This is a genomic window from uncultured Aquabacterium sp., assembly GCF_947366995.1.
GTDB lineage: Bacteria > Pseudomonadota > Gammaproteobacteria > Burkholderiales > Burkholderiaceae_C > Aquabacterium.
On sequence record NZ_CANBCC010000018.1, the window covers coordinates 1 to 55,808 of the forward strand.

Below are 55,808 nucleotides of genomic sequence, written 5' to 3' on the forward strand. Positions count from 1 at the left end.
GGTGCCGGCCGGCAGCACGGTGCGCGTGGCCGAAACCGCGGTTCTTGGGCCGCTGGCCTTCACGAAACGCGCGCCCACGCGCTTTCCGCCAGAAGCAAAGCCTGATATTTTAGCCTGAGCGCGTGACAAAAGCGATCAGCTGTGTGACAAGGTCTGGTTCCGCTTGCAACGCAGCGCGGGCGTGCAGCGTGGCCGCTCCCCAGCCGGTCGGGTCTGGCCAGGCGGGCAGGGCGTCCGGCCAGGGGGCCAGCCCATTCCAGGCTCGCCACCAGGCGGACACGTCGCGAGCCAGCGGCGCAGGCCAGCAAGCCATCCAGCGTGCCATGAAGGCGTCGAGCTTGGCTGCATGCACGCCGTCGTCCTGCTCGTAGATGTGCCAGACATGCGGGCGGCCGGCCCACAGCGCACGGACGGCAGAGTCCTCCCCGCGCACCAGGTTCAGGTCGCAACACGCCAGCAGCCGGTCGAAGTCCGGCTGGCTGAGTGCCGCCAGGGGCGTGAGGTGCAGGTGGGGCGCAGGCGGTGTGCCGGCCGCCGTCCGGGCGTGTGCCCACGCTTCGCCCAGTCGGGTGGCGTGTCCGGGCGTCAGGAGCACCCGTGTCGGCACCGGCTCGGCGGCCAGGGCGTCGAGCCAGGAGGCCAGCGGGGCGTGCGCGTAACAGAACACCGAGGCCAGGCGTTCGCCCGGCTGGTGCGGTATCCGCAGGTCGGTCAGCGTGGCCGCGCTGAGGGCCGCGTCCTCACGGATCGCATCCTGCGCGGCGATCAGCCCCGGCTCGCGCAGCAGGCCGCCTGTGCGCGCAGCGAATCCCGGATAGAAGAAGTGCTTCACCAGTCCCGCCGCCGGGCCCGACCACACAGGCGACTGCAGGCCGTGGCTGCGCTCCACGTAGTCTTCGGCGCTCAGGTACTCGAGGTTGATCCACCTGGGCGGTGCGGGGCGCGCCATGCGCGCCAGGAAGGCCTCCGGCGGGTTGCAGCCGAAGGCCTCGATCACGACGTCACCGGGCTCGGGTACGTCGTCCGCCACGGTGGCTGCCGACCACGGGTGCACCGTGATGGCGCCCAGCGTGCCAACCCGGTGAACGCCTCGCGTGGCCCAGCGCACATCGGGTGCCATCCACTGCAGGGCCGAGGCGTCGTCCACCCAGAGGCGCACGGTGTGACCGCGGGCCGCGAGGTCGCGCGTGAGCCGCCAGCACACACCGATGTCGCCGAAGTTGTCGATGACCTGACAGAACACGTCCCACAGCATGGGGGCGGATTATGGCAAGTGCGGCTGACGGCGGGGCGCCGGGTCGGGGACAATGCCGCCCCATGAGCGAGCCGCAAGACGTTCCGATCCCGCCTGATGACCTGTCGGGTCAGCCTGAATCTGCCCCCGTCGAAGACCGAGAACAGATTTGGGCGAGGTTGCTGGCCGAGGTGAGCACGCTGCCGGGCCTGCCCGGCGTGTACCGCTACTTCGATGCACGGGGGGACGTGCTGTACGTCGGCAAGGCCCGCGACCTGAAGAAGCGCGTCTCGAGCTACTTCCACAAGAACCACGGCGGCAGCCGCATCGGCCACATGGTGTCGCGCATCGTGCGCATGGAGACCACCGTGGTGCGCAGCGAGGCCGAGGCCCTGCTGCTGGAAAACAACCTCATCAAGACGCTCAACCCGCGGTTCAACATCCTGTTCCGCGACGACAAGAGTTACCCATACTTGAAGATCGCCACGCACGCATTCCCGCGCATGGCGTATTACCGTGGCGCCGTCGATCGAAAGCACCGCTATTTCGGCCCATTCCCCAACGCCTGGGCCGTCAAGGAAACCATCCAGCTGCTGCAGAAGGTCTTCCAGATCCGTACGTGTGAGGACGCGGTCTACAGCCACCGCACCCGACCCTGCCTGCTCTACCAGATCAAGCGGTGCAGCGGGCCGTGTGTGGACCTCGTGTCGGAAGAGGACTACCGCTCGGCCGTGGGGCAGGCCGAGCGCTTTCTGCTGGGCGAGCCCGAGGCCGTTCTCGATGACCTGCAGGCGAAGATGATGGCGCACGCCGAGCGCATGGAGTACGAGCAGGCCGCTGGCGTGCGCGACCAGATCGGCGCGTTGTCGCGCGTGCTGCACCAGCAGTCGGTGGACACGGTGATGGACAAGGATGTCGACGTGCTGGCCGTCAAGGTGGCCGGTGGGCGCGCCTGTGTGAACCTGGCCATGGTGCGCGGCGGCCGCCACCTGGGCGACCGCGCGCACTTCCCGGTGCATGTGCAGGATGCCGTGATGACGCTGGACGAGGCCGATGCGGAGGCGGTGGCACTGGAGGCCTCGGCCGAGGCCCTGCAGCACGCCAGCGAAGTGAATGTGCTCGAAGCCTTTCTGGCTCAGCACTACCTGGGCGGCAGCGTGCCGGCCCTGCTCGTGCTGAGCCACCCCGTGAACCCCGCGCTGATCGAGGCACTGGGAGAGCAGGGCGGACGCAAGGTGACGGTCATCCACCAGCCGCGCGAGCAGCGCCGCGTGTGGCTCGAGATGGCCATCAAGGGCGCCGAGCTGTCGCTCGCCCGCCTGTTGTCCGAAGAGGGCTCGCAGCAGGCCCGCACCCGCGCGCTGGTCGAGGCGCTCAACCTCGATCTCGACCTGGATGCCCGTGAGGCTGGCCTGGATGGCGCGCAGAAGGAAGCCGACGACACGGCGGCCGGTCAGGGCGGGGCCGCGGGCAGCGACGACACGGACAACGCCAGCCCGACCGGCACCGTCACGGGTGAGGCGAGCCATGCGGACAGCACCGCGCGCGGATCACCACGGCACGACCCCCTGGCCACGCTGCGCATCGAGTGTTTCGACATCTCGCACACCGCCGGCGAAGCCACTCAGGCCTCGTGCGTGGTCTACGAGGGCCACAAGATGCAATCAGGCCAGTACCGCCGCTACAACATCACGGGCATCACGCCGGGCGACGATTACGCGGCGATGAAGCAGACGCTGGAGCGCCGCTACAGCGCGACGGGCACCAAGGCGGCCCGCGTGCCCGACATCGTGCTGATCGACGGCGGCAAGGGCCAGGTTGCCATGGCTCGCGAGGTGTTCCAGACGCTGGGCTTGCCGCTGTCCATCATCGTGGGCGTAGAGAAGGGCGAGGGCCGCAAGGTGGGCCTGGAAGAGCTCGTGTTTGCCGACGGTCGCCCCAAGCTGGCCCTGGCGCCCACTTCCGCTGCACTGATGCTCGTGGCGCAGATCCGCGACGAGGCACACCGCTTTGCCATCACCGGCATGCGGGCCCGCCGCGCCAGCGTGCGCACGGGCGGCAGCAAGCTGGAAGACATTCCCGGCGTGGGACCGAAGCGGCGTGCCCGGTTGCTGCAGCGATTTGGCGGCGTGCGCGGCGTCGCGGCGGCAAGTGTGGAAGAGTTGGCCACCGTCGACGGGATTTCGAGAGACCTGGCCGAGGAGATCTACCGTGCCCTGCGCTGAACCCAGGGGGGCCGGGCGGGCGGCACGGGTTGGGGCGGCGCTGCTCGCCTTGGCGCTCTTGCTGGGAGGCTGCGCGCAGCGTGCTCCGTTGCCCACCGAGCCGTCGCCGTCGGCTCCCGGGCCGGCCAGGGCGGGCGAACGGGCCCCCGCGACGCCGGGCAGCCGCGTTGTGGTCCTGCCGCCGCCGAACACTCCCCGCAGCTGGGAAGCCGCCCGCCTCCAGGCGGCCCAGCGCTTGGTTGCGGCGAACCCCGGCCTGACTTACACAGGCGCGGCGCCGGACGTGCTGCTTGCCATCCCGGTGCTCACCATCGAGCTGCATGCCGACGGGCGCATCCGGCACATCGAGGTGATGCGCTACCCCGGGCAGGCGCGCGACACCGTGGAGCTGGCCAAGGATGCCGTGCGCCGGGCAGCGCCCTTCGGCGACGTGTCCAAGCTGCCGCGCCCCTGGAAGTTCAACGAGACCTTTCTGTTCAACGCCGAGCGCAAGTTCAAGCCCATGACGCTGGACCGTCGGTGATCCACCCGGATCACGGGCACAATGGCATCCCATGTTCTGGACATTGCCCACCTTGCTCACCTGGGCGCGGATCGTCGCGATTCCGCTGATCGTGGGCGTGTACCACCTGCCTTTGCCCCTGGCCGAGATGAACCTCCTGGCCAGCGTCCTGTTTGTCGTTGTGGCGCTGACCGACTGGGCCGATGGCTGGCTGGCCCGTCGCCTGAACCAGACCTCGGCGTTCGGCGCCTTCCTCGACCCGGTGGCCGACAAGTTCCTCGTCTGCGCCTCGCTGCTGATCCTGCTGGAACTGGGCCGGGTCAACGCCCTGATCTCGCTCGTCATCATCGGCCGCGAGATTGCCATCTCGGCCTTGCGCGAGTGGATGGCCCAGATCGGTGCGTCGCGCAGCGTGGCGGTGCACATGGTGGGCAAGCTGAAGACGGCCGCCCAGATGGGCGCCATTGTCCTCTTGCTGCTCGACGGCCCTTTGCCGGGCGGCATGTTCCACGCGCGTGAACTGGGTACTTGGCTGATCTACATCGCGGCCGCGCTCACCATCTGGTCGATGGTGTACTACCTGAAGAAGGCGCTTCCGGACATCCGCGCCAAGTCGCGCTGACCCCGGCGCCGCCAGGCCGTTTGCGCGGGGTCAAAGCCCGTCTGTCAAGCGAGCTTGTCCGCGTCCCGGACAAGCGGCCCGCCACCCCACACCGGCATAGAATCTTTTTCGGCCGACGCTGCCTTGATGCGTGTGGCTGCGTGCACATCTGGATGGGGGGCGTATCCGTGAACAAGGCAGAGTTGATCGAGCACATCGCCGAGCAGGCCGACATTTCCAAGGCCGCAGCCGGTCGGGCTCTGGAGGCCCTCATTGGCGGGGTGTGCAGCTCGCTGAAGAAAGGCAACGCGGTGACGCTGGTGGGCTTCGGCACCTTCAGCGTCAGCACCCGAGCCGCCCGTGAGGGGCGCAACCCGCGAACGGGCGACGCCATCAAGATCAAGAAGGCCCGCATCCCGAAATTCCGCCCCGGCAAGGCCCTCAAAGACCACCTGAATTAATCAGCTAGACTAGCGCCTTCCACAGTTCATCGGGTGCTTAGCTCAGTTGGTAGAGCGGCGCCCTTACAAGGCGTAGGTCGGGGGTTCGAGCCCCTCAGCACCCACCACCGATGGGCATCCAGAAGGCGAACCTTGGTTCGCCTTTGTGTTGTCTGCGACCCGACTGGCGAGACCGGTCCTACGACATGTTCGATTTCGTTCGCAATAACACCCGCATCCTGCAGCTTCTGCTTCTGGTGCTGATCCTTCCCTCCTTCGTGGTATTCGGTATCCAGGGCTATTCGCAGTTCTCCGACCAGGCCGACACGGTCGCCAAGGTGGGCAGCCAGAAGGTGCCTCAGGCCGAGTGGGACAACGCGCACCGCAATGCCGTCGAGCGCGCCCGCGCGGAGCAGCCCGACGCCGATGCGCGACTGTTTGACACGCCGCAGTTCAAACAGCGCTCGCTGGAAGCGCTGGTGCGCCAGTACGTGCTGGCCGCCGCTGCGAACGACCAGCACCTGACCGCGGCCGACGCGCGCGTGCAACGTCTGTTCAGCACCGATCCGCAGTTCGCCAACCTGCGCAACCCGGACGGCACGCTGAACAAGGCGATGCTGGAAGCACGCGGCATGACGGCCAACCAATTCGTCGGCCTGCTGCGCCAGGAGCTCACCCTCAGTCAGGTGCTGTCGGGCGTGCAGAACACGGGCCAGACGTCGAAGGTGTCGAACCGCCATGCGGTCGAGGCGCTGTTCCAGGTGCGTGAAGTCCAGTGGATGAAGTTCGAGCCCAAGGCCTACGCCGCGAGCCTGAGCCCCACGGCCGACCAGCTCAAGGCCTTCTACAACGACCCCACCAACGCTGGCTGGCTGATGGCCCCCGAGAAGGCCGACGTGCAGTACGTGGTGCTGGATCTGGACAGCCTGAAGTCGCAGGTGTCCGTCAGTGAAGACGATCTGCGTCGTGCCTACCAGGAAAACGCGAGCCGCTTCAGCACGCCGGAAGAGCGTCGTGCCAGCCACATCCTGATCAGCGTCGACCCGAAGGCCACCGCAGAGCAAAAGAAGGCCGCCCGCACCAAGGCCGAGGGCCTGCTCGCCCAGGTGCGCAAGAACCCGGCCGGTTTCGGTGAGCTGGCCCGTGCGAACTCGAGCGACGAGGGATCTGCCGCCAATGGTGGCGATCTGGACTTTTTCGGCCGTGGCGCCATGGTCAAGCCGTTCGACGAAGCGGTCTTCAAGCTGAAGACCGGCGAGATCAGCGATCTGGTGGAAAGTGAATTCGGTTTCCACATCATCAAGCTCACTGCGGTGCGCGGTGGCCAGGCCAAGCCCTTCGAAGAAGTGCGCGCACAGCTGGAAGACGACGCGCGCAAGCAACTGGCCCAGCGCCTGTATGCCGAAGCGGCCGAGAAGTTCACCAACGCGGTGTACGAACAATCGGATTCGCTGAAGCCGGTGGCCAGTGAGTTGAAGCTCTCGGTGCAGTCGATGAGCGATGTGCTGCGCGTGCCGGGCGCCAAGGACCAGGGCGTGCTGTCCAACCCGCGTCTGCTGGAGGCGCTGTTCGACCCGGCCAATCGCGAGAAAGGGCGCAACACCGAAGCAGTGGAAGTCGGCCCGAGCAAGCTGGTGTCGGCCCGCATCGTGAAGTACAGCCCGGCCGCCCGACTGCCCTACGAGGCGGTGGAAGCCCAGCTGCGCGAGCGCTGGGTGGCTGCCGAAGCCCGCAAGGCCGCGCGCGCCGACGCCGACCGCAAGCTGGCTGCCTGGAGCAAGGCGCCCGACCAGGCGCAGATGCCTGCCTCGGTGCAGATCTCGCGTCGCACGGTCTTCAACCAGCCGCCTGCTGTCATGGACGCTGCGCTGCGCGTGCCCGAATCGCAGCTGCCTGCCTGGAAGGTGGTGGACCTGGGCGCGGATGGCGTCGCGCTGCTGAAGGTGATCAAGGCCGTGCCGCCACAGGTGTCGCCGCAAGAGTTGCAGGAGACCGAGGCGCAGTTCGGTAACTACTGGGGCCGCGCTGAAGCCGATGCCTACTACCGCGCCCTCAAGCGCCAGTACAAGGTGGAATACCTGAACGAGGGCAAGAAGGTGATGGACGGCAGCAACAAGTCGGCCGAGCAGCAAAAAACCGACACACCGTCGTAACTTGCCGCGAAATCGAGATATACTCTAAGTCTTCGCTCAACGGTGGCTGTAGCTCAGTTGGTAGAGTCCCAGATTGTGATTCTGGTTGTCGTGGGTTCGAGTCCCATCAGCCACCCCACCGAATTCTGAAGACGCGTCAAGCGCCTGGTTTCTCCGGAAATCAGGCGCTTTTTGTTTTGGCGCCGTTCTCCATGTCTTCCAGGGCGAGCTTTGCCGTGATCTGCGCCAGGTGCGTGAGCGCCTGAGGGAAATTGCCCAGCATGCCGGCTTCTCCGTCCACGGCAAACTCTTCTGAAAACAGGCCGAGGTCGTTGGCGCATTCCAGCGCGCGCTTGTAGCACGCATGGGCTTCTGCCCAGCGGCCCTGCAGGGCCAGGCACTCGGCCAGCCAGAAGGTGCATGGCAGAAAGGCGCCCTCGCGTTCGTTGATCCCATCCCCCCGGTCGTAGCGCAACAGCAGGCCACGACGCATCAGCCGGCTGCAGATGGCGTCGGTGGTGCGCACCATGCGAGGGTCGCGGGCGTCGATGTAGCCAAAATGCGGCAGCAGCAGCAAGGCCGCGTCGAGGTGGGGTTCGCCGTACACCTGCACATAAGTTCCCGCCACGGGGTCGTAGCCCAGGCGGTCAATCTCTTCGCGCATGTCCAGGGCGGTCTTCTCCCAGCGTGGCAGCGGGGCCGGCAGTTGATGGCGGCGGGCCAGCTGCAGGCCGCGGTCCACCGCCACCCAGCACATGACCTTCGAGTGCACGCCATGCATCGGTTGATCGCGGAACTCCCAGATCCCGTGGTCGGGCTCGGTCCAGCGTGTGCAAGCGAGGTCCACGACGCTGACCAGAAACTCCCAATAGCCTGGCGGAATGGGACGCTGCGCGTCGTGCCAGACGGCCGCCACTTCCAGCAGGCTGCCGTAGATGTCGTGCTGGATCTGCCGGGCGGCCAGGTTGCCTACGCGAACAGGGCGGGCGCCGCGGTAGCCCTCCAGCCAATCGAGGCTGACCTCGCTCAGACGGCGCTTGCCATCCAGGCCGTACATGACCTGCAACTGGGCGGCGCTACCTGCGGCACTGCGCTCGGTGAAGGCATTGAACTGCCCCGCCTCGCGCTCGAAGCCCAGCAGGTGTAGCGCACGTACGGCGAGGGCGGTGTCGCGCACCCAGCTGTAGCGGTAGTCCCAGTTGCGTTCGCCACCTGGCGACTCCGGCAGCGAGGTGGTGGCGGCCGCAGCCATCGCGCCGGAGCGCTCGTCCGTCAGACCCTTGAGGATGAATGCAGAGCGGCGGGTCTGGGGGTCCGTTTGTGCGAGGCCACTCGTGTGGTGCGCCCAACTCCGCCACCACGACAGCGTGCGGCGCAGGGCGAGGTCCACGTCGGCAGGCCGATCGCGGCGCCCGCCCGCGTTCCGCATCAGCTCTGCCGGGTCGACAAAGCGCAGGCTGAGTCGCACGGACTGTCCTGCAACGAGGCGTACCCGTGCGTGCAACTGCTTGCGCTCCTTACACCACACCAGTGGGGCGTCGCAGCAGATCATCAAACCCTTGTTGCTTCCATAGGCGGCGTACAGGCATCCGGACGCAGCCTCCCGGCGGTCGATGGACGGGAGGATCTCGCCAAAATCGAAGCGAGGGGCCACCTCGACCAGGCAGTCGACCTCGCCATGTTCACAAGTCAGTCGGCGCGCAAGCCGGTGTGGTCGCCTGGGCGAGCGCGCCGAAGGGACCTCAAGGCAGTCCTGCAGGGTGACCTCACCGGTCTCCGTGGCGTAGTGCGTGCGCAGCACCAGGGTGTCTGGTTCGTAGTCGCGCTCGATGCGCGTCACCCGTGCAGGATCCGGCGCAAGCAGGCAGTGTCCGCCGCGTTGCCAGTCCAGCAGGCGTCCGAAGCTCGGGTCGTCCGACATGCGGGGCAGGCAGCACCAGTCCACCGCACCGTCCAGGCTGACGAGGGCACTGGCGGAGCAATCGCTGAGGAAGCCGTAGGAGGCAATGGCCGGGTAGCCCTGCAGGGAAGCTGAAGCGGTCATGCGGGAGCCTTTCGCGGTCGGGTGGACGCCAGCCAGCGACGCGCACACCACACCGCTGCCAGCACGTAGGTCAGGCCGCCTGGTGCCCACATCAGCAGCCCCGCCAGCTGCTGGTCGTCAAGCGTCCGGGATTCAGGGAAGTAGAGGGGGCGCGGTGCGAAGACGAGCACCGCACCCAGAAAGCCGGTGTGCATGAGGGTGAGCCACAGCGACAGCATGGCGGCGGCCCGCACAGGTGGCGGGGCGCGCAGCACCGCCCACCAGAAGCCCCAGGCGCTCAAGAGGAAGCTGGCGTGCTCAATCGCATGCAAGGCCTCATGCTGCAGAGCCGCCATGTAGGGCCGCGGCATGTGCCATACCCAGAGCGTCGCCCCGTGCGCCAGCGCCCAGGCCAGCGGATACCGCAAGCTGCCCACCATCGGACGGGTCCACGGGTCGAGGCGCGGGCCCAGTGCGGCGCGCCATTGCACCAGCGGCCGGGCCACCACCATCCACGGTGCCACCATCGCAATCAGGAGCATGTGCTGGAGCATGTGCATGGCGGTGCTGTGGGCTGCGGCCTCGTCAACGGGACCGAACAGCGCCAATCCGCAGACCAGCATGCCGCTGTGGAAGGCCGCGCGGCTGCGGCGGTCTGGCCGCACGCGCAGGGCTCCGAGCAGGTACAGCCACCAGGCGGTAAGGTAGAGCCCCCAGCTGAGCCACACGGGCCATACCTGCTGGCCGGCCAGGCCGACTGGTGTGTGGGCCTGGGCTCCGCTCAGGCCCAGCAGCAGCAAGGCGGTCAGTGACCCGCGCAGGAACAACCTGCATCCGGGGCAGCCTGTATCGAGCATCACAGGCATGGTGGCAGGCGCCACAACGGCAGCGCGACAAACAACGTGGAGAACGTGGCCGTGCCATGCAACACGGCCGCGGTTAGCGCGATGAAGCGACCCGTGGGCGGCAGCGCGGCCTGCCGGCTCGCGCGCAGACACCGCCACATCATCCACACCATCACCGCAGTGAACCCGACGCCGATCATGAGCAGGGCGGTGTTGACGGCGGTGGGGTGAGCGGCAGCGTGCGGTGCGGGTGACACACAGCTGAGCGCCTGGACGACGTAGATGAGCACGAACCACACACTCCACAGCAGCAGACCCCAGGCCAGTTGCAAGGGATGCGTCGGGTGCAGCAGCCGGCTCATGGCGCGCTCCACAGGGCGGGCAACCCGAGCACCACGCCGGCGGTGACCCACAGGGTCGCCGCGGCGAAGCCCCACCACTGGGTCACCACGAGCGGCTCGTAGGGGGCGTGCGGGCCGACGTAGCGGTGGCCCACACGCCAGGCCTGCAGCAGGCTGGCGACCGAGCCAATCAGGCCATGCAGCAGTTGGAAAGCGAACAGCGTGCAGACGATGGCGTCGTGCGCGTGCTGTTGCGGCGCCAGCGGCACCACGCGGAGCAGGGCGGCCAGGCACGCCACAGACAGGAGGCCCAGCAGGCCGGCGCCCAGCGTCTGCGGCACAAGCCCCGCATCGTGCCCGCGCTGGAGTCGCTGACTGGCTCGTCGCATGAGTGCCAGCCCGACCGCGGCCGTGGTCAGCGCCGTCGCGCCCAGAGCCAGGCCGGTCGGTGTCAGCCGGGCCAGCAGCGGAGTCGGCAGGGGCGCACTGGCTGCGGCGGGCGACACTGTCCAGAGGTACAGCCACCCGAACAGCAGCGACGCATAAAGGGCGCCATCAGCCAGCAGCGTCATCCCCATGCCCCACAGGCCCGGCCCGTCGGCGGTGCGCGAGTGCAGCGGCAGGCCTTCAGGCAAGCCGTCGGCTTCGGCCGCGGCCCCCGGGTGGGCGCCATTCACCCATGACCAACGCAGTGCCACACTGGCCGCCGCCCCAGTACCCAGGGCTGCCACCCCATACGCGTTCGCAAGCAGGGCCGCGCACACCCAACCCAGGGCCAGCCCCAGCAGCAGCGGCAGAAAGCTGTTGCCTGGCAGATGGATCACCTCGCGCGTGTTGCCCACGGTGGGGTCGCTGCCAAGGGTTTCGCGCCGGCCATGATCAGCGCGGGGCAGGGCGAACCGTCCCTGCCGCATGCGCTCTGGCAGGTCCGGTTCATCCCACAACGGGTGGCGGCTGGTGACCGTGGGCAGGCTGGCAAAGTTGTAGGCGCGGGGCGGCATCTCGCCGGCCCATTCCAGCGTATCGGCCTGCCAGGGGTTGGGGCTGGCGCGCCGACCGTGCCGCACCGACAGGAAGAGGTCCATGAACACCATGGCCACACCAAAGGCCATGACGAAGCTGAAGACCGACGACACGAGGTTGGGCAGATCCCAGCCCAGCCCGGCTTCGTAGGTGTAGACCCGGCGCGGCATGCCGAGCAGGCCTGTCCAGTGCATGATGAGGAAGGTGCCGTTGAACCCGATGAAGGTGACCCAGAAGGCCCAGCGTGCGAAGCGCTCTGACGGCATGCGGCCGCTGAACAAAGGCAGCCAGTGGTACAGCCCGGCCACCAGCGGAAACAGCATGCCGCCCACGAGCACGTAATGCATGTGGGCGACGACAAAGTGGGTGTCGTGCACCTGCCAGTCGAACGGGACGAGCGCGAGCATGACGCCCGTCAGGCCGCCGGCCACGAAGATCAGCAGGAAGCCGGTGAGCCACAGCATGGGCACCGTGCGCTGGGGGCGCCCGGCCCACAGGGTGGCCAGCCAGGCAAAGACCTGGATGCCGGTGGGCACCGCCACCAGCATGCTGGCCGCAGAGAAAAAGGCCTGCGCCAGATGCGGCAGGCCGATGGTGAACATGTGGTGCACCCACAGGCCGAAGCTGATGAAGCCCGTGGTGATGACGGCAATGACCGACCAGGTGTAGCCGACAAGCGGGTGGCGCACGTGTGCCGGCAGGATGGTGGAGACGATGCCCGCCGCGGGCAAGAAGATGATGTAGACCTCTGGGTGGCCGAAGAGCCAGAAGAGGTGTTGCCACAGGATGGGATCACCGCCGCGCGCGACATCGAAGAAGGCCCAGCCGGCCGAGCGTTCGAGTTCCAGCAGGATGCTGCCCAGGATGAGCGGCGGGAAGCCGGCGATGATCATCAGCGAGGTCACCAGCATGTACCAGGCGAAGATGGGCATGCGGGGCAGCGTCATGCCGCGCGCGCGGGTACGCAGGATGGACACCACCATTTCGATGGCCGAGGCCATGGTGGCGATCTCGACAAAGGTGATGCCCAGCAGCCAGAAGTCGGCGTTGGGCCCTGGGCTGTAGGGGCGACTGCTGAGCGGCACGTACATGAACCATCCGGTGTCCGGTGCCACCGCCCAGACCAGGCTGGACAACAGGATCACGCCGCCGAACAGATAGGCCCAGTAGCCGAGCGCGCTGAGCCGGGGGAAGACGAGGTCGCGCGCGCCCAGCATCTTCGGCATCAGGTAGGACGCCAGCCCTTGCAGCACCGGCACGGCGAACAGGAACATCATCACGCTGCCGTGCATGGTGAAGGCCTGGTTGTAGGCGCTGGCGTCCATCACCGTGGCGCCCGGGCGTGCGAGCTGCGCGCGCACCAGCATGGCCAGCAGCCCACCGACCACGAAGAACACCGCCCCCGTCCCCATGAAGCGCAGCCCGATGGTGCTGTGGTTGACGACGGACACCGCACGCCAGCCGGTCGGGTTGCCCCAGACGGCTTCCATTTCGGCGTGCAGGACCTCAGGGTCGCGGCCTGGCCCGCTGTCGACCGACTCGGGGCTCATGGCGCCGGCTCCTTCATCCAGCGGGCAAAGTCGGCGGGGGGCATCACGATGACGTTCAGCACCATGTGCGCGTGGCCGGTGCCGCAGAACTCGGCACACTGCCCGCGGTGCACGCCCGGGGTGTCTGCTTGCAGGCGCAGCACGTTCACGCGGCCCGGGATGGCGTCGACCTTGCCCTGCAGGCGTGGCACCCAGAAGCTGTGGATCACGTCGTCGGCGTGCACGCGGACGTCCACCGGCACACCGGCCGGCATGCGCAATTCGTTGACCAGCGGGGTGGTGCGGCCTGCATAGTGCACCAGCCATGTCCACCGCCTGGCGTGCACGTCGACCGCGATGCGCGGTGCGCCGGCTGGCAGGGGCAGGGCCTGGATGCCATGGCCGGCGGGCATGCCGAATGCCAGCAGGACCGCGATGCTGAGGGTGGGCCAGAGCACGCCGCCGACCAGCAGCCACCGCGAGGCCCAGACGGGCCGGGGGGAGTCATCCGGGGGCGCCGGGCGGCGACGCAGGCCGTGACACCACAATGCCGCCACCACCGCGAGCGCAACGGCGCCGTAGGCCAGCATGCCCCACCAGAGCGCGGCGATCGTGCGGGCCGCGGGGCCGGCGGGGTCGAGGATGGACTGCGGCCCGGCACAGGCGCTCAAGCCGGCCAGCGGCATCGTGGCCAGAATCAGGACTAGCGGAGACGCCCGATGGCAGCACGCAGACGCAGGACGACGGTGATCGACCCGATCCACAGCCATGTGCGGTTGGCGGGCCACCCGCTGCATCCCATGGTGGTGCACTTTCCGGTGGCGATGCTGCTGGCTGTGCTGGGCGCTGACGCCGCGCATTGGTGGACGGCCGATGTGTTCTGGCAGCGCGCGGCCCTGTGGCTGGCCGGGGTGGGGGCCTGGGGTGGCTGGTTTGCGGCGGTGGTGGGCACGGCCGACTGGGTGCTGGTGGGGCGCATCCGGAGAATGCTGGTGGCGGCGTGCCACGGCGTGGCGGCGGTGATGATGCTGTCCGTGGCGACGCTCAGCTGGTTCTGGCGGCTGCAGGCCGCACCGTCCGGCGAGCCGGTGTGGATCACCGTGGCGCTCAGCGCGTTGGCGGCGTTTCTGGTGGGTCTGGCGAGCCTGCTGGGCGGCCGGCTGGTCTACGAGCAGGCGGTGGGCGTGGTGACGGCGAGGTAGCGTGGCACGGCGTCGCTCCCTCATCGCGCGGCCTTAAACAGGTTTGGCCAGCACGAGCCACAGCGTGCCGAGCATGGCCGATGCCGTGGCGGCAGACAAACCGAGATGCGGCGATGAGGGCAGGGGCTCGCCGTGCTCTTCGCGGTGCAGAGCCCACCCGGCGAGCAGGTGACACGCCGCGAGCACCGTGACGGCGAACAGCTTGGCAGCCAGCCAGGCGGGCGTGCCGCTCACCAAGGCAAACAGGCCCGTGCCCGTGGCAATGGCCAGGAGCGCGGCGGGCGTGGCCATGAGCAGGAACAGGGTCCGCTGAGGGGCGGCGGTTTCGCGCGCATCCACATGGCCGCCTGTGCGCCCGAGCGCAGCGACGACGCACAACAGCGCGCCGCACCAACACACCAGCGTGGCGAGGTGCAGTGTTTTCAACCAGAGCATGGACGGCTGGGCGGCAAGGCGCGTGCCCGCAGGCTAGGGAAAGGCCGCTGTCGGTGGGCACGCTGAATGCGCACTATGGTCCCGTGCCCTTTGACGCACGGAGGTGATCATGGGAAGCGCATGCGAACAGCTCAACCCGAGCCAGGTGGACGAGACGGTGGATGTGAGTGGGTGCAGCTATCTGGTGACGGCCAAGCGCCACAGCGACTCGGGAACGTGGTCCGTGTCGGTGGAGGCGGTGGCCATCGATGGCGATCCGCCCCAGACCGCCTGGGATGGCGAAATTCCGGTGGGCGCAGGGTTCGGCTCGCCGACCTCCGCGCTGGCTGCCGGGAAGTCGTGGCTGGTCGCGCACCAATGAAAAGCGCGCTGTACGCGCAAGGCTGACGGGCGTCGGTACAAAACGCCACACGGGGTTGCAAGCGATGAGCTCTCTTACATCGGCCTGCAGTCGGTCGCATTGTGAAACGGGATCGGTGAGGATTCGTCACGGTCGATGGGACGTGCAGTCATAAGCCCCGGCGCGGTGGCGGGCACGGAGGTTGCCAAAGATGCTGCGTCGTGGTGCACAAGGAGCGGGAGATGCGGCTTGCGTGTTGGGCTCTTGCGTTGGGAGTCGGTGTCTGGGCCACTCCTGTGGGGGCGCAGGTTCCTGAAGGCGGACGGGTGGCGGCCAAGGCCGGCCAGTTCGTCTGGTACGGCGTGCCGGGCAAGTGGCGCAGCGCCTCGGTGGCGGCCACGGGCACCTATGTCTGCGATGCGGCCACCCTGGGTGGCGATCCGGCGCCAGGCGAGGCAAAGCAGTGCCACGTCAGCGAGGTTGGCTCGGCTTTCAACTGCATTCCGTCCCAGTTCGGCGGCACGGGGACGGGCTTCGTGAAGTCGGTCAGCCTGATGCCGCTTGAGATGTGGGCCGCGTGGAAGTGTGGCGACAAGCCTCAGTACCTGGTGTGCGCCGGTTCGGGGTGCCTGGGTGATTTCATCAGCGGTCCGCCCGACCAGGCAGCCACCGCGGCCGTGATGGCCAAGGCGCGCGCGGCGCTCAAGTGAACGAGGGGGCGGTCAGGCCGACCCCGTGCGCCCCACGCCAGAAGCCGCGGTGCAGCGCTGCAATGTCCTCTTCCATGGCGGCCACGGGGCCGATGACCTCGATCGGCTTCTGCCCCCGGGCGAACACCTCCCGACAGGGCAGGTTCATGGTCGGGTTTTCGCTGGCGTCGCCCGTGAGCTCGAGAAGGCGGTGCTCCGTCATGCCGTACACCACGCGCCCGATGTTGGCCCAGTACTGGGTGGCGGCGCACATGGCACACGGCTCGGCCGTGGTGACGAGGGTGCACTGCCACAGCACCTCGGGGCTGTAGTTCAGGGCCGCGGTGCGCGCCAGCACCGATTCGGCATGGTTCACCGTGTCGACGTTGCCTTGCTCGGCCAGCACCGTGTGGCCGTCGGGCCCCACCAGAATGGCGCCGAACGGGTGGCGGCCGAGACTGCGTGCGCGTTCGGCCACCGCGTTGGCGCGGCGCAGCAGCGAGATGATCTGTGCCTCGCTCAGCAGAGGCAGGGAGGGGTAGCGGGGCGAGGTCACACGCATGGGTCGGTTCAGGTGTCAGGATCGTGCAGTCTGCAGTCCGGGAATCTGGCCGTTGTAGGTCGAGGGCCAGGGTGGCCACGCCTTGCGGGCTCACTCAGTGATTCTGACTCCCGCGATGGGCCCAGCCGGTGGTGCGCTTTTCCACCACCGAGAACACCTCGTACATGATCATCGCCATGGCGCCCACAATGACCAGGCCGCCGAAGGCCAGGCCCATCTGCATGGCCGAGCCGGCGCTGATCAACAGGTAGCCGATGCCTTCGTTGGCGGCCGTCATCTCGGACACCGTCGTGCCGACGAAGGCCAGCGTGATGGCGACCTTCAGTGAGCCGTAGAAGTAAGGCATGGAGCGTGGCAGGCCCACTTTGATCAGCACGTCCCAGCGGCGCGCGCCGAGCACGCGCAACACGTCTTCCAGTTCCGGCTCCAGCGTGGCCAGGCCGGTGGCGATGTTCACCATGATCGGGAAGAAGCTGATGAGGAAGGCTGTGAGCACGGCCGGGCCCACGCCAATGCCGAACCACACCACGAGGATCGGGATGAAGGCGGCCTTGGGCAGGGCGTTGAAGGCCGTCATCAGCGGGTAGACCGCCGCGTAGGCCAGCCGCGAGCTGCCGATCAGAAAGCCGAGCAGGACGCCGACCACGATCGCAATGGCAAAGCCCACCATCGTCACCCAGAAGGTGTGCCAGGCGTGACGCAGCAGCTCGCTGTGGAACTCTGCGATTTGTGCGGCGATGCGGGCGGGGCTTGGAAAGATGAACTCCGACACGTCAAGGGCGGTACACAGCACCTGCCACAGGGCGATGACGAACAGCAGCAAGGCCCAGGGGGCCCAGCGCTCCATTTGCCTGGATGAAACGCTCATTGCGCGATCTCCACGGTGGTCTGGATGGTGGCCGGCTTGCGCAGGGCGCCGATGTGCGCGCGCAGTTCGTGCACGATGTGGGTGAACTCGGGCGTGTACGTGACTTCCAGATCACGCGGCCGCGGCAGCTCGATCTCCCGGCGCGCCAGGATGCGTCCCGGGCTGCGGCTCATCACGTAGACCGTGTCGGCCAGGAAGACTGCCTCGCGCAGGTCATGCGTCACCAGAATGACGTTGAATCCCTGCTCTGCCTGCAGGTCGCGCAGGGCACACCACAGTTCTTCCCGCGTGAAGGCGTCGAGCGCGCCGAATGGTTCGTCGAGCAGCAGCATCTGCGGCTCGTGGATCAGCGCGCGGCAGATCGAGGCGCGTTGCTGCATGCCACCGGAAAGCTGCCACGGAAACTTGTCCTCGTAGCCCCCCAGACCGACGCTTTGCAGCAGCGCGCGAGCCTTCGCCTCGTACTCCTTGCGCTTGGCCTTGAAGTTAGAGCGATAGGGCTCGACGATTTCCAGCGGCAGCAGCACGTTGTCGACCGTGGTGCGCCAGGGCAGCAGCGACGGCGCCTGAAACGCCATGCCGGTGATCTTCAGCGGCCCCGTCACGGGCTCGCCGCCAATCGTGATGCGACCCCGCGAGGGCATCTTCAGGCCCGTGGTCAGCTTCATGAAGGTCGACTTGCCGCAACCCGAAGGCCCGACGATGGCGACGAACTCGCCCTTCCTGATCTGCAGGCTGATGTCCTCGACGGCGAATTGCTTCTTCGCCAGCAGTTCGTCGTTGTAGGCCAGCCAGACGTTCTCGAACTCAACAAAGGCGGTCATCTTGGTCCTTCGGGTGCGCGCGATTCATCACTTCTTGGCAGGCAGCACGTTGAGGTCGGCCGCGGCAGGCAGGTAGGCAGAAGTCCAGACGGCCTCGGGGTTCACGCGGGTCTTGGTGTTGAAGGCGTCGCCCACCTGCGAGGCCATCAGCGCCAGGCGCGGCAGCCTGACCTGGCCGAAACCTTCGGCGCGCGCGTCCGGACTGTTGACCACCTGCTCGATGGCCAGCTTCAGACGGCGCTTCTCCAGCTCGACGTTGATGATGCCGTCGCGGGCCTTCACGGCATCGATGGCAGCATCCGGGTTGGCCATCACCTCCCTGGCACCCTTGGCAAAGGCCCTCAGGAAGGCCTTCACGGCTTCTGGGTTCTCCTTGAGGATCCGTGCCGACGCGATGATGGCGTTGCCGTACAGCTTCACCCCGTGCTGTGAATACGGAAACATCACGATCTCGTCTGCCTTGGCGCCCCGGGCCTCCAGGTTCAGCAGTGATGTGAACGAGAAGCCGGTGATCGCATCGACGTCACCACGCACCAGCATCGTCTCGCGCAGTGGCGGATCCATGGTGATCCACGTCACCGCCCCCAGCTTGTTGGCCTTGGCAAAGATGGGCCACGACTTGCGACCCGAATCGAATACCGGCGCGCCCAACTTCTTGCCCGCCAGATCGGCCGGTGTCTTGATGCCGGACTTCTTCAGCGCAAAGGCGGCGGCCGGCGTGTTGTTGTAGACCATCATGACCGCGACCGGCTTGTTCGGCACGTCCGGGTTGTTGGCGTGGAACTCCATCAGGGCCGCCATGTCGGCTAAGCCCATGTCATACGAGCCCGAGGCCACCCGGGTCACGGTGCCGCCCGAGCCGTTGCCAGCGTCGATGGCCACGTCGAGCCCCGCCTGCTTGAAGTGGCCTTTCGCCGCTGGCTGAAGGAACAGGGCGGCGGGGCCTTCAAAGCGCCAGTCGAGCTGGAACTTGATGGCGGTCTGGGCGTGCACCGCCGTGGTGCCCAGGGCGCCCCAGGTGAGGGCGGTGGCAGCGGCCAAGGTGGACAGCAGGGTGCGGCGAGGGCGCGAAATCGCGGTCATGGGCAGGGGCTCCAGGGTGGCAAAACTGTATACAGTTCATGTTTGCGAGAAGCGTGCCAGCGGTGTCGGTCCGATTGGCGGTGGTGGCACCCTGGAAATGGGGGCGGACGGGGACGTGGACATCCCGCGCCGGCAGAGCCAACCGATAAAATCGGCCGGTTTCATCGACTGGAATCCGTGGTGTCTGATCGTCTTTTTGTCTTGTCCCAGTACATCCTGCCCAAGGTGGCGTTGACTCGCCTGGCTGGCTGGGGGGCTTCGGCCCAGGGAGGGGCGCTCACCACGGCCTTCATTCGCTGGTTTGCCGGCCGCTACGGGGTCAACATGGCCGAGGCCGCACAGCCTGAGCTGAGCAGCTACGCCAGCTTCAACGAATTCTTCACTCGCCCGCTGAAGCCCGGCGCGCGCCCGATTGCCGCCACCCGGCTGGTTTGCCCGGTGGACGGCGCCGTGAGTCAGTGCGGCCCCATCGACCGAGACCAGATCTTCCAGGCCAAGGGCCACAGCTACTCCACCACGGCGCTGGTGGGCGGCGACCGTGCGCTGGCCGCGCAGTTCGAGGGCGGGCACTTCGCCACCCTGTACCTCAGCCCCAAGGACTACCACCGCATCCACATGCCGTGTGATGGCCGCCTGACCCGCATGATCTACGTGCCGGGCGAGCTGTTCTCAGTGAACCCGGCCACCGCGCGCGGCGTGCCGGGGCTGTTTGCCCGCAACGAACGCGTGGTGTGCGTGTTTGAAGGCGAGCACGGCCCGTTCGTGCTGACCCTGGTGGGCGCCACCGTGGTGGGCAGCATGGCCACCGTGTGGCATGGCGTGGTGAACCCGCCGCGTTCCGGCAAGGTGCGTGAATGGCACTACGCCGACCAGCAGATCGTGCTGCGCAAGGGCGAGGAGATGGGCCGCTTCCTGCTGGGCTCGACCGTGGTGATGCTGTTCCCCAAGGGCGAGCTGGCTTTCAACCCGCACTGGGTGCCGGGGCAGCCGATCCGCATGGGCGAGCCCATGGTGGCCTGATCAAGGTTTTCGCGGCGCAGGCCGCTTCCCTCCGGGCATGGGCCCGGTGACCTGGGTGCTTCAGCTGCAGGGGCACCTCGTTTGTACAGAGGTATTTGCAGTGCGACGTTCTTCTGGTGTGATGGTGCTGGGCTTTGCCGCCCTGCTGTCGGGCTCGCTGGCCCTGGGAGGCTGGCAGGCCGCCGAAAGCCTGATCCTGACCCGAACGGTCAATGAGGGCCGCACGGTGGCCGACATGGCCGAGAACGTCGGGCGATGGGCGTCGCAGTACGGTGGCGTGCATGCTCGCACGCAGGGCGCGAACGCGAGCCTGCCCGGCACGTTTTTGACCCGATCGGTCTATGCCGTGTCGCAGGGCGATTCGGACGTGCTGCAGGGCAGCAAGACCGAGGATCGGCTCAGCGAGCGGCAGGCGATGGAGCGCGTCGAGGCCTATCACTGGAAGAACCCCGCCCTGGTGCAGCGCGAAGTGGCCGACGTGCTGGCTGCAAGCGGCAGCCGCTCGCAGTACCGGCTCACGGCCGGCTCGGTATTGAACCGCAACAACGCGCCGAACGCCTTCGAGCGCGAGGCCATCCAGGCGGTGCAGGCGGCTTTCGCCAAGCTGCCACCTGCCCAGGCAGCGGCGCTGGCCACACCCCAGCGTGTGCCGGGCGGCCGCCAGCCGGCGCCGCTGGAATACTGGCGCGTGGAGGCTGGGCGGCTGTTGTATGCCCGTGCCGTGATGGCCCAGGCCAGTTGCCTGAAATGCCACGACGCCCCCGGCAGTGCGCCCGAGTTCATCCGCACCAACCAGCAGTTCAATGGCGGTGGTGGTTTTGGCTACAAGGCCGGGCAGCCGGTGGGCGTGATCAGCGTGACGGTGCCGCTGCCCGCCGTTCAGACCGTCGTCACAGAGAGTCTGTCGCCCGTGTCGATGGCGGCCCTGGCTGTGGCGGCGTTGTCGGCGCTAGGGTTGCTGGGCGTGGGGCTGGGCGGCCTGTTCCGGGGACCGGATCGAGCCGCTTGAGCCCTGTTCAGGCGCCCTTCGTGGGCCAGTCGAGCCGCAGCGTGCTCTCGAAGTGGCGCGCCTGGCCAGTGACCGGGTCGGTGAAGCTCAGTGTGCGAGCCAGCAGCTGCAGCGGGTGGCGGTAGTCCGGGGTCTCGCCGTCGGCCAGGTCCGGTTGAAGCTCGGGGTAGATGCGGTCGCCCTGGATGGGCAGGCCCAGCGCATTCATGTGGGCGCGGAGCTGGTGCTTCTGCCCAGTGGTGGGCAGCAGGCGATAGCGCGCGCGACCGGCGTGCGTCTCGAGGCACTCGATGCGGGTTTCGGCGTTGGGTTCGCCGGGCACCTCCTGCATCGCCATGAAGCGCTCGCTTTCGACCAGCCGGCTGTGCCGCGTCAATGGGAACGTCATATCGGGCCGGTGGGCGGCAATCGCTTCGTACACCTTGTGCACCAGGCGGTCGCGGAACAGCGACTGGTAGGCGTGGCGTGTGGCGGGCTGCACTGTGAACATCACCAGACCGGCGGTTTCGCGGTCCAGGCGGTGCATGGGCACCAGCGTGTCGATGCCCAGCCGGCGCTTGAGCCGCACCAGCAGCGTCTGCTGCACGTAGCGGCCCTTCGGCGTCACCGGCAGAAAGTGCGGCTTGTCGGCCACCACGAGGTGGGCATCCTGAAAGACGACGCGTTCTTCGAATGGAATCGGATGCTCGAAGGCGAGCTGGCGCCAGTAATACAGGCGCGTCTGGGCGCGGTAGGGCGCATTGGGCGAGACGGGCTCTCCGTGCGCGTCCACCACATCGCCCTGAGCCATGCGGGTGTGCCAGTCGGCGCGTGACACGGCCGGGATGCGCTCGCACAGAAAGTCGAGCACGGTGAGCCAGGCTCCGGCGGGCAGGGCCACGCAGCTGGCGCTCACGCCATCCCGGGTGGGGAGGGCGGGGCGAGTCGGACGACTCATGCCGGATCGTCCTTGGCGGGCACAGGGCCTGGTCGCTTGGGCTCGGCCGATTCCAGCCGGCGGGCCCGCTCCAGTCGCCACGCCTCGTCCGGGCTGTCGTCGTAGACCTGGTCGACCGTGGTGTCGGTCTCCTGCAAGCGGGTGTCGACCGCCACGCGGTTGTCGAACACGAAGCACTCGCCCTGCCAGTCGCGGTCGGCATCGGGCAGTTGCTGGAAGTAGTTGAGGACGCCACCGTCGAGCTGGTAGACGTCCAGGCCGAACTGCTGCATCCAGGCACTGGTTTTCTCACAGCGGATGCCGCCGGTGCAGTACATCGCCACCTTGCGGCCTTCGGCCTGCCACTGTGCGGCGTGCGCGGCCACATAGGCCGGGAAGTCGCGGAAGTTGCCGACGCAGGGGTCGACCGCGCCCTGGAAATGGCCGAGGCGGTATTCGAAGCTGTTGCGGTTGTCCAGCACCACGACATCGTCGCGCGCGATCAGCTCGCGCCACGCTTCGGGCGTCAGGGGCTGACCGGAGGCGCGATCGGGCACCGCGCCGGTCACTCCGGGCAGATTGAGCGCCACGATTTCCTTCTTGCGCTGCACACGCACCTTCCAGAACGGCCGGGTGCGGCAGGCGCTGTGCTTGAACGGCATGCCGAGAAACGCCGACGCCAGACGGGTGTCGTGCTGCACGGCCTGCTCGAAGGCGGCCACCGCATCGACCGGGCCTGCCAATGCGCCGCTGATGCCTTCTTCGGCCACCAGCACGCTGCCTGTCAACGGCTGAACGAGTTCGCGCAACACGGCCACCACCGCGTCCGGATCGGCAAGCGGCACGAATCGGTAGAACGAGGTGTGGACCAGGGCGTTGTCGGCTGGAGCAGGCATCACGCGATTGTCGCAAGGTTTGTCCGTTTCACCGGAGTACGTTCGGACTACGGCGTGGCGGCCCACACGGTGGGGCTTGTCATCGATTCTGCGCAGCATGGCGGCTTCGTTGTTGTTGCAGTGGATCGAGACAGAGATGGACCAGAAGTTTGCCGACCGCCGGGCGTTCATCGGTGGCCTGGGGGCCGCCGCGCTGGCGATGCCGGTGTTGCTTGGCGCCTCGCGCGCAGAAGCGGCTGCGCCTCCCTTCGTTCATGGTGTGGCCAGCGGTGACCCCCTGGCTCAGCGCGTGATCCTGTGGACTCGGGTGACCGCCTCGGGCGACGCCAATCCCCGCGTGCTGTGGGAGGTGGCGCTGGACGCTGCCTTCACGCGCCCTGTGCGCAGCGGCCTGGTGCGCACCAGCGCCACGCGTGATTTCACGGTGAAGGTGGACGTGGATGGCCTGAGCCCCGACACCATCTACCACTACCGGTTCACCTACAACGGCACACGCTCGCCCGTGGGACGCACGCGCACGCTGCCAGTGGTGGCACGCGAGGCGATCCGCCTGGCCGTGTTCTCATGTTCCAACTATCCCGCAGGCTACTTCCACGCCTATGCCCAGGCCGCACGCATGGCCGACCTGCATGCCGCGGTGCACCTGGGTGACTTCATCTATGAATACGGCCGGGGCGGCTACGCTTCGGATGACGCAGCCGCCATGGGTCGCGAAGTGCTGCCTCCGCACGAGTGCGTGAGCCTGTCGGACTACCGCATTCGGCATGCCCAGTACCGTACCGATCCGGGCCTGCAGGCGCTGATGGCCAGCGTGCCGATGATTGCCGTGTGGGACGACCACGAGGTGTGCAACAACACCTTCGTGACGGGGGCCGCGAACCACACGGCCGGGGTCGAGGGCGACTACGTGACGCGCCGCGACGCTGCCTTGAAGGCGTACCATGAGTGGCTGCCGGTGCGCACACCTGACACCGCTGACCTGCGCCGCATCTACCGCTCGTTCGACTTCGCCGATGTGCTGTCGCTGCACATGCTCGAGACGCGCTTGCTGGCGCGCACGGAGCAGCTGTCTGCCGCAGACTTCGTCGGCCCCGAGGGCATCAATGCGGCCGCCCTGTATGCCGCGGCGAACGCACCTGATCGGGCCTTGCTGGGCAGCACGCAACTGGCGTGGCTGCAGGAGCAGATGGCTGGGTCGCGCGCCACCTGGCAGGTGCTTGGCCAGCAGGTGCTCATGGGGCACATGGACATTCCGGCCGCAATCGGGCTCGGGCAGATCTCGGTGGGCGGCTACGAGGCACTGACACGCAAGGCCGCCCACAACCCGGGCGACCTCACGCGTGCGGAACGCTACATCCTCGACCAACCGGTGGTGCCGTGGAGTCTGGATGCCTGGAGTGGCTACGGCGCCGAGCGCGAGGCCGTGTTCGCGGCTGCACGCCGCCTCGACCGCAATCTGGTCGTCCTGGCGGGGGACACCCACAACGCCTGGGCCAATGACCTGGTGGATCAGGGTGGCCAGCCGGTCGGCGTCGAATTCGCCACGCCGGGGGTCTCGTCGCCGGGCATGGAAGCGTCCCGCCGCACGGACGATCCGGATCAGCTTGCCCGCTGGATGGTGGGCAACGTGCCGCACCTGCGCTACGCCGAGACACGCCGCCGCGGCTTCATGGTCGTGTCGGCCACGCGTGAGGTCTGTCAGTCGACCTGGTACTTCGTCGACACGGTCAAGTCTGATCGCTACCGAATCGAACCGGGCCCCACGTGGCAGACGCTGCCGGGCGCCGATCAGCGCCGCCTGCTTCCCCCGGCCTGACCCCCTCCTGTTTTTCCTTCCTCTGCTTTACCGGATCACATCATGAGCTTGAAACAGAATCTGGCCCTGCTGGCGCTGGCCGCCGTGCTGCCTTCGACCCACGCCGCCGTGAGCGTCACACTGACACCTGAGGCCGGCGGCCTCGCTGCGTTCGAGTACGAGCAGTCGTTCGACAGCCTCCCATCCGCGGGCACCGGTCTGGCCTGGGCCAACGACAGCACATTCGCAGGCTGGTCGCTGTTCGACAGCACCAAGTCGGCCAAGACCACTTACCGCGCCAACAATGGCAGCGACACGGCGGGCAGCTTCTACAGCTACGGCAACTCGGCAGACCGCGCTCTGGGTGCGATCGGCTCGGGCGCCACCTACTGGGGATCGCCCGCGTCCGGGGCGCTGTCGGGCTACATCACGCTGGCCTTGCGCAACGACACCGGCCAGGCACTGAGCAGCGTGGGCGTCTACTGGGATGCCGAACAATGGCGCCTGGGTCAGGGCAACCCGGGCAGCGACGCGCTCGATTTCCGCTTTGGCCTGGGTGACACGTTCAAGGGCGTGAGCACGTGGGTCAATCCGGGCGTGTCCTTCAAGTACAACTCGCCGGTCGTCAACACGACGTCGGGTGCAGGCGCGGCGCTGGACGGCAACGCCAACGTCGTTTCCCTTGGGGGCGACATTGCCCTGGACTGGCAGCCCGGCCAGACCCTGTGGCTGACCTGGATCGACTACAACAGCGCCGGCAACGACCATGGCCTGGCCATCGACAATGTGTACGTGAGCACGGCCGTGGCCGCCGTGCCGGAGCCCGAGGCGGCTGCGCTGGCCTTGATCGGCCTGGGCCTGGTGGCTGGCGTGGCGCGCCGCCGCGCCCAGCGCGCCTGAGAGGGGAACGGCATGAGCTTGGTTTGCCGTTGGCAGGCTGCGCTGCTGGCGCTGGCCTGCCTGGCTGCTGCACCGGCGGCGCGGGCCGAACTGCCCGTGAAGCTGGATGCCAGCGGGCGCTACGTATACCGTCAGGACTTCAACACCCTGGGCGCAGTCAGCCGTGCGTACGACTGGGTGGACAACCAGACGCTGCCGGGCTGGTCGCTGTTGAACTTCGTCGAGCAGCCGCTGGTCACCCCGACCTACCGAGGGGATGTGGGTGACGACGGTTCGGGCAGCTTCTACAGCTATGGTCTGGAGGGAGACACCAACCGTGCGCTGGGTGCGCTGGGTTCGGGCAGTGCGTACTTCGGCACGCCGGCCCCGGGCGCGCTGGCAGGCTACATCACCGTGGCGTTTCGCAACCTGTCTGGGCAGGATCTGGATCGCATTGCCGTGCGCTTTCAGGGGCAGCAATGGCGTCAGGGCGCGAGCGACAACCTCAACACCCTCGCGTTCGAATACGGCGTGGGTGAGGTGTTCGGGCACGTGAACTGGGTGCGCCCGGGCAAGGGCTTCGACTTTGATTCACCCTCGCCGTTGATCGGCACGCCGGAAGGGCAGGTGGTCAACGGGCGGGATCCGCTTGCCAGCGCCCAGTTGGGGGGCGCCTTGCCGACCGTGTGGCCGGCGGGTGCCAAGCTGTGGCTGCGCTGGGTGGTCGTCAACAACCATGGCTTCGATCACGGCCTGGCGATCGACGACGTGGAGTTGAAAGCGGAGCGCGCGCCGCGCTGAATCGACGCAATGGCAGCGCGCCTAACGCCAGCACGGCGTGGCGCGCGCCAGCCGGCGCAGTGCCTGTACGGCCGCCTTGCGCGCCAGGCTCTGCCTGTGTGCGAGCCATGCCAGCCGGGCGGAGACGTCGGCGCCCAGCATGCGGGGCGCCCCCTGGCAGCGCTGGGTGGCCATGTGCAGGTCGTGCCATTCACCCAGCTGTCTTTGTGCGGCGCGCAGACGCCGCATGTACGCCTTGCGAGCGGCTTCTGGCAGGTGCGGGCGCAGCCAGAGCAGCGCCTGCTGCAGGCGCTTGCAGCGCTTGCGTTCGCTGTGCAGGGCATCGTCGTCCAGTGCGTGACCGGTGCGCGCGGCGTCTGCCATGCGGGCATGCCATCGGTCCATTCTGCGGACCAGATGATGCCGCCACGCATCGCGTTCCTCGTGGGTGCTCGGCACCTGGGCGGCCGTGTTCAGCCACTGAGCCAGTTCGTGCCACGCGCGCATGAAAGGCGCGTCGGGTGCGAAGCAGGCTGGCAGATCGTCGCGTCGGAGTGCCACCGCGGGGCTGTCCTGCGCAGCCAGCCAGGGCGCGAGCTGGTGCCAGGCCACGTCGCCCAGCAGCTCACGCAGTACGTCTTCATCGCGTGAGGCGCCCAGCAGACGGAAGGTCTGCGTCCACACCAGTGATTCGGGCGCCGTGTGCCGAGCGCCTCGCGCCAGGTCGAATGCACTGCGAAGGCGCCGCAGGCCGCTGCGGCACTGGTGTACCGCCTCGACGTCCACCTGTCCCTCTGCCATCCGCGCCACCGGGTCACGCAGGTCGTCCAGACACGCCTGAAGCCAGCGCAACAGCGTGGCGTCGGCGTCGGGCAGGGTGTGCAGTCGGTGGTGCGCGTTCGACATGGCGGGCAGGCGAGCTGGCGTCGCTCACAGCGTACGCCCCGCATGTGACACCTGCATGCTGTCGCCGTGACAGCCCTTCAGTGCAGCAGGTCGAACAGGGCCCGGGCGACGACCTTGGTGGCGCCCCGCAAGTCCTCGAGCACCAGATGTTCGTCGGCCCGCTTGGCGTTCGACTCGAACACGGTGCGGGGCCCGGCGCCATAGATGACCGCGGGAATGCCGTGCGCGCAATACAGCCGCACGTCGGTATAGAGCGGGGTGCCGCTGGTGGGAATCGGCTCGCCAAACATGGCTTGACCATGGCGCTGCAACGCGGCCACCAGCGGCGCATTGCCGGGCAGCGGCTTGAGTGCCTCGGCCAGCAGCAGGCGGCGAATCTCGACAGTGATGCCGGGGAAGCTGGCTGCCGCGTCGGCAATCACCTTCCGAAGGTCCGCCTCGACGGCCACCGGATCCTCTTCGGGAATCATGCGGCGATCCAGCTTGAGCACGACCTTGCCGGGCACGACGTTGGTGTTGGTGCCGCCTTCGATGCGACCGACGTTCAGATAAGGGTGCGTGATCCCGGGCACCTGCGAGGCGACCTGGCGGTAGCGCGCGTTCTGTGCGTACAGCGCGTTCAGGATGGTGACCGCGCCCTGGAGTGCATCGACCCCGGTGTGCGGAATGGCCGCGTGGGCCATGGTGCCGTGCACGGTCACTTCCATCTGCAGGCAGCCGTTGTGGGCGGTGACCACCTCGTGGCTGAAGCCCGCGGCGATCAGCAGATCCGGCCGGGTGAGGCCTTGCCTGAGCAGCCAGCCAGGGCCCAGCTCGCCGCCGAACTCTTCGTCGTAGGTGAAGTGCAGTTCCACTCCGCCCTTCAGCGTCATGCCACCATCGCACAGTGCGTCGAGCGCGCGCAGCGCAAAGGTGTAGGTGGCGAAGTCGCTCTTGCTGACTGCGGCCGCGCGGCCATACAGCTTGCCATCGACGACCTCACCGCTGTAGGGCGGGTGCGTCCAGCCTTCGCCCGGCGGCACAACGTCGCCGTGGGCATTGAGCGCAATGACAGGGCCGCTCTCGTCAAAGCGACGACGCACGATCAGGTTGGTGAGGCTTTGCAGACCATAGGCGTGCACTTCAGATTCGGGCACCGGGTAGGCCTCGGCCTGGTAGCCGAATTCCGCAAGCAACTCCGCCGTACGTTGCGCATGGGGGGCGTTGTTGCCCGGCGGGGTGTCGGTCGGGACCTGCACCAGTGCCTGCAGAAAACGCACCTCCTCGTCGAAGTGGGCGTCGATCCAGGCGTCGAGGGCGGCGTGGTCTGGCGTGTCGATGGGGGGGCTCATGGTGGGCAGAAGCGGATAGCCGGGCGCGCTTCAGAGCGCATCCAGCAGGTTCATGAATACCTTAACGGCGCGCTGTGCATCGTCGTTGGTGACCGTTTCCAGCGGGTTGTGGCTGATGCCGGCGTTGCCGCCACGCACGAAGAGCATGGCCTGAGGCAGGTGTCCGTGCAGCTTCATGGCGTCGTGGCCGGCGCCGCTGGGCAGGTGGAACAAGGGCAGACCCATGCTTTGCACGGCGGCTTCCCAGCGGGCTTGCCAGGTGGGGTCGGAGGGGGCGGCCGATGCGGCCATCGTTTGCTCGACCGTGATGCGGACCTGCCGGCGCCGGGCCACCTCGTCGATGAAGGCCAGCACGTCGCGGGCCAGGGCGTCGCGCTGGGCGTCGGTCGGGGCGCGCAAGTCAAGCGTGAACTGGCAGCGCCCCGGAACCACATTGAGCGAACCCTGCGGCACCTGCAGCACGCCGACCGTGCCCACCGATCCGCCGGTGGGCGAGGCGGCATCCTGTGCGGCGCGGCGCTCGACGTACAGCACGATCTCGGCCACCGCGGCCGCGGCGTCCTGGCGCATCGTCATGGGCGTCGTGCCGGCATGGCATGCCATGCCGAGGGCCTCGCCCGCAAAGCGCAGGCTGCCATTGATGGAGGTGACGATGCCCAGCGGCATGTCGTGTTCGTCCAGCACGGGGCCCTGTTCGATGTGAACCTCGACAAAGCCGAGGTAGCGAGCCGGATCGCGCCGCAGCGCCTGGATGGCGGCCAGATCGGCAGGCAGCCCCGCCTGCCGCATCGCCTCGCGCACGGTGATGCCCTGTTCGTCGGCCAGATCCAGCCAGGCAGGCTCGAATTCGCCCACAAGCGCGCTGGACCCGAGGAAGGTCGCCCGGTAGCGCTGGCCTTCTTCTTCGGCAAAGGCCACGACCTCGATGCCGTGCTTCAGCCGCCGGCCAGCCCGGTGCAGCGCCTGCACGCACGCCATGGGCACGAAGATGCCGAGCCGCCCGTCGTGCTGACCGCCGTTGCGTACGGTGTCATAGTGTGAGCCGGTCATCAGCCACGGCGCGCTGGCCTCGCTGCCCCGGTAGCGTCCGACCACGTTGCCCACGGCATCGCGCTCGACCTGATCGAAGCCGCAGTCGCGCATCCACTGCTGCAGCTGTGCGGCACACGCCTGGTGGGCCGGGGTGAGGTAGGTCACGGTCAGAGGCGGTTCACCATCAAGGCCGTTCGTGCCCGTGCCTTCGGTGTGTCGCGCCAGTTCCTGTGCCCATGTGAGGATGCGGTCGCCCTCGGTGGGCATGACGCCGAATCGGTCGTTCAGCCGGATCTCGGCGATGCGGTGGATGTTGCGCAGGCACTCCGCCAGCTCGAACGCCGGGCTGTGATGCAGACGGCGTTCGAACGTGCGGATGATGTTGGCACGGCTCAACCCCAGGCCACGGGGGCCGCGCACTGCGAGGATGAACGGCCAGCCAAAACGCGCGTTGTAGTCGGCATTCAGGCGCTGCAGCGTGGCGAACTCGTCGGGGCTGCAGTGGGTCAGGCCGGCCCGGCTCTGCTCGTCTGTAGACTCGGCCGTGAGCTGCCCGGCCACCGCCGCCTTTCCCGCCAGCTCGGGGTGGGCACGGATCAGCCCCAGCTGGGCGTCACGCGGGGCCTGGCGCACGACCTGAGCCAGCGCATGCTTGAGTTGATCCAGAGACACGAAGCCGCCGGCGGGGCGCTGCGACCAGGCCTGCTCGGCAATCCAGGGCGAGTGCTCGTAGATGCCATCGAGCAGCGCCACGAAGGCTCGCTGGTCGGCCGCGTTCAATGAAGCGAGGGTGAGGGGGGCGCTCATGCTGCAGCCTTGAAGGGATGCGTGGCGCGCCAGTGGCGGGCGATGTCGATGCGTCGGCACACCCACACCTTGTCGTGCGCCTGGACGTGGTCCAGGAACTTTTGAAGGGCGCGCATGCGGCCCGGGCGCCCCAGCAGCCGGCAATGCATGCCGATGCTCAACATCTTCGGGCGGTTCAGCCCGTTCGGGTCGCCTTCTGCGTACAGCACGTCGAAGGCATCGCGCAGGTAGGTGAAAAAATCATCGCCTTGCGCGAAGCCCTGGGGCAGGCTGAAGCGCATGTCGTTGGTGTCCATCGTGTAGGGCACGATCAACTGCTGCACCACCTCGCCATTGCTTTTCTGCACGGGCATCCAGAAAGGCAGGTCGTCTCCGTAGTGGTCGCTGTCGTACTCGAAGCCGCCGTGGTCGGCCACCAGGCGGTGCGTGTTCGGGCTGTCTCGGCCGGTGTACCAGCCCAGCGGACGCTGGCCCGTCAGCTCCTCGATGATCTGCATGCCGGTGCGCATGTGCTCGCGCTCGGTTGCCTCGTCGACCTGCTGGTAGCTGATCCACCGCCAGCCGTGGCAGGCGATCTCGTGGCCCAGCTCGACAAAGGCCTGCGTCAGCTCTGGGTGACGCTGCAGTGCCATGCTCACACCGAACACCGTGAGCGGCAGCCCGCGTTGCTCGAACTCGCGCAGCAGCCGCCACACGCCGGCCCGCGAGCCATACTCGTAGATCGACTCCATGCTCATGTGCCGGTCCGGAAAAGCCGGCGGGTTGAACATCTCGCTGAGGAACTGTTCGCTGCCCGCATCGCCATGCAGCACGCAGTTCTCGCCGCCTTCTTCGTAGTTCAGCACGAACTGCACGGCAATGCGGGCCCCGTCGGGCCACTGCGCGTGCGGCGGGTTGCGGCCGTGTCCGATGAGGTCGCGGGGGTAGGCGGCGGTCTGGCTCATGAGGTGATCCGGTGTCGTCGGCAAGGTCAGGTGGAGGCGCCAAGCACCACGCCGGGTGCGCGCGGGTGCTGGGTCAGCTGGCGTTCGACCGTCAGCAGGTGCGCATCGACCAGGGCCGCGGCGCGGTCGGCGTCCCGCGCCTCGATGGCCTGCAGGATGGCGATGTGCTCGGCGTGCGAGGTCTCGGCGTCATCGGCCGACTGGTACATCAGCGTGATCAGCGAGCAGCGCGACACGAGTTCCTGAATCAGGTCCACCAGCACCTGGTTTCCCAGAACCCGGGCGAGCTCGACGTGAAAATCGAACAGCAGCTTGGAGCGGGAGGGAACGTCGATGCGCTTGACGGCATCGCGTTCCGCCTTGAGGTGGGCCTTCAGTTCGCGCAGGTCACCCGGCTTGATGCGGGCGATCAGTTCCCGCAGCATCTGGCCTTCCACCATGCGCCGCACTGCAAAAACCTCGCGCGCTTCTTCGATCGACGGGGCGGCCACGAAGGCGCCCCGCGCTGGTTCCAGTCGCACGAGCTTGAGTTCCGACAGCCGGTTGAAGGCCTGCCTCACGATGGTGCGGGAGACCCCAAAACGGTCTGCGATCTTCTGCTCGACCAGCTTGGCGCCGGGCAGCAGGCGGTGCTCGACGATGGCCCGGGTGACGGCGTGCACGATGTGCTCGGTGCTGGTGGGGCTGTCGGAGCCCTCCGCATCGGCGACCGGCATGGGGATGGCTTCGGCATCGGCCTTCGTCAGCGGCGGGCGCCGGGCCGGTGCCACGTCGGCTTCAGCCGACACACCGGTGGCGGCAACGGTGTCGGGGGAGGGGGGCGGCTTGCGTGCGGCGCTCATCGTGGTTAAAGTGTATACAGTTTTTCGCGATGCTGGCAACCGGCGTTGACGCCGGGCACACCGCGGCCCGCGACTTGCATCCCTGAAACAGGCACATGTCGTGCCAGGACCATCTCATGAGCGACACCCCTCCCCCCGCCACGGGCCGACTCACCACCCATGTGCTGGACACCGTGCACGGCACGCCGGCGGCCGGCATGTCGATCGCGCTGTATGTGCGCGAGCCCTCGCCCGACGGGTGCGCGGATGGCCGTTGGCTGCTGTTGCGCAGCGTGGTGACCAACGCCGATGGCCGCGTGGATGGCCCGCTTCTGCAGGGCGAGGACTTCAAGCCGGGGCACTACCGGCTGGTGTTCGATGTCGACGGCTATTTCCGCACACGCGGCACGCCGCTGCCCGCAACGCCCTTTCTGACCCAGGTGCCGCTGGACTTCGGCATTGGCGATGCGGGCGCGCACTACCACGTGCCGTTGCTCGTGAGCCCCTGGTCCTACTCCACCTACCGGGGCAGCTGAGTCATGGACGCATCCCCTTTGCTGGCCTACGCGCTCGACTGGGCCAACCTGTTGCTGCGCTGGGCCCACGTCATCACCGCCATCGCCTGGATCGGCTCGTCGTTCTACTTCGTGTGGCTGGACAACACCCTGACGCGCCCCGTCGACAAGGCCCTGCTCGACAAGGGCGTGGGCGGTGAGTTGTGGGCCGTGCACGGCGGGGGCTTCTACAACCCGCAGAAGTACCTCGGTGCGCCGCGACAGTTGCCCGCCCACTTGCACTGGTTCTACTGGGAGAGCTACTCCACGTGGCTCACGGGCTTTGCGCTGTTCACCGCGCTGTACCTGTTCAACGCCGGCACCTTCCTGATCGACAAGACGGTGCACGACTGGGCTCCGGTGGTCGCCGTCCACACCGCGCTCGGCTTTCTGGCCGGGTTCTGGCTGATCTACGACATGATCTGTCGCACGCTGGGCCGGGGCCCGAATGGCGATGCCATCGTGGGGGCCGTGGTTGCGGTGGTGGTCGTGTTCGCCTCGTGGCTGGCGTGCCAGCTGTTTGCCGGCCGGGCTGCCTTTCTGCTCGTGGGCGCCATGATGGCCACTGCCATGAGCGCTAACGTGTTCTTCTGGATCATTCCAGGCCAGCGCAAGGTGGTGGCCGCGATGAAGGCTGGACAGCCGGTGGACCCGGTGCACGGCCTGCGCGGCAAGCAGCGCAGCGTGCACAACACCTACTTCACGCTGCCGGTGCTGTTTGCGATGCTGAGCAACCACTATGGCTGGGCCTACAGCCATGCGCAGAATTGGCTGGTGCTCGTGCTCATCATGCTGGCAGGCGCGCTGATCCGGCGCTTTTTCGTGGCGCGTCACAAGACCGAGGTGGCCGGGCAACGGGCGCCCTGGGGCTGGGCTGTGGCCGGTGTGGCGGTGCTGCTCGGAGTGGCCGTGTGGCTGGCGCCCGCTTCGGTGCCCTCATCGGCCTCGGCGCTGCCAACCGAGAGCCCGGCCAACCTGACGGCGCGGGCCCACACCGTGGTGGCGCAGCGATGTGTGATGTGCCATAACGCGCAGATCGCCAACAAAGGCGTCCGGCTGGACACGGCCGCTGCCATCGACGCGCAGGCCCAGGCCATCCATCAGCAGGCGGTGGTGCTCAAGGCCATGCCGATGAACAACGCCACGCAGATCACCGAAGACGAGCGGGCGTTGCTGGGTCGGTGGTATCGGGCGGTGCAGTCGATGTCGGCGCCGCAATAAGCGCGTCAGGCGCGGGCCGCGCCGCTTTCCCCATTCAGGCGGAACACCGACACCGCCTGAACCAGCGCGTGGGCCTGCAGCTTCAGGCTCTCCGCTGCCGCAGCGCTTTCTTCCACCAGCGCGGCGTTCTGCTGCGTGGCCTGGTCCATGTGGTTCACGGCCTGGCCCACCTGCGCCACACCCTGGCTCTGCTCGCTGCTCGCGGCGGTGATCTCGGCCATGATGTGGTTGAGTCGCTGGATGGCGGCGACCACCTCGCTCATCGTGTTGCCGGCCTGATCGGCCAGCGTCGAGCCCTTCGAGGCGCGATCCACGCTGTCCTGGATCAGGGTCTTGATCTCCTTGGCCGCGCTGGCCGACCGGCCCGCCAGGCTGCGCACCTCCGAGGCCACCACCGCAAAGCCGCGGCCTTGTTCTCCGGCCCGCGCGGCTTCCACGGCCGCATTGAGCGCCAGGATGTTGGTCTGGAAGGCGATGCCGTCGATCACGCCGATGATGTCGGCGATGCGACCCGAACTGCTGTTGATCTCCTTCATCGTCTCGACCACCTCGCCCACGATGCGGCCGCCCGCGCCCGCCACGTTGGCTGCGTCCTGCGCCAGGTCGTTGGCGGTGCGTGCGCCGTCGGCGTTCTGACGCACCGTGGCGCTCAACTCTTCCATCGAGGCTGCCGTCTGTTGCAGCGCCGAGGCCTGCTGCTCGGTGCGCTGGCTGAGGTCCAGATTGCCGTGGGCGATCTGTGAACTGGCGGTGGCCACTGACTCGGCGCTGTCGCGCACGCGGCCCACGATGCCCGACAGGTTGTCCTTCAACGTGGCGATGGCGTGCAGCAGGCTGTGGCGGTCGTCGGGCCGCAGTGGGATGTGGACGCTCAGGTCACCGTCTGCCAGCTGGCGGGTCAGTGCCGTGGCCAGGGCCGGCTCACCGCCCAGCTGACGCTGGATGCTGCGGCCGATCAGCAGGCCCACGCCCAGCAGGGCGAGGCCCAGGATCACCGTGCCAACGGACATCAGCAGGCTGCGTTGAATCACCGTGGCGTTTACGGCATCGATGTACACGCCCGAGCCCACAATCCAGCCCCAGGGCGCGTAGCCCTGGACGAATGACACCTTCGGGACGGGTTGCACGTCGCCAGGGCGAGGCCACTCGTAGAAGACGAATCCGGCGCCCTCGGCTTTCACGATGTCGACGAAGGCCTTGAACAGCGGCTTGCCGTTCGGGTCGCGGGAATCCGACATGTCTTTGCCGTCGAGCTCGGGCTTGGCCGCGTGCATCACGATGCGGGCGCCCATGTCGTTGACCCAGAAGTACTCGTTGCCGCTGTAGCGGAGGGCGCGCAGCGCGTCGAGTGCACGCTGCTTGGCCTCGGCCTCGGTGATCAGGCCCTTGGTGGCCAGCGCGTGCTGGTGGGCGATGAGACCATGGGCAACTTCCACGGTCTGGCGCACGCTGGTCTGGCGTTCGCCCAGGATGAGTTTTCGTTCCGAGACGAGGAAAAGGGCCGTCAGCACGAGGATGCCGGCCAGGGCGCTGCCGACCAGCACGGCGAGCTTGCGGGAGAGAGTGAGTTTGTCGAGGTGGCGCATGGCTGTACGGTCCAGTTGTTCGAAGTGGGCACCTGCCAGGAGCGGCAGGGCAGGGCGCCTTTCAGAACAATCCGATCAGCCATCGAGGGCACCCACTCCCTCTATCGGCGTACCCCCAGAGGTACCTGATGGCCCGCGTGCCCGGCAGCGCGCAAAACCCTGGGTTGCGTGCATTCGTTCACACGGTGTGACGTACCGGGACAGTCGCTCCTGATCTGGATCAAAACGCGCCCCGTTGCACGCGCGAACGGAAGTTAAGGCCGATTTAATGGACTTTTCAGCCCCTGGATTTCACGAGGCGGTGCATTGGAGCAGTTGAGCGACCACCGCGATCGCAATCACGGCAGGCTCCTTGCCGCTCAGGCCGGGCAACCCGATGGGGCAAGTCAGCCGCGCCAGCGTGCCTTCGTCCACGCCCTGTTCGGCCAGCCGGTGAAGGAAGCGCGATCGCTTGGTCTGCGAGCCAATCAACCCGGCAAAGGCAAAGTCGCCCCGCTGAAGGACAGCCTGAACGATGCGCAGGTCCAGGTCATGCCGATGCGTCAGCACCAGGTGGCATGCGCCAGGCGGCGCTTCGGCCACTTCGGCGTCGGCCGCATCCGTTTCAACGAAGGTGATGTGGGCAGGCAGGGACGCCAGCGCTTCGGCCGAGGGCAGGCCCGGGGTGTCGCCATCGTCTTGCTCGGCATCGGGACGTTCGTCGATCCACCGGACCGTGCAGTCGATGTCGGCCAGCAGCCGCACGATGGCCTGGCCGACGTGGCCCGCGCCGTGCAGTTCCAGGTGAAACCGGGCTGGTGGCAGTTGCCAGTCGGCGAGCACCGTCTCGGTCAGCGGCTCGAAGGCGAGGGTGACCACGCCGCCACAGCACTGGCCCAGCGTGGGCCCGAGGGGAAAGGTCTGCTGCCATGGTGCAGGCTGCACACCGGGTGGTGCCTTGCGCAAGGCCTCGCGCGCCAGTTCGATCGCCTGCCACTCGAGGTGCCCGCCGCCGATGGTGCCCTGCACGGTCGCGGTGGGCGCGTGGCCCGGCGAAGGCAGGCAGACCAGCATCCGTGTGCCAGCCTCGCGCGGGGTCGAGCCTTTGATGTGGTGTACGCGCACTACCATGCAGGGCGTATGTGACGCGATGTGGCGCCGGGCCGTCGCCCGCAGCGCGCGCGCATGCAGGGCGCTCGGCCCCTGGCGTGGTGGCGTGGGGCGCGATTCAGGCATGGGCGCTCCCGCTCACAGGGCGGCTTTCACGGCCTCGACCGCATCCAGAATGGCCTCTGGCGTGGCCGGCGCGCGCAGGGGGGGGCTCACGCGGTGCTGGCCCACCGACGAGATGGCATCGCGTATGGCGAAGAACACCGAGAACGGCAGCAGCAGCGGGGGTTCGCCCACGGCCTTCGACCGATAGACGCTGTCCTCGACGTTGCGGTTGGCGAACAGCTTCACGTTGAATGCCTCGGGCACGTCGCTCGCAGTCGGGATCTTGTAAGTGGAGGGCGCGTGGGTCATCAGCTTGCCGGATTGCGGATGCCAGTAGAGCTCTTCGCTCGTCAGCCAGCCCATGCCCTGGATGAAGGCGCCTTCGATCTGGCCGATGTCCAGCGCCGGGTTGATGGACTGGCCGACGTCGTGCAGCACGTCGGCCTGCAGCAGCTTCCATTCGCCGGTCAGCGTGTCGACCAGCACCTCGCTGACAGCGGCGCCATAGGCGAAGTAGTAGAACGGCCGGCCGGTCATGGTCTCGCGGTTCCAGTGCAGCTTGGGCGTGGCATAGAAGCCATCGGACCACAACTGCACCCGGGCCATGTAGGCGCCCATCACCACGTCTTCGAAAGCCAGCGTCATGTCGCCCACATGCACCTGGTCTTCGGCAAAACGCACCGCGTCAAGGGCCACGCCGTGGCGTTCGCTCAGGTGCTGAGCCAGGCGCGTGCGGATCTGTTGCGCCGCATCGGCCGCGGCCTTGCCATTCAGGTCCGACCCGGTCGAGGCCGCCGTTGCCGAGGTGTTCACCACCTTTGAAGTGTCCGTGGCCGTCACGCGCACGCGCTCTGGCTTCACGCCCAGCGTGTGGGCCACCATCTGCGCCACTTTGGTGTTCAGACCTTGCCCCATTTCGGTGCCGCCATGGTTCACCAGGATGCTGCCGTCGGTGTAGACGTGCACGAGCGCGCCGGCCTGGTTGAGGTGCACGACGTTGAAGGAGATGCCGAACTTGAGCGGCGTCAGCGCCAGTCCCTTCTTCAGCACCGGACTCGTGTCATTGAAGGCCGACACGGCTTCGCGGCGAGCGCGGTAGGTGCTCTCGCTCACCAACTGATCGATCAGCGGGTGCAGCACGTTGTCCTCCACCACCTGTCCGTAGGGTGTGGTGTTGTGCTGTGTGGCGCCGTACAGGTTGGCCAGTCGCACGTCGAGCGCGTCGCGGCCCAGTGCGCGTGCGATGTCGTCAAGGATGTATTCGATGGCAAAGGCGCCTTGCGGGCCGCCAAAGCCGCGGAAGGCCGTGTTGCTCTGTGTGTTCGTGCGGGCGCAGAAGCCCTGCACGTCGACGTGGGGCAGCCAGTAGGCATTGTCGAAGTGGCACAGGGCGCGCGCCATCACCGGGGCGGAGAGGTCGGCCGAGAAGCCGGCCCGCGACACCATCTCGACCTGCGCGCCCAGCACGCGCCCGTCGTCGTCGTGGCCTACCGTCCATTCGTGGACGAAGCAATGGCGCCGCCCGGTGATCAGAAAGTCATCATCCCGGTCGAGCCGCAGCTTCACGGGGCGTCCCATGCGGCGGGCCGCCACGGCGGCCACGCAGGCAAACACCGCCGACTGCGATTCCTTGCCACCAAAACCACCCCCCATGCGCCGGCACTCGATCAGCACATCGTGGGCATGCACCCCCAGCGCGTGAGCCACCACGTGCTGCATCTCCGAGGGGTGCTGGGTCGAGCAGTGCACATGCATGCCGCGGCCCTCTTTGGGGATGGCATACGAGATCTGACCTTCCAGGTAGAACTGCTCCTGTCCGCCGAGCTTGAGCGTGCGCGATGTGCGGTGCGGCGCCTGAGCGACCGCCCCTGCTGCATCCCCCCGCTGCAGGCGCATCGGCGGGACGACGTAGCTCCCGGCATCGTGCGCCGCCTCGGGCGTCAGCACCGCGGGCAGTGGCTCGATCTGCAGGAAGGATGCGGCTCGTGCGGCCACGCGCCGTGCGGTCTCGCGGTCGGCTGACAACACGGCAAACACCGGCTGGCCCAGGTAGTGCACGGTGCCATCGGCCAGGATGGGGTCGTCGTGCACGATGGCGCCGCAGTCGTTGGTGCCGGGGATGTCGGCTGCCGTGATCACGCCGGCGATGCCGGGCTCGGCGTTCAAGGCTGCCACGTCAATGCCCAGCAACCGACCGTGGGCCACCGGCGACAGGCCCAGCGCGCAGTGCAGCGTGCCGGCCAGTTCCGGCAGGTCGTCGATGTAGTGCGCTTCGCCGGCCACGTGCAGGCGGGCCGACTCGTGGGGGAGGGGGCGGCCGGCGGCCGTGGCACTGGTGGCCGCGTTGGTCGCCGCGTTGCTGTGCGCCGGCTGGGCCGTGAGAAACGCTTCGGTGGGCTGGTTCATGTCAGGGCCTTTCGGGGTCAGCAGGTGGCGGGCCACACCTGAACCTGGGCGGCGGGAAGCGGGGCATCCGGGCGGGTTTCGAGCCAGAAGCGCTCGAGCAGATTGGTGGCCACACGCAGCCGGTAGTCGGCGGTGGCGCGCAGGTCGCTCAGTGGCTGGAAGTCCTGCTTCAGCGCGGCCTGCGCGCGGCGCAGTGTGGCCTCGGTCCACGGTTGGCCGATGAGCGCGGCCTCGGTGGCCGGGGCGCGCCGCGCGGTGGCCGCCATGCCGCCCCAGCCCAGCCGGGCCTGCGTGATGGTGTCGCCATCCAGAGCCAGCCACAGCCCCGCGCAGACGGCCGAGATGTCGCTGTCACGGCGCTTGGCGATCTTGTAGGCCCTCAGGCGCTCGCCCGCTGAGTTGGGCAGGGGCACCCGGATGGACTGCAGGAATTCGCCCGGCTGCATGGCGTTCTTCATGTAGTCCAGATAGAAGGCGTGCAGCGGGAGTTCGCGCGTGGTGTCACCTTGACGCAGCACCACGCTGGCGTCCAGTGCCATCAGGATGGGGCTGCTGTCGCCAATGGGCGAGCCGTTGGCCACGTTGCCGCCCAGCGTGCCGGCGTGTCGTACCGGGGGCGAGGCGAATCGCAGCCACACTTCACGCAAGGCTGGCACGGCATCGCTCAGGGTGCGCCACGCGTCTTCCAGCGTGGCGCCGGCGCCGATTTCCAGGCTCGGCACGCCGCCCGGGCTGGTGCTCTGCGTGATCTGCTGCAGTTCACTCACCCGGCCCAGGTAGATCACCTCGCCCAGATCGCGGAACTGCTTGGTGACCCACAGGCCCACGTCGGTGCAGCCGGCCAGCAGGCGCGCGTCCGGCAGCGCGGCTCGCAGTGCGGCCAGTTCGGTCAGGGTGCGCGGCGCGTGAAAGCGCTGCACCGCGCCGGGGTGGGCAGCGTTCGGGCCTTCGTAAGTGAGGCTGGCTGCTTCGGTGCGCTGCAGCTCCTCCAGCAGCGTGCGCAGGGGGGCCATGTCCATCGTCACGCGGGGCGCCCGGTACATCTGTTCGCCCGCGTCGAGAATGGGACGGTAGCCGGTGCAGCGGCACAGATTGCCTGAAAGGGCATCGGCCAGGGCGTGGCGTGGCAATGGCTCGCCATGGATTTCGTAGCTGTGCCACAGCGACATGACAAAGCCCGGCGTACAGAACCCGCATTGCGAGCCATGACAGGCGACCATGGCTTCCTGGCAGGGGTGCAGGCGATCCGGTCCGGCGCTGCGGCTCACATCCTCGACCGTCAGCAGCGCCTTGCCGTCCAGCGTCGGCAGGAACTGGATGCAACTGTTGACGGTGCGGCGCTTCAGCTCGCCGGTGGCCGTGTCGGTTTCGGCCACCACCACGGTGCAGGCGCCGCAGTCGCCCTCTGCGCAACCTTCCTTGGTGCCCGTGCAGTGGGCGTGCTCGCGCAGCCATTGCAGCACGGTGGTCGTGGGCGGCAGCCCGCTCACTTCACGGATCTGGCCCTGGTGCACAAAGCGGATCGGCCGGGGTGAAAGGTCATTCATGCGAGGGCTCCGGAATCATCAGGCGGCGCAGGGCACGGCACACGGGCGTGCTTCAGTCATCAAAAGGGTACCGCGTGGTGATGCAAGGGGTATACCATCCTGCTTATAGCAAGGATCCATGCCGGCGTATGAGCAAGAGCGCGCTTTTCGACAAGATCGACCTGTCTCTCATCCGGGTCTTGCACACCGTGATCACCGAATGCAGCGTGTCGAGGGCGGCCATCCGCCTGCAATCCAGCCAGCCCGCGGTCAGCGCGCAGTTGCGCCGCCTGCGCGAGCTCACGGGCGACCCGTTGCTGGTGCGCTGCGGCCAGAGCATGGCGCCCACCGACGTGGCGTTGAGCCTGCTCGAGCCCGCATCGGCCATCCTGCAGCATGCGCAGGCCATGTTCGGCCACAAGAGCGCGGTGCGCGAGTTCGATCCGGCCACCACGACGCTGACCTTCCGCATCGCCGCCACCGATTACCTTGATCCTTGTTTCCTGCCCGAACTGACGCTGCGCCTGCGCCGTCTGGCGCCCCATGTGCGCGTCGAGGTGGTGCCGCTCACGTCGGATCTGGACTACCGGCGCAGCCTGGCGCGTGGCGAGGTAGACCTGGTCATCGGCAACTGGCTTGAGCCATCGGATGAACTGCACCTCGGGCGGCTTCTGACCGACGAGGTGGTCTGCCTGGTGTCCGAAGACCATCCGGCCGCGCGGCTGCCCAAGGAAGGCAAGCGGGCCTGGACCGTCGAGCAGTACCTGGCGGCCGAACACATTGCGCCACCGCCGTTGCACCCGGGTGCCGTCGGCATCATCGACGAGCACCTGGCCATGCAGGGCCTGCGCCGCAACATCGTGGTGCGCAACCCGCATTTCGCCCAGCTGCCTTACATGGTGGCCGGCTCGCTGCTGGTGCTCACCACGGGCCGGCGCTTCTGCGAGCGCTATGCACGCGACCTGAAGGTGCGTCTGATCCGTTGCCCGGTGAGCTTTCCCTCCTTGAATTACTACCAGCTGTGGCACGACCTCACGCACCACTCTGCCGCCAGCCGCTGGCTGCGCGAACAGGTGCGCGACGTGGTGCGCGGGCTGCATCAGGTGCGGCCTCCTGTGCGCGACGCGGCCGACAGCCCCGCTGCTCCTCCGTCATCTCCTGCCCGGGTGGCCTGAGCCCGGCATCCAACCCACGCCCCACATGACCCTCCCCGCAACCCCGGGCACGCCCGGCCGCCTTGTCCTCCGAGGTGATCTGCTCGATTTCACGGCCGACCCCGGCTTTGCCGCGCCACACGAGGCCCCCGGCGTGCGGTGGCGGACTGACCACCGCGTGCTGATCGACGCAGGCCGCATCGTGGCCGTCCAGCCCGCCGACCAGGCCTTGCCGACAGGGTGGGGCGACGCGCCCGAGCAGGATCACCGTGGCCGTTTGCTGATGCCCGGTTTCATCGACACCCATGTCCACTGTCCGCAACTGGACGTGATCGCGAGCTTTGGCACCGAGCTGCTGGACTGGCTCAACACCTACACCTTCCCGGCCGAGCGCCGCTATGCCGATCCCGAGGTGTCGCGCATCGGGGCCGAGCGCTTCCTGAACGCGCTGTGGGCCCATGGTACGACCAGCGCCGTCGTCTTTCCCACGGTCCACAAGGTCAGCGCCGACGCCCTGTTCGAGCGAGCCGACGCGCACGACATGCGTCTGATCACGGGCAAGGTGCTGATGGACCGCCACGCGCCCGAGGGTCTGCTGGACGACGTCGAGCAGGCCGAGCGCGATTGCCTGGACCTGATCGCCCGCTGGCATGGCAACGGTCGACAGGCGTATGCCGTCACCGTCCGGTTTGCGCCCACCAGCACCCCCGAGCAGCTGGTGATGGCCGGTGCGCTGTGCCGCAGCCAGCCCGGCATCTACATGCAGACGCACGTGGCCGAAAACCGCAGCGAGGTGCAGTGGGTGAGCGAACTCTTCCCCGATGCCCGCAGCTACCTCGACGTGTATGACCGCGACGGCCTGATCGGCCCGCGCTCGGTGCTCGCACACGGCATCTGGCTCGACGACCGCGACCATGCCGTGCTGCGCGAGCGGGGTGCTCAGATCGCGCATTGCCCCTCGTCCAACCTGTTTCTGGGCAGCGGGCTGTTCGACTGGGCGCGGGCGCAGCGCGAAGGGCTGCACGTGAGCCTGGCCAGCGACGTGGGCGGCGGCACAAGCCTGAGCATGCTGCGCAACATGGCGGATGCCTACAAGATCCAGGCGATGCAGGGCACCCGCCTCAGCGCCTGGAAGGCCTTGCATGCGGCCACGCTCGGTTCGGCCGAGGCCCTGGGCCTGGCACACGAAATCGGCCAGATCGAACCCGGACACATGGCGGATTTCGCGATCTGGAACTGGTCGCACGGGGATGTGGCGCATCACCGGGACAGCCTGGCACGCGGCTCGCATGGGTCACTGCACGAGCGGGTGTTCGCCTGGATGACACTCGGCGACGAACGGAACCTCGCGGCCACGCTGGTGGCGGGCCAAACGGTGTTCCAATCTGCATCCGTCATGTAATGGCCCGTACCGGGCCACCCCCCATTTCATCCCCCAGCATGTCCTTCCGACTTGAACTGCGGCACATCACCAAGCAGTACCCCGGCGTGCGCGCCAATGACGCGGTCAGCCTGAAGGTGCGTCCCGGCGAGATCCACGCGGTGCTCGGCGAAAACGGCGCCGGCAAGTCCACGCTGATGAAGATCATCTTCGGCGCGGTCAAGCCCGATGCCGGCGAGATCCTGTTCAACGGTCAGCCGGTGCAGGTGCGCTCGCCGCAAGAGGCGCGGGCGCTCGGCATCAGCATGGTGTTCCAGCATTTTTCGCTGTTCGACACCCTGACGGCCGCCGAGAACGTGTGGCTTGGCCTGGATCGCAGTCTGAGCCTGGCCGAGGTCACCGAGCGCATCCTCACGGTGTCGCGTGAATACGGGCTGGAGGTCGACCCGGCGCGCCACGTGCATTCGCTCTCCGTGGGCGAGCGGCAGCGTGTCGAGATCGTGCGCGCGCTGCTGACCCGGCCGCAGTTGCTGATCCTGGACGAGCCGACATCGGTGCTCACGCCGCAGGCGGTCGACAAGCTTTTCGTGACCCTGCGTCAGCTCGCGGCCGAAGGCTGCTCCATTCTCTACATCAGCCACAAGCTCGACGAGATCCGCAACCTGTGCCACCACTGCACCGTGCTGCGTGGCGGCAAGGTCACGGGCGAGGTTGACCCGCGTGCCGAGAGCAACGCCAGCCTGTCGCGCCTGATGATAGGCAGCGAGCCGCCCGAACTGCAGCGCAGCGCCCCGGTGCTGGGCGACGTGGCGCTCAGCGTCAAGGGCCTGAACGTCGGCAGCCCGGATCCGTTCGGCACCGACCTGCGCCAGGTCGGCTTCTCGCTGCGTGCCGGCGAGATCGTCGGCATTGCGGGCGTATCGGGCAACGGTCAGCAGGCCTTGATGGCCGTGCTGAGCGGCGAAGACCCCCGTGCCGCGCCGGGCAGCGTGACGCTGTTCGGCCGTGACATCAGCCGCGCGTCGCCGCGCCAGCGCCGTGAGCAGGGCCTGCACAGCGTGCCGGAAGAGCGGCTGGGCCGTGGCGCCGTGCCCACGTTGTCGCTCGCCCAGAACACGCTGCTGACCCGCACCGACGCCGTCGGTCCGGGCGGCTGGCTGCGTTCCGCCGGCATCGTGGGGATGGCGCAGGAGTTGATCCAGCGCTTCAACGTGAAGGCAGCAGGGCCGCACGCGCTCGCGCGCAGCCTGTCGGGCGGCAACCTGCAGAAGTTCATCATGGGCCGAGAGATCGACGCCTTGCCCAAGGTGTTGCTGGTGTCTCAGCCGACCTGGGGGGTCGATGTGGGGGCCGCGGCGCAGATCCGCGGCGAGTTGTTGAAGCTGCGCGATGCCGGCTGTGCCGTGCTCGTGGTCAGCGAGGAGCTGGACGAATTGTTCGAAGTGAGCGACCGCCTGATGGTGATGGCGCAAGGGCGGCTGTCGCCGTCCATCCCGACCGCCGAGGCCACGGTGGAACAGATTGGTGCGTGGATGAGTGGCCTGTGGGAATCGACCTCGGCGCCGACGCCGGCCGCGGGCAACCTGGGGGGCGCGCATGTTCAAGCTTGAACCCCGCCCGGCGCCGTCGAAGGCGCTCACGATCGCCTCGCCCTTGATCGCGCTGGCCATCACCGTGGTGGTGGGCGTGATGCTGTTTGCCGCGCTGGGCAAGGACCCGCTCGCTGGCCTGCAGATGTTCTTCGTCGAGCCGCTCAAGAGCGGTTACGCCCTGGCCGAGCTGAGCCTCAAGGCCACGCCCCTGATCCTGATCGCGCTGGGGCTCGCAGTCTGCTTTCGTGCCAACCTGTGGAACATCGGCGCCGAGGGGCAGTTCGTGCTGGGTGCCATCTGTGCGGGCGGCGTCGCGATGCACGCCACGCCCGAGACCGGCCGCTGGATCGTCGGGGCCGTGCTGCTGGCCGGCGTGCTGGGCGGCATGCTGTGGGCGGCCATCGTGGCCTTGCTGCGTGACCGCTTCCATGCCAACGAGATCCTGGTGAGCCTGATGCTGGTCTACGTGGCCGAGATGCTGCTCAGCTACCTCGTCTACGGGCCCTGGAAGGATCCGGCGGGCTACAACTTCCCGCAGACCATCACCTTCCTCGAGGCCACGCGGGTGCCCAAGCTCATCACCGGCTTTCGGATGAACATTGGCGTTTTCATCGCCCTGGCGGCGGTGGCGGGCTTCGCCATCTTCCTGTACCGCACCTACGCGGGCTTTCAGCTGCAGGTGGGCGGGCTGGCCCCGGCGGCCGCGCGCTATGCCGGTTTTTCCAGCCGCCGGGCCTTGTGGACGGCGCTGCTGCTGTCGGGTGGCATGGCCGGGCTGGCCGGGGCGCTGGATGTGGCCGGGCCGCAAGGGCAGCTCACACCCTATGTGCCGCTGGGCTACGGCTTCGCGGCCATCATCGTCGCCTTTGTCGGCCGGCTGAACCCGATCGGCATCGTGTTCTCGGCCGTGCTGATGAGCATGTTCTACATCGGCGGCGAGCTCGCCCAGTCGCGCCTGGGGCGGCCCAAGGCCCTGACCGGCGTCTTCCAGGGCCTGCTGCTGTTTGCGCTGCTGGCTTGCGACACCTTCATCCACCAACGCCTGCGCTGGGTGAGCACCAAATGACCGGACTGACCCCTGAATCGCTGGCCCTGTTGCTGGCCGCCACGCTGAACGCGGGCACCGTGGTGGCGCTCGCCTCGCTCGGCCTCTTGATCAACGAACGGGCCGGTGTGCTGAACCTGGGCGCCGAAGGCATGATGCTGGTGGCCGCCATCGCGGGCTTTGCCACGGGTGTCAACACCGGCAGCGACTGGCTGGGCTTTGCCGCCGGTGCCGCGGCCGGCGCGCTGATGGCCGGCGCCTTTGGCGTGCTGGTCATCTGGCTCAACACCAACCAGTACGCCACCGGCCTGGCACTGAGCCTTTTTGGTGCCGGCCTCAGCGCCTTCGTCGGCATCACCTACACCCAGCAGCGTCTGCCCGAGCGGCCGCATTTCGCCATCCCCGGTCTGGCCGATCTGCCCTTTGTGGGGCCCGCGCTGTTCCGACAGCACCCGCTCGTCTACATCACCATCGCGCTCGCCATCGGCCTGGCCTGGTTCCTGATGCGCTCGCGCGGGGGGCTGGTGCTGCGCGCCGTGGGCGAGTCGCCCGAGTCGGCCCACGCGCTGGGTTATCGCGTCCGCCCGATCCGCCTGCTGGCCGTGATGACCGGTGGCGCGCTGTGCGGCGTGGCCGGTGCCTACATCTCGCTGGCTTACACCCCGCTGTGGGTGGAGGGCATGGTGGCGGGCAAGGGCTGGATCGCGCTGGCACTCACCACGTTTGCCACCTGGCGGCCCGGCCGTGTGCTGCTGGGCGCCTACCTGTTCGGTGGTGTGACGATGCTGCAGTTCCAGCTGCAGGGGCAGGGGGTGCAGATCCCCAGCCAGTTCCTCACCATGCTGCCATACCTGGCCACCATCGTGGTGCTGGTGCTGATCTCGCGCAACCCGACGTGGATTCGCATCAACATGCCGGCCTCGCTCGGCAAACCCTTCCATCCCGGCGCGTGACTCGGCATGATCGTTGCTGATGTCCGTGGATTCAAGCAGTTCTCAACCCTGGAGATGACATGTCCTCGAATTTGTCCAAGCGTTCCTTGCTGAAGCTGGCAGGCTGGGCTTCCCTGGCCGCCACCGCCGCCCTGGTGGGGTGCGGCAAGAAGGAGGAGGCCGCCACCCCGGCCGCCTCCGAGGCCTCTGCTGCCGCATCGGCTGCTGCAGCGGTCGGCCCGCTGAAGATCGCCTTCGCCTACGTCGGCCCGGTGGGTGACGCCGGCTGGACCTACGCTCACGATCAGGGCCGTCTGGCCATCGAAAAGGAATTCGGCGACAAGGTCAAGACCAGCTTCGTCGAGAAGGTGCCCGAGGGCCCCGAAGCCGAGCGCGTGATCCGCGACCTCGTCGGCCAGGGCAACATCCTGGTGTTCGGCACCACCTTCGGCTACATGGAGCCCATGCTGAAGGTCGCCGCCGACAACCCCAGCGTGAAGTTCGAGCACGCCACCGGCTTCAAGACCGCCCCGAACATGCGCACGTACGACTCGCGCACGTACGAGGGCGCCTACATGGCGGGGGTGATCGCCGGCTCGATGACCAAGTCCAACACGCTGGGCGTCGTGGGCTCGATCCCCATCCCCGAAGTCATCCGCAACATCAACGCCTTCACGCTCGGCGCACAGAGCGTCAACCCCAAGGTCAAGACCAAGGTGGTCTGGGTGAACGCCTGGTTCGATCCCCCTAAGGAAACCGAAGGCGCGCAGAGCCTGCTGAACCAGGGCGCCGACGTGCTGTTCCAGAACACCGACTCGGCCGCCGTGCTGCAGACGGCCGAAAAGGCGGGCAAGTACGCCTTCGGCTGGGATTCGGACATGAGCAAGTTCGGTCCGAAGTCGCACCTGGCCTCGGCCGTGATCAACTGGGGCCCGTACTACGTTAAGGCCACGAAGGACGCCCTGGAAGGCACCTGGCAGACCGGTGGCGTCTGGTGGGGCGTGAAGGAAGGCGCCATCGACCTGGTGTCGGTGTCCGACGCCGTGCCGGCCGAAGTGAAGGCCAAGGTCGACACCGTGAAAGCCGGTCTGAAGGATGGCAGCTTCTCCATCTGGAAGGGGCCGATCGTCGCCCAGGACGGCAAGGAGATGGTCGCCAAGGACACCGTCGCAGACGACAAGTTCCTGGGTGGCATCAACTTCTACGTCAAGGGCGTGGAAGGTTCGATCCCGTCAGGCAAGTAAAGCCAGGCGACGGCGCCGTGGCCCATCGGCCTCGGCCGCGCGGCGGCGCCGTGCCAGGGACACCACACAAGCCAGACCGGCCACGCTGAGGCTCAGCGTGTCGGCTTCCGGAATGGCCGACACATTGACGACCGTGGCGGTGCCCAGCAGGTCGGTGTAGGAAATCGTGCCGGTGTCCAGCGAACTGAGCCGGTACAGCCCGAACGCGGAGCCCGGGGTGCCGGCGGCACCCTGCAGCACGCTCACCAGTTCGGCGGTCGTGGGCGCAGCCGGATTCAACGCACCGAAGGTGCTGCTGAAGTTCAGCGTCTGAGCGCGTTCGTGGTCCTGCCCCGGTGGCGTCGTCCATGCGGTTGCCACCCCACTTTGCACCGAGACCGTGCCAGCCAGGGCGCCTGTCAGGAAGAACGTGAAGGTGAGCGTGTCGCCCGTGTTCGACGGCGGCACAGGAAACGGGCTGTATGGCGCGAGAGTGGTGTCGCTGGCATACACCAGCGTCTGGCTGATGCCGTCCGAGGTCGACGCCAGCAGGTTGGCCGTGTCGAAGGTGATGCGGCCTGTGGCCGACTGGCCGGACAGGTCCGTGGTGGTGGCCGTCAGGTGCTCGAACGCACGCTGGTAGTCGACCCGGTAGTCGATGCTGATGGGTGCAGCGTGCACGGCAGAAGCGGCGGCAAGTGCGGTGGCGGTGAGCGCAAGGCGGAGCATGGAAAGGCCCTTTCGGTGGTACGACCGGTGGATGGGTACGGCACACAGCCTGGCCACCCTATCGGTCGCTTCTCCCGGTCGCAATCGCTCGCCCCTAGGGGTAGGGGCGCCGTTCGTCTGTCACTGCCATCGGGTCTGCTGTTTGCCCCGAGGCGGCGCGGCGCTGGCATCATCGTGTCCTGTCATCCCGTGACCTCTCTTCCTGTCTGCCTGCCATGAACGTCCATCCTCTTCCCACTTTCCGCATCAAGCGGGAGGCGCTGCCCGCCCTGCTGAAGGCCATGCCCAAGGCCGAGTTGCACATGCACATTGAAGGCTCGCTCGAGCCCGAGCTGATCTTCTCGCTGGCGCAACGCAATGGCGTGCAACTGAACTATCCGAGCGTCGAGGCGCTGCGTGCGGCCTATGCCTTCACCGACCTGCAGAGCTTTCTCGACATCTACTACGCCGGCGCCTCGGTGCTGCTGAAAGAAGCCGACTTTTTCGACATGGCCTGGGCCTACTTGCTCCGGGCCAAGGAAGACGGCGTCGTCCACACCGAACTGTTCTTCGACCCGCAGACGCACACCGAGCGCGGCGTCCCGTTCGAGGTGGTCATCAAGGGCCTGACCCGCGCGTGCGAACAGGCGCGCACCGAGCTGGGCGTGAGTGCTTCGCTCATCATGTGCTTCCTGCGCCACCTGAGCGAGGAAGACGCCCTGAAGACGCTGGAAGAGGCCTTGCCTTACCGCAACCTCTTCATCGGTGTCGGGCTCGACTCGAGCGAGCGCGGTCATCCGCCCGAAAAGTTCGCGCGCGTGTTTGCGCGCTGCCGCGAACTGGGTCTGCACCTGGTCGCCCATGCCGGCGAGGAAGGCCCGGCGCAGTACATCACCAATGCGCTGGACATCCTGCATGTCGAGCGCATCGACCACGGCGTGCGTTGCGTGGAAGACCCCGCGCTGGTGAAGCGTCTGGCCGAGCAGGGCACGGCCCTCACGGTGTGTCCGCTGTCCAACATCAAGCTCTGTGTGTTCGACAAGATGGAGCAGCACAACCTGAAGACGCTGCTGGAGCAGGGCCTGAAAGTCACCATCAACTCGGACGACCCGGCCTACTTCGGCGGCTACCTTCACACCAACTTCCTCGCCACCTTCGAGGGGCTCGACCTCGACGCCGGCCATGCTTACACGCTGGCCCGCAACAGCCTGGAAGCCAGCTTCGTGTCCGACGAGGTGAAAGCGGGCTGGATCCGCCAGCTCGACGACACCTTCGCCCGTTTCGCCGCCTGAATCAGTCCCGCGGCGGCAGCAACTGCACCGACGACAGGGCCGCCAGGCCAATGGCCAGGGGCACTGTCAAGGCGTAGCCCAGGTGCTTGAACCCCAGCGCCCCGGCGACGCCGCCGACGAAGAACGCCAGCACCAGGCTGCCCTGCAGCTTCAGGCGCGCCTGGTTGGCTTCCACACGGGCTTCGCCAGGCCCGCCGGCGTTCCAGTACAGCAGCTTGCCCACCTCGATGCCCATGTCGGTCACCAGCCCCGTGAGGTGCGTGGTGCGGATCTCGGCGTGCGAGATCTTCGTGATCATGGCGTTCTGCAGCCCCATCACGAAGCACAGCAGGCCGACCGTCACCAGCAACTGCGTACCGATGATGTGGTGCAGGCTGCCCAGCACGCCAAAGCCCAGCAACAGCGCGGCCTCGGTCAGCAAGGGCAGGGCACACACGTGGCGTGAGCCGTTGCGCCGCGCCCAGTTGATCTGGATGGCCGACAGCGCCGCCCCGCCCAGAAACGCCAGCAGCGCCACCACGCCGGTTGCGGCCAGCGCCCATTCACCCAGCGCCATATCGTCGGCCATGCTGGACACCAGCCCGGTCACGTGCGAGGTGTAGCGCTCGGTGGCCAGAAAGCCTCCCGCATTGATCGCGCCGGCAATGAAGGCCAGCGAGATGCCCAGATGCAGATTGGTGCGGCGCGTGCGCTCCGGGGCAGTGAGGGCGCGCAGGTAGGCAATGGGCATGGCAGACAGCAGGGGATGACACCGGTGGTATACCTCTGAATCATCGCGCCAATTTCAAGCCCCAACGCATGACGATTGCCCCTGTCCTGTCGCCCGCCGCCTGGCGTTGGGCTCTTGTTCAGACCCGCCGTGACCTGCGCGCCGCCAGCATGCGCTTTCTGCTGGTGGCCGTGGTGCTGGCCGTGGCGGCCCTCAGTGCCGTGGCTTTCTTCGCCGACCGCATCGAAGGCGGCCTGAACCGCGATGCGGCGCAGTTACTGGGGGCGGATGTGGTCGTGGTGGCCGACCAGCCCGTGCCGGAGTCATTGCGCACGGCGGCGCAAGACCTGGGTCTGCGCCAGACACGCACGGCCGTCTTCCCCAGCATGGCGCGTGCGCCCGATGAACTGGGCGGCCGAACGAGGCTGATCACCCTCAAGGCCGTGGAGCCGGCCTATCCACTGCGAGGTCGGCTGACCCTCGCCACGCCCACGACCGCGGGCGGTTGGCGCGATGCCCGCCCCGCACCGGCGGGCGGGCCGGGACCGCGGGAAGTGTGGGTCGAGCGCAGCGTGCTTGCGGCACTCGATCTTTCCGTGGGGCAGGGCCTGTGGCTGGGCGACGCCCTGTTCACCGTGTCCGGCGTCATCCAGTCCGAGCCCGACCGTGGCGCGGGCTTTCTCGGTTTTTCGCCGCGGGTGATGATCCGCATGGCCGACCTGGCGGCCACGCAACTCGTGCAGCCCGCCAGCCGCGTCACGTGGCGCCTGCTGGTCGCCGGCCCGGCGCGCAAAGGCGACGCCCTTCCGGTCGCTGCGGCGCAGCCTGCGTCCGACAAACTGCCCCGCCCAGCAGGCAGCGAGGCCAACGCGCTTTCGCAGTTCACCATCACCGCCCGCCAGACAGCCGAGGCCGCCCGAGGCGTGCGGGTCGACAGCCTGGACCAGGGCCGCCCCGAGATGCGCGCCACCCTCGACCGTGCGGGGCTCTTCCTGCGGCTGGTGGCCTTGCTGGCCGGGCTGCTGTCCGCCGTGGCCGTCGCGCTCGTTTCGCGGGATTTTGCTCAGCGCCGCCTCGACGACTGCGCACTGATGCGCGTGCTGGGCGTCTCCCAACGCACCATGGCCTGGACGTATGCCCTGCAGTTTGCGGCGGTGGGCGTGCTGGCCAGTGCGCTCGGCCTGCTGGCGGGCTGGCTGTGTCACCTCGTGTTCGTGGCGCTGCTGGCCGATCTGGTCGGCGTGGCGTTACCGGCAGCGGGCTGGCCACCGTACGCGCTGGGGCTGGGGGTGGGCGTGCTGCTCACGCTGGGTTTCGGGCTGCCGCCGGTGCTGCAGTTGGCGCGCGTGCCGCCGCTGCGTGTGCTGCGCCGTGACTTGGGCGGCATCAAGATGGGCTCGGCCCTGGTGTGGTTGCTGGGCGGCGGTGCGCTGCTGGGCCTGCTCATGCTGGTCGCGGGCGATGCACGCCTGGGCGGCATCGCCTTGGGTGGCTTTGCCGGGGCGGTGCTGGTGTTCGCGGTGGTGTCGCTGGGCGCGGTATGGGCCTTGCGCACGCTGGCCGCGCGACTGGGCCCACGTTTGCCGCTGGCCTGGACACTGGTGGCTCGCCAGCTCACTGCGCAGCCGCTGCAGACGGTGGTGCAGGTCTGTGCGCTCGGGCTCGGCCTGCTCGCGCTGATGCTGTTGGTGCTGATCCGCACCGACCTGATTGCCAGCTGGCGGCAGGCCACCCCCGCCGATGCGCCGGACCGTTTCGTCATCAACATCCAGCCGGATCAAGTGGCCTCGTTCCGGACCGCACTGAAGGCGGCGGGTGTGGCGCGTTTCGACTGGTATCCGATGGCCCGGGCGCGCCTGGTGGCCATCAACGGACAGCCCGTGCGCCCTCAGTCTTACGAGGACGACCGCGCCCAGCGCCTGCTGGACCGGGAGTTCAACCTCAGCCACGCGGCTGCCGCGCCTCGCCACAACGAGGTGGTGGCCGGCCGCTACACGCCGGAAGAGCCAGGGGCCTTCAGCGTCGAAGAGGGCCTGGCCCAGACCCTGGGGCTGAAGCTGGGCGACCGGCTCCGCTTCGACATGGCCGGGCAGATGGAGGAGGGCCGCATCACCAGCCTGCGCAAGGTCGACTGGTCGTCCATGCGCGTCAACTTCTTTGTGATGGCGCCCCAGGCCGACAAGCCGACGTGGCCCGACACCTACATCACCTCGTTCAAGGCGCCGGCCTCGGGCGAGGTCGACCGCCTGCTGGTCCAGCGCTTCCCCAACGTGACGGTGGTGGACGTGTCGGCCACACTGGCGCAACTGCAGGGCGTGCTCGAGCAGGTCATCACCGCGGTCGAGTTTCTCTTCCTGTTCACGCTGGCCGCAGGGCTGGTCGTGCTGATGACCGGCTTGCTGACCTCGCGGGAGCGGCGCGCCCGCGACTGGGCGATCTGGCGCTCGCTCGGGGCCACGCAGGCGGTGATCGGGCGGGTGCAGCGCCTGGAGTTGCTGGCGACCGGGGCGCTGGCGGGCGGGCTGGCGGCGACGGCCGCGCTGGTGATCGGCTGGATCCTGGCGTCGCGCGTGTTCGACTTCGTGTGGAGCGCCCCGTGGTGGGCCGTGCTCCCGGGGGCGGCTTGTGGCGCGCTGCTGGCTTGGCTGGCCGGCTGGTGGAGCCTCCGCGGCGTCGTGCACCGGCCGGTGGCCCTCACGCTGCGTCAGGCCGAATGAGAAAAGGGCAGGGGCGGGAAACCGCCACACTGCCCTTTGCGCCCTCCGCTGCGGGTCAGCCCGCAGCCGACTTGCCTCAGTGGTTGCTGAGGCTGTTGATCAGGCCCATCTCGGCGCTGCTCATCAGCGACTCGATGTCCATCAGGATCAGCAGGCGGTCGCTCACATTTGCGATGCCGGTGATGTAGGTGGTGTCCACCACGGCATTGCTCATCTCCGGCGCCGGCTGGATCATCTGCTCGGCCAGTTGCATCACGTCGCTCACCGAATCCACCACCGCGCCCACCACGCGGCCGCGCACGTTCAGCACGATCACGACGGTGAAGCTGTTGATCTCGGCCTGGCCCTCGTCATTGAGGCAGTTGAACTTCACGCGCAGGTCGACGATGGGCACGATCACGCCGCGCAGGTTCACCACGCCCTTCAGATAAGCCGGGGCGTTGGCGATCTTCGTGGGCGGCTCGTACGAGCGGATCTCCTGCACCTTCAGGATGTCGATGCCGTATTCCTCGCTGCCCAGGCGGAAGGTCAGGTATTCCCGGCCGGCGGCCACGTGGCGGACCTGGCCAGCCACGCTCGGCTTGTTACGCAGCGCGAGACCCGGCGCGGGCGTGCTGCCCTCGGCACGGGTGGTCGCGGTGCCCAGGGGGGCGGTGGCTTGCAGGGTGTCCATGAACAGCCTCTCGATTTCGTCCTGCGCCATGCGGGGCGCACACCGTGCCCCTGATGCGGGGCGTTACGGGGGATATCGGACGCCCCGCCGGAAACTGAAGGCCTGTGCTCGCGCCGATCGGAGTCAGATCTGGAATGCCGCCATCGAGCGGGTCAGCTTCTGGGCCTGATCCTCCAGGCTGGATGCTGCAGCAGCCGACTGCTCCACCAGCGCCGCGTTCTGCTGCGTCATCTGGTCAAGCCCGTTGACGGCCTGGTTCACCTGCCCGATGCCCGTGCTCTGCTCCGAAGAGGCCCGGCTGATCTCGGTGATCGTCTCGAACACCTTCTGCACGGACGACTGGATTTCCTGCATCGCCGCACCGGCTTCTTCCACCAGGCGCGTGCCGGAGGCCACCGTGTCGCCCGAGGTCGTGATCAGCTGCTTGATCTCGCGCGCGGCCGTGGCCGAACGCTGTGCCAGCGAGCGCACTTCGGCGGCCACCACGGCAAAGCCGCGGCCCTGTTCGCCCGCGCGGGCGGCTTCCACGGCCGCATTGAGCGCCAGGATGTTGGTCTGGAACGCGATGCTGTCGATGACGCCGGTGATGTCGTTGATGCGGCGGCTGGTGGCACCGATCTCGCCCATGTTCGTCACCACCTCGCCGACGATGCGACCGCCCCGCTCGGCGGCGCGGGCTGCACCCTGGGCCAGCGCGTTGGCTGCGTTGGCCGATTCGGCGCTCTGCCGTACGTTGGCGGTGAGCTGCTCGACCGAGCTGGCGGTTTCCTGCAGGCTGGTGGCGGTGTTCTCGGTGCGGCTGGAGAGGTCCATGTTGCCGCTGGCAATCTGCGACGAGGCCACCGAGATCGAATCGGCCGAGCTACGGACCTCGGCCACCATGCTGCGCAGGGCGGCCTGCATGGCCTGGAGGGCCCTCATCAGGTCCGCCGTTTCGTCCTGACCTCCGGTGCGGATCTCCTGCTGGAGGCGACCTGCGGCGATGCCGTTGGCCACATCCACAGCACGGCGCAGCGGGGTCGTGATGGCGTGCTCGTTCAGCACGGTCGTCGGGGCCACGATCAGCAGGGCCACCACGACGGCCAGCCCGAAGAGCAGGCGCGTGCGCTGGGTCACCTCCTGCTGTGCCTCTGCCGAAGCCTTGGCTTCCGCCTGCAACGACTGGTCAAGGCGAACGCCGATCTCTTCCAGGCGCTGCAGTCCGCTCAGCACAGGGGCGAGGGTTTCCTGCGCCTGCGCTCCGGTCAGCTCGCCACTGGCCAGCCTGGGCGTGGCGCCAGCGACGCCTTGCTCGTAGGCTTGCAGCTGGGTCAGCAGGTCGCGCACCAGCGCATTGTCCGCGTCTTCTTCGCCGGCCAGCATGGCCTGCGCGGCTTCTCGCACGTCGGTCACGCGGCGTCGCCACTGCTCGGCGGCCGCGCCCACGGCCTCGGCCTGCCCGGCCTGCATCACCATGGTGTTTTCATGGCGTCGCACGGCGCTCAGCTGCTGAGACAGGTGATTCAGGGAACGAAGCTCTTCATAGGCGTGATGGCGGAAGGCATCGAGCGCCTGCTGCGTGAACACCATGCCATACAGCCCGGCGCCACCCACGGTGGCCAGCAGAACCATCACCACCGCAATCGCCCCACGCATCCGGGTTCGGATGGTGAAGCGCCGCATTTGCGTCATCAAGGACATTACTGCTACTCGCTCTTGTTCAACCAGGGTCAGGGTTTCACCTGAATCAGCTTTGTATCGGCAGGACTCGGCCGCGCTTAAGCAATAAAAAAGGCGACCGAAGTCGCCTTGTGTCACGGGGTTGACGCGGCACAAGGCCGCAGCACCCGTCAGACGTTGAACAGGAAGTTCAACACGTCGC

The 55,808-nt window shown here is 67.8% G+C and carries 50 protein-coding genes and 2 tRNA genes (1 of these 52 running past the window's edge); 25 read left to right on the forward strand and 27 right to left on the reverse strand.

Going from position 1 to position 55,808, the window contains the following annotated elements; genetic code table 11:
• Nucleotides 1-109: 109 nt before the first annotated feature.
• Entirely contained in the window at nt 110-1,255 is a 1,146-nt protein-coding gene (gene earP, locus Q0Z44_RS07015) for an elongation factor P maturation arginine rhamnosyltransferase EarP (RefSeq protein ID WP_298011419.1), read from the reverse strand.
• Nucleotides 1,256-1,317: 62 nt separating this feature from the next.
• Between earP and uvrC the strand changes: the two genes are divergently transcribed.
• The 7 genes from uvrC (at nt 1,318) to Q0Z44_RS07050 (ending at nt 7,273) form a co-directional block, all read left to right on the forward strand.
• Nucleotides 1,318-3,459, forward strand: coding sequence for an excinuclease ABC subunit UvrC (uvrC, locus tag Q0Z44_RS07020; RefSeq protein WP_298011420.1), 2,142 nt, complete (start codon nt 1,318-1,320; stop codon nt 3,457-3,459).
• A gap of 283 nt (nt 3,460-3,742) precedes the next feature.
• Nucleotides 3,743-3,982, forward strand: a complete 240-nt coding sequence (locus tag Q0Z44_RS07025) for a hypothetical protein (RefSeq protein WP_298011421.1) — start codon at nt 3,743-3,745, stop codon at nt 3,980-3,982.
• Nucleotides 3,983-4,013: 31 nt separating this feature from the next.
• Nucleotides 4,014-4,583 carry a CDP-diacylglycerol--glycerol-3-phosphate 3-phosphatidyltransferase gene (gene pgsA, locus Q0Z44_RS07030; RefSeq protein WP_298011422.1) on the forward strand — a complete coding sequence of 190 codons (570 nt, stop codon included), beginning with the start codon at nt 4,014-4,016 and terminating at the stop codon, nt 4,581-4,583.
• Between the two features lie 167 nt (nt 4,584-4,750).
• A complete protein-coding gene (locus tag Q0Z44_RS07035; RefSeq protein WP_109035932.1) occupies nt 4,751-5,023 on the forward strand; it encodes an HU family DNA-binding protein in 273 nt (90 codons plus the stop codon).
• Between the two features lie 31 nt (nt 5,024-5,054).
• A tRNA-Val gene (locus Q0Z44_RS07040) sits at nt 5,055-5,130 on the forward strand.
• Between the two features lie 78 nt (nt 5,131-5,208).
• A complete protein-coding gene (locus tag Q0Z44_RS07045) occupies nt 5,209-7,155 on the forward strand; it encodes a SurA N-terminal domain-containing protein (RefSeq protein ID WP_298011423.1) in 1,947 nt (648 codons plus the stop codon).
• A gap of 42 nt (nt 7,156-7,197) precedes the next feature.
• Nucleotides 7,198-7,273: transfer RNA gene (locus tag Q0Z44_RS07050), tRNA-His, on the forward strand.
• 42 nt (nt 7,274-7,315) lie between these two features.
• On the opposite strand, the gene Q0Z44_RS07055 is transcribed toward Q0Z44_RS07050, so the two are convergent.
• The 5 genes from Q0Z44_RS07055 to coxB are packed head-to-tail and all read right to left on the reverse strand — an operon-like array spanning nt 7,316 to nt 13,566.
• A complete protein-coding gene (locus Q0Z44_RS07055) occupies nt 7,316-9,178 on the reverse strand; it encodes a glycoside hydrolase family 15 protein (protein WP_298011424.1) in 1,863 nt (620 codons plus the stop codon).
• Nucleotides 9,175-10,014: a cytochrome c oxidase assembly protein gene (locus tag Q0Z44_RS07060; protein ID WP_298011425.1), complete on the reverse strand. Its 840-nt coding sequence runs from the start codon at nt 10,012-10,014 to the stop codon at nt 9,175-9,177. Before Q0Z44_RS07060 ends, Q0Z44_RS07055 begins: the two co-directional genes overlap by 4 nt.
• Entirely contained in the window at nt 10,014-10,364 is a 351-nt protein-coding gene (locus Q0Z44_RS07065; RefSeq protein WP_298011426.1) for a hypothetical protein, read from the reverse strand. Before Q0Z44_RS07065 ends, Q0Z44_RS07060 begins: the two co-directional genes overlap by 1 nt.
• Entirely contained in the window at nt 10,361-12,916 is a 2,556-nt protein-coding gene (gene ctaD, locus Q0Z44_RS07070) for a cytochrome c oxidase subunit I (RefSeq protein ID WP_298011427.1), read from the reverse strand. The genes Q0Z44_RS07065 and ctaD overlap by 4 nt, the downstream gene beginning before the upstream one ends.
• Nucleotides 12,913-13,566 (reverse strand): cytochrome c oxidase subunit II, encoded by a 654-nt coding sequence (gene coxB, locus Q0Z44_RS07075; RefSeq protein ID WP_298011428.1) that lies wholly within the window; start codon nt 13,564-13,566, stop codon nt 12,913-12,915. The genes ctaD and coxB overlap by 4 nt, the downstream gene beginning before the upstream one ends.
• A gap of 48 nt (nt 13,567-13,614) precedes the next feature.
• Between coxB and Q0Z44_RS07080 the strand changes: the two genes are divergently transcribed.
• Entirely contained in the window at nt 13,615-14,097 is a 483-nt protein-coding gene (locus Q0Z44_RS07080; protein WP_298011429.1) for a DUF2231 domain-containing protein, read from the forward strand.
• A gap of 33 nt (nt 14,098-14,130) precedes the next feature.
• Here Q0Z44_RS07080 and Q0Z44_RS07085 read toward each other — a convergent pair whose 3' ends face one another.
• Nucleotides 14,131-14,532, reverse strand: coding sequence for a CopD family protein (locus tag Q0Z44_RS07085; RefSeq protein WP_298011430.1), 402 nt, complete (start codon nt 14,530-14,532; stop codon nt 14,131-14,133).
• A gap of 109 nt (nt 14,533-14,641) precedes the next feature.
• Between Q0Z44_RS07085 and Q0Z44_RS07090 the strand changes: the two genes are divergently transcribed.
• Both Q0Z44_RS07090 and Q0Z44_RS07095 read left to right on the forward strand, forming a co-directional pair.
• Entirely contained in the window at nt 14,642-14,893 is a 252-nt protein-coding gene (locus Q0Z44_RS07090; RefSeq protein WP_298011431.1) for a hypothetical protein, read from the forward strand.
• Nucleotides 14,894-15,198: 305 nt separating this feature from the next.
• Nucleotides 15,199-15,582: a hypothetical protein gene (locus tag Q0Z44_RS07095; RefSeq protein ID WP_109036072.1), complete on the forward strand. Its 384-nt coding sequence runs from the start codon at nt 15,199-15,201 to the stop codon at nt 15,580-15,582.
• Here Q0Z44_RS07095 and Q0Z44_RS07100 read toward each other — a convergent pair.
• The 4 genes from Q0Z44_RS07100 to Q0Z44_RS07115 form a co-directional block, all read right to left on the reverse strand.
• A complete protein-coding gene (locus Q0Z44_RS07100; protein WP_298011433.1) occupies nt 15,575-16,123 on the reverse strand; it encodes a nucleoside deaminase in 549 nt (182 codons plus the stop codon). The genes Q0Z44_RS07095 and Q0Z44_RS07100 overlap by 8 nt on opposite strands.
• A 94-nt stretch (nt 16,124-16,217) precedes the next feature.
• Nucleotides 16,218-16,991, reverse strand: a complete 774-nt coding sequence (locus Q0Z44_RS07105; protein ID WP_298011434.1) for an ABC transporter permease — start codon at nt 16,989-16,991, stop codon at nt 16,218-16,220.
• Nucleotides 16,988-17,815, reverse strand: coding sequence for an ABC transporter ATP-binding protein (locus Q0Z44_RS07110; RefSeq protein ID WP_298011435.1), 828 nt, complete (start codon nt 17,813-17,815; stop codon nt 16,988-16,990). Before Q0Z44_RS07110 ends, Q0Z44_RS07105 begins: the two co-directional genes overlap by 4 nt.
• 27 nt (nt 17,816-17,842) lie before the next feature.
• On the reverse strand, nt 17,843-18,898 hold the full coding sequence (locus Q0Z44_RS07115) for an ABC transporter substrate-binding protein (protein WP_298011436.1): 1,056 nt from the start codon (nt 18,896-18,898) through the stop codon (nt 17,843-17,845).
• Nucleotides 18,899-19,078: 180 nt separating this feature from the next.
• Between Q0Z44_RS07115 and asd the strand changes: the two genes are divergently transcribed.
• Both asd and Q0Z44_RS07125 read left to right on the forward strand, forming a co-directional pair.
• The gene (gene asd / locus Q0Z44_RS07120) at nt 19,079-19,918 is read left to right on the forward strand and encodes an archaetidylserine decarboxylase (protein WP_298011437.1); all 840 of its coding nucleotides are present in this window, start codon (nt 19,079-19,081) and stop codon (nt 19,916-19,918) included.
• A gap of 100 nt (nt 19,919-20,018) precedes the next feature.
• Nucleotides 20,019-20,927, forward strand: coding sequence for a DUF3365 domain-containing protein (locus Q0Z44_RS07125; protein WP_298011439.1), 909 nt, complete (start codon nt 20,019-20,021; stop codon nt 20,925-20,927).
• 7 nt (nt 20,928-20,934) lie between these two features.
• On the opposite strand, the gene Q0Z44_RS07130 is transcribed toward Q0Z44_RS07125, so the two are convergent.
• The gene (locus Q0Z44_RS07130) at nt 20,935-21,864 is read right to left on the reverse strand and encodes a pseudouridine synthase (RefSeq protein ID WP_298011441.1); all 930 of its coding nucleotides are present in this window, start codon (nt 21,862-21,864) and stop codon (nt 20,935-20,937) included.
• On the reverse strand, nt 21,861-22,739 hold the full coding sequence (locus tag Q0Z44_RS07135) for a rhodanese-like domain-containing protein (protein ID WP_298011442.1): 879 nt from the start codon (nt 22,737-22,739) through the stop codon (nt 21,861-21,863). The genes Q0Z44_RS07130 and Q0Z44_RS07135 overlap by 4 nt, the downstream gene beginning before the upstream one ends.
• A 97-nt stretch (nt 22,740-22,836) precedes the next feature.
• Here Q0Z44_RS07135 and Q0Z44_RS07140 point away from each other — a divergent pair, with 97 nt between their 5' ends.
• From Q0Z44_RS07140 to Q0Z44_RS07150, 3 genes are read left to right on the forward strand one after another with little or no spacing between them, the layout of a single operon-like run.
• A complete protein-coding gene (locus Q0Z44_RS07140) occupies nt 22,837-24,555 on the forward strand; it encodes an alkaline phosphatase D family protein (protein WP_298011443.1) in 1,719 nt (572 codons plus the stop codon).
• 42 nt (nt 24,556-24,597) lie between these two features.
• Entirely contained in the window at nt 24,598-25,434 is an 837-nt protein-coding gene (locus Q0Z44_RS07145; protein WP_298011445.1) for a PEP-CTERM sorting domain-containing protein, read from the forward strand.
• A 12-nt stretch (nt 25,435-25,446) separates the two neighbouring features.
• On the forward strand, nt 25,447-26,214 hold the full coding sequence (locus tag Q0Z44_RS07150) for a hypothetical protein (RefSeq protein WP_298011446.1): 768 nt from the start codon (nt 25,447-25,449) through the stop codon (nt 26,212-26,214).
• 21 nt (nt 26,215-26,235) lie between these two features.
• Here Q0Z44_RS07150 and Q0Z44_RS07155 read toward each other — a convergent pair whose 3' ends face one another.
• The 5 genes from Q0Z44_RS07155 to Q0Z44_RS07175 form a co-directional block, all read right to left on the reverse strand.
• Complete coding sequence (locus tag Q0Z44_RS07155) at nt 26,236-27,099, reverse strand: CHAD domain-containing protein (protein WP_298011448.1); 864 nt, start codon at nt 27,097-27,099, stop codon at nt 26,236-26,238.
• A 77-nt stretch (nt 27,100-27,176) separates the two neighbouring features.
• Nucleotides 27,177-28,430 (reverse strand): M20/M25/M40 family metallo-hydrolase, encoded by a 1,254-nt coding sequence (locus tag Q0Z44_RS07160; protein WP_298011449.1) that lies wholly within the window; start codon nt 28,428-28,430, stop codon nt 27,177-27,179.
• A gap of 30 nt (nt 28,431-28,460) precedes the next feature.
• Nucleotides 28,461-30,269: a 2-oxo-4-hydroxy-4-carboxy-5-ureidoimidazoline decarboxylase gene (gene uraD / locus Q0Z44_RS07165; protein WP_298011450.1), complete on the reverse strand. Its 1,809-nt coding sequence runs from the start codon at nt 30,267-30,269 to the stop codon at nt 28,461-28,463.
• Entirely contained in the window at nt 30,266-31,213 is a 948-nt protein-coding gene (gene puuE, locus Q0Z44_RS07170; protein WP_298011451.1) for an allantoinase PuuE, read from the reverse strand. The genes uraD and puuE overlap by 4 nt, the downstream gene beginning before the upstream one ends.
• A 26-nt stretch (nt 31,214-31,239) precedes the next feature.
• Nucleotides 31,240-32,055 carry a GntR family transcriptional regulator gene (locus Q0Z44_RS07175; protein WP_298011452.1) on the reverse strand — a complete coding sequence of 272 codons (816 nt, stop codon included), beginning with the start codon at nt 32,053-32,055 and terminating at the stop codon, nt 31,240-31,242.
• Between the two features lie 116 nt (nt 32,056-32,171).
• Between Q0Z44_RS07175 and uraH the strand changes: the two genes are divergently transcribed.
• Together uraH and Q0Z44_RS07185 are read left to right on the forward strand one after the other, a co-directional pair.
• Nucleotides 32,172-32,570, forward strand: a complete 399-nt coding sequence (uraH, locus tag Q0Z44_RS07180; protein ID WP_298011453.1) for a hydroxyisourate hydrolase — start codon at nt 32,172-32,174, stop codon at nt 32,568-32,570.
• An 18-nt stretch (nt 32,571-32,588) separates the two neighbouring features.
• A complete protein-coding gene (locus Q0Z44_RS07185; protein ID WP_298011479.1) occupies nt 32,589-33,809 on the forward strand; it encodes a urate hydroxylase PuuD in 1,221 nt (406 codons plus the stop codon).
• Between the two features lie 5 nt (nt 33,810-33,814).
• Here the strand turns inward: Q0Z44_RS07185 and Q0Z44_RS07190 are convergent, their stop codons facing one another.
• The 4 genes from Q0Z44_RS07190 to xdhA all read right to left on the reverse strand — a co-directional run bounded on the left by Q0Z44_RS07190 (nt 33,815) and on the right by xdhA (nt 40,542).
• The gene (locus tag Q0Z44_RS07190) at nt 33,815-35,395 is read right to left on the reverse strand and encodes a methyl-accepting chemotaxis protein (RefSeq protein WP_298011455.1); all 1,581 of its coding nucleotides are present in this window, start codon (nt 35,393-35,395) and stop codon (nt 33,815-33,817) included.
• 291 nt (nt 35,396-35,686) lie between these two features.
• Nucleotides 35,687-36,610, reverse strand: a complete 924-nt coding sequence (gene xdhC, locus Q0Z44_RS07195; RefSeq protein WP_298011456.1) for a xanthine dehydrogenase accessory protein XdhC — start codon at nt 36,608-36,610, stop codon at nt 35,687-35,689.
• 12 nt (nt 36,611-36,622) lie between these two features.
• On the reverse strand, nt 36,623-38,995 hold the full coding sequence (xdhB, locus tag Q0Z44_RS07200) for a xanthine dehydrogenase molybdopterin binding subunit (RefSeq protein WP_298011457.1): 2,373 nt from the start codon (nt 38,993-38,995) through the stop codon (nt 36,623-36,625).
• A 17-nt stretch (nt 38,996-39,012) separates the two neighbouring features.
• The gene (gene xdhA / locus Q0Z44_RS07205; protein ID WP_298011460.1) at nt 39,013-40,542 is read right to left on the reverse strand and encodes a xanthine dehydrogenase small subunit; all 1,530 of its coding nucleotides are present in this window, start codon (nt 40,540-40,542) and stop codon (nt 39,013-39,015) included.
• 128 nt (nt 40,543-40,670) lie between these two features.
• Between xdhA and Q0Z44_RS07210 the strand changes: the two genes are divergently transcribed.
• Genes Q0Z44_RS07210 through Q0Z44_RS07235 form a run of 6 tightly spaced genes read left to right on the forward strand, consistent with a single transcriptional unit; the run spans nt 40,671 to nt 47,869 of the window.
• Nucleotides 40,671-41,696: a LysR family transcriptional regulator gene (locus Q0Z44_RS07210; protein WP_298011461.1), complete on the forward strand. Its 1,026-nt coding sequence runs from the start codon at nt 40,671-40,673 to the stop codon at nt 41,694-41,696.
• A gap of 25 nt (nt 41,697-41,721) precedes the next feature.
• Nucleotides 41,722-43,077, forward strand: a complete 1,356-nt coding sequence (gene guaD, locus Q0Z44_RS07215; protein WP_298011462.1) for a guanine deaminase — start codon at nt 41,722-41,724, stop codon at nt 43,075-43,077.
• Between the two features lie 38 nt (nt 43,078-43,115).
• Nucleotides 43,116-44,666 carry an ABC transporter ATP-binding protein gene (locus Q0Z44_RS07220; protein WP_298011464.1) on the forward strand — a complete coding sequence of 517 codons (1,551 nt, stop codon included), beginning with the start codon at nt 43,116-43,118 and terminating at the stop codon, nt 44,664-44,666.
• The gene (locus Q0Z44_RS07225) at nt 44,653-45,714 is read left to right on the forward strand and encodes an ABC transporter permease (RefSeq protein WP_298011465.1); all 1,062 of its coding nucleotides are present in this window, start codon (nt 44,653-44,655) and stop codon (nt 45,712-45,714) included. Before Q0Z44_RS07220 ends, Q0Z44_RS07225 begins: the two co-directional genes overlap by 14 nt.
• Nucleotides 45,711-46,646, forward strand: coding sequence for an ABC transporter permease (locus Q0Z44_RS07230; RefSeq protein WP_298011466.1), 936 nt, complete (start codon nt 45,711-45,713; stop codon nt 46,644-46,646). The genes Q0Z44_RS07225 and Q0Z44_RS07230 overlap by 4 nt, the downstream gene beginning before the upstream one ends.
• A 59-nt stretch (nt 46,647-46,705) precedes the next feature.
• The gene (locus tag Q0Z44_RS07235) at nt 46,706-47,869 is read left to right on the forward strand and encodes a BMP family ABC transporter substrate-binding protein (RefSeq protein WP_298011467.1); all 1,164 of its coding nucleotides are present in this window, start codon (nt 46,706-46,708) and stop codon (nt 47,867-47,869) included.
• Here Q0Z44_RS07235 and Q0Z44_RS07240 read toward each other — a convergent pair.
• Nucleotides 47,858-48,577 carry a hypothetical protein gene (locus Q0Z44_RS07240; RefSeq protein ID WP_298011469.1) on the reverse strand — a complete coding sequence of 240 codons (720 nt, stop codon included), beginning with the start codon at nt 48,575-48,577 and terminating at the stop codon, nt 47,858-47,860. The genes Q0Z44_RS07235 and Q0Z44_RS07240 overlap by 12 nt on opposite strands.
• Before the next feature lie 215 nt (nt 48,578-48,792).
• Between Q0Z44_RS07240 and Q0Z44_RS07245 the strand changes: the two genes are divergently transcribed.
• Nucleotides 48,793-49,848, forward strand: coding sequence for an adenosine deaminase (locus Q0Z44_RS07245; protein WP_298011470.1), 1,056 nt, complete (start codon nt 48,793-48,795; stop codon nt 49,846-49,848).
• A 1-nt stretch (nt 49,849) separates the two neighbouring features.
• On the opposite strand, the gene Q0Z44_RS07250 is transcribed toward Q0Z44_RS07245, so the two are convergent.
• Nucleotides 49,850-50,578, reverse strand: coding sequence for a YoaK family protein (locus Q0Z44_RS07250; protein WP_298011472.1), 729 nt, complete (start codon nt 50,576-50,578; stop codon nt 49,850-49,852).
• A 68-nt stretch (nt 50,579-50,646) separates the two neighbouring features.
• Between Q0Z44_RS07250 and Q0Z44_RS07255 the strand changes: the two genes are divergently transcribed.
• Nucleotides 50,647-53,274, forward strand: a complete 2,628-nt coding sequence (locus Q0Z44_RS07255; RefSeq protein WP_298011473.1) for an FtsX-like permease family protein — start codon at nt 50,647-50,649, stop codon at nt 53,272-53,274.
• 76 nt (nt 53,275-53,350) lie between these two features.
• Here Q0Z44_RS07255 and Q0Z44_RS07260 read toward each other — a convergent pair whose 3' ends face one another.
• The 3 genes from Q0Z44_RS07260 to ychF form a co-directional block, all read right to left on the reverse strand.
• The gene (locus Q0Z44_RS07260) at nt 53,351-53,977 is read right to left on the reverse strand and encodes a chemotaxis protein CheW (RefSeq protein ID WP_298011474.1); all 627 of its coding nucleotides are present in this window, start codon (nt 53,975-53,977) and stop codon (nt 53,351-53,353) included.
• Between the two features lie 93 nt (nt 53,978-54,070).
• Nucleotides 54,071-55,618 (reverse strand): methyl-accepting chemotaxis protein, encoded by a 1,548-nt coding sequence (locus Q0Z44_RS07265; protein WP_298011475.1) that lies wholly within the window; start codon nt 55,616-55,618, stop codon nt 54,071-54,073.
• A gap of 158 nt (nt 55,619-55,776) precedes the next feature.
• Nucleotides 55,777-55,808, reverse strand: the 3' end of a protein-coding gene (gene ychF / locus Q0Z44_RS07270) for a redox-regulated ATPase YchF (RefSeq protein ID WP_298011476.1). Its footprint extends 1,063 nt past the window's final position; the window shows 32 of its 1,095 coding nt (coding positions 1,064-1,095); its start codon lies beyond the right edge, outside the window — the gene reads right to left on this strand; its stop codon occupies nt 55,777-55,779.

Excerpts from the sequence above, each read along its gene's own strand:
- Q0Z44_RS07130 (WP_298011441.1), bottom strand. The coding sequence starts at position 21,864 with ATGAGTCGTCCGACTCGCCCCGCCCTCCCCACCCGGGATGGCGTGAGC.
- uraH (WP_298011453.1), top strand. The coding sequence starts at position 32,172 with ATGAGCGACACCCCTCCCCCCGCCACGGGCCGACTCACCACCCATGTG.
- guaD (WP_298011462.1), top strand. The coding sequence starts at position 41,722 with ATGACCCTCCCCGCAACCCCGGGCACGCCCGGCCGCCTTGTCCTCCGA.
- Q0Z44_RS07230 (WP_298011466.1), top strand. The coding sequence starts at position 45,711 with ATGACCGGACTGACCCCTGAATCGCTGGCCCTGTTGCTGGCCGCCACG.
- Q0Z44_RS07265 (WP_298011475.1), bottom strand. The coding sequence starts at position 55,618 with ATGACGCAAATGCGGCGCTTCACCATCCGAACCCGGATGCGTGGGGCG.
- Q0Z44_RS07235 (WP_298011467.1), top strand. The coding sequence starts at position 46,706 with ATGTCCTCGAATTTGTCCAAGCGTTCCTTGCTGAAGCTGGCAGGCTGG.
- Q0Z44_RS07115 (WP_298011436.1), bottom strand. The coding sequence starts at position 18,898 with ATGACCGCGATTTCGCGCCCTCGCCGCACCCTGCTGTCCACCTTGGCC.
- ctaD (WP_298011427.1), bottom strand. The coding sequence starts at position 12,916 with ATGAGCCCCGAGTCGGTCGACAGCGGGCCAGGCCGCGACCCTGAGGTC.
- uraD (WP_298011450.1), bottom strand. The coding sequence starts at position 30,269 with ATGAGCGCCCCCCTCACCCTCGCTTCATTGAACGCGGCCGACCAGCGA.
- Q0Z44_RS07105 (WP_298011434.1), bottom strand. The coding sequence starts at position 16,991 with ATGAGCGTTTCATCCAGGCAAATGGAGCGCTGGGCCCCCTGGGCCTTG.
- Q0Z44_RS07255 (WP_298011473.1), top strand. The coding sequence starts at position 50,647 with ATGACGATTGCCCCTGTCCTGTCGCCCGCCGCCTGGCGTTGGGCTCTT.
- Q0Z44_RS07225 (WP_298011465.1), top strand. The coding sequence starts at position 44,653 with ATGTTCAAGCTTGAACCCCGCCCGGCGCCGTCGAAGGCGCTCACGATC.
- pgsA (WP_298011422.1), top strand. The coding sequence starts at position 4,014 with ATGTTCTGGACATTGCCCACCTTGCTCACCTGGGCGCGGATCGTCGCG.
- Q0Z44_RS07085 (WP_298011430.1), bottom strand. The coding sequence starts at position 14,532 with ATGCTCTGGTTGAAAACACTGCACCTCGCCACGCTGGTGTGTTGGTGC.
- Q0Z44_RS07055 (WP_298011424.1), bottom strand. The coding sequence starts at position 9,178 with ATGACCGCTTCAGCTTCCCTGCAGGGCTACCCGGCCATTGCCTCCTAC.
- Q0Z44_RS07065 (WP_298011426.1), bottom strand. The coding sequence starts at position 10,364 with ATGAGCCGGCTGCTGCACCCGACGCATCCCTTGCAACTGGCCTGGGGT.
- Q0Z44_RS07240 (WP_298011469.1), bottom strand. The coding sequence starts at position 48,577 with ATGCTCCGCCTTGCGCTCACCGCCACCGCACTTGCCGCCGCTTCTGCC.
- Q0Z44_RS07210 (WP_298011461.1), top strand. The coding sequence starts at position 40,671 with ATGAGCAAGAGCGCGCTTTTCGACAAGATCGACCTGTCTCTCATCCGG.
- Q0Z44_RS07090 (WP_298011431.1), top strand. The coding sequence starts at position 14,642 with ATGGGAAGCGCATGCGAACAGCTCAACCCGAGCCAGGTGGACGAGACG.
- Q0Z44_RS07260 (WP_298011474.1), bottom strand. The coding sequence starts at position 53,977 with ATGGCGCAGGACGAAATCGAGAGGCTGTTCATGGACACCCTGCAAGCC.
- Q0Z44_RS07220 (WP_298011464.1), top strand. The coding sequence starts at position 43,116 with ATGTCCTTCCGACTTGAACTGCGGCACATCACCAAGCAGTACCCCGGC.
- Q0Z44_RS07045 (WP_298011423.1), top strand. The coding sequence starts at position 5,209 with ATGTTCGATTTCGTTCGCAATAACACCCGCATCCTGCAGCTTCTGCTT.
- xdhC (WP_298011456.1), bottom strand. The coding sequence starts at position 36,610 with ATGCCTGAATCGCGCCCCACGCCACCACGCCAGGGGCCGAGCGCCCTG.
- Q0Z44_RS07145 (WP_298011445.1), top strand. The coding sequence starts at position 24,598 with ATGAGCTTGAAACAGAATCTGGCCCTGCTGGCGCTGGCCGCCGTGCTG.
- Q0Z44_RS07140 (WP_298011443.1), top strand. The coding sequence starts at position 22,837 with ATGGCGGCTTCGTTGTTGTTGCAGTGGATCGAGACAGAGATGGACCAG.
- xdhA (WP_298011460.1), bottom strand. The coding sequence starts at position 40,542 with ATGAATGACCTTTCACCCCGGCCGATCCGCTTTGTGCACCAGGGCCAG.
- Q0Z44_RS07135 (WP_298011442.1), bottom strand. The coding sequence starts at position 22,739 with ATGCCTGCTCCAGCCGACAACGCCCTGGTCCACACCTCGTTCTACCGA.
- earP (WP_298011419.1), bottom strand. The coding sequence starts at position 1,255 with ATGCTGTGGGACGTGTTCTGTCAGGTCATCGACAACTTCGGCGACATC.
- Q0Z44_RS07175 (WP_298011452.1), bottom strand. The coding sequence starts at position 32,055 with ATGAGCGCCGCACGCAAGCCGCCCCCCTCCCCCGACACCGTTGCCGCC.
- puuE (WP_298011451.1), bottom strand. The coding sequence starts at position 31,213 with ATGAGCCAGACCGCCGCCTACCCCCGCGACCTCATCGGACACGGCCGC.
- Q0Z44_RS07100 (WP_298011433.1), bottom strand. The coding sequence starts at position 16,123 with ATGCGTGTGACCTCGCCCCGCTACCCCTCCCTGCCTCTGCTGAGCGAG.
- Q0Z44_RS07060 (WP_298011425.1), bottom strand. The coding sequence starts at position 10,014 with ATGCTCGATACAGGCTGCCCCGGATGCAGGTTGTTCCTGCGCGGGTCA.
- uvrC (WP_298011420.1), top strand. The coding sequence starts at position 1,318 with ATGAGCGAGCCGCAAGACGTTCCGATCCCGCCTGATGACCTGTCGGGT.
- Q0Z44_RS07160 (WP_298011449.1), bottom strand. The coding sequence starts at position 28,430 with ATGAGCCCCCCCATCGACACGCCAGACCACGCCGCCCTCGACGCCTGG.
- Q0Z44_RS07250 (WP_298011472.1), bottom strand. The coding sequence starts at position 50,578 with ATGCCCATTGCCTACCTGCGCGCCCTCACTGCCCCGGAGCGCACGCGC.
- xdhB (WP_298011457.1), bottom strand. The coding sequence starts at position 38,995 with ATGAACCAGCCCACCGAAGCGTTTCTCACGGCCCAGCCGGCGCACAGC.
- Q0Z44_RS07155 (WP_298011448.1), bottom strand. The coding sequence starts at position 27,099 with ATGTCGAACGCGCACCACCGACTGCACACCCTGCCCGACGCCGACGCC.
- Q0Z44_RS07110 (WP_298011435.1), bottom strand. The coding sequence starts at position 17,815 with ATGACCGCCTTTGTTGAGTTCGAGAACGTCTGGCTGGCCTACAACGAC.
- Q0Z44_RS07080 (WP_298011429.1), top strand. The coding sequence starts at position 13,615 with ATGGCAGCACGCAGACGCAGGACGACGGTGATCGACCCGATCCACAGC.
- Q0Z44_RS07150 (WP_298011446.1), top strand. The coding sequence starts at position 25,447 with ATGAGCTTGGTTTGCCGTTGGCAGGCTGCGCTGCTGGCGCTGGCCTGC.
- Q0Z44_RS07245 (WP_298011470.1), top strand. The coding sequence starts at position 48,793 with ATGAACGTCCATCCTCTTCCCACTTTCCGCATCAAGCGGGAGGCGCTG.
- Q0Z44_RS07190 (WP_298011455.1), bottom strand. The coding sequence starts at position 35,395 with ATGCGCCACCTCGACAAACTCACTCTCTCCCGCAAGCTCGCCGTGCTG.